We start from the raw sequence: 57,055 nt of genomic DNA on the forward strand, positions 1-57,055 counted from the left end.
ATGACCGCGACCAGGTCGTGGCCCCCGGCGCTGACATCCTCACCCGGCTCAGCGGCGGTTCCTGGCTCCTGATGCCACCGGCACCGCTGGCGGTGGCCTGGGGCATCGAGTCCGCCCTGCAGGAGGCGCTCCGCCGCGAGATCGACATGCTGCGGCACACCGACCAGGTCACTGCCCTGACCCAGGCGCTGGCCCAGACCGTGGCGCCCGACATCGCGCAAGGCTCCTGGACCTCGGCCGAGGCGAACGCCCTTGAGGGGCTCCAAGTGGCCGAGGGGACCGGCGACGACCACTTGGCCGAGCAGTGCCGCACCGGTCTCGGATGGCTGGCAGCCGCGCGAGGCGATGAGCAGACCGTCACGGACGTCGCCGCCCGGACCATCGAGGTATGGGTGCCGCGCGGGGTGCGCGTCTTCAGCGCCTGCGCGGAGTGGAACCTCGGTATGTCGGCGCTCTTCGCCGGCCGGGCCGAGGAGGCGCTGGACCGCCTGGTCCGGCTGACCGAGCACGGGCACCACGCGGCGAACGACACCGTCGCGCTGCTCGCCGCGCCGGACACCGCCGAGGCCGCCCTCCAGGCAGGGCAGCGGGCGACGGCCGAGGACCAGGCGCGGCTGCTACGGCGGTGGGCCGAACGGACGGAGGCGGCGTGGGCGATCTCCGCGACGCACCTTGTCCATGCCCTGCTGGCGTCGGGGGCGGATACGGAGAAGCAGTTCCGGCTTGCCCTGGGTGTCCCCGGAGCCGCGTCTCGGCCCTTCAACTACGCCCGCACGCGCCTGCTGTACGGCGAGTGGCTGCGGCGGGCCGGCCGCCGTACCGACGCCCGGACACAGCTGGCCGAAGCCGCGGAAACCTTCCAGCGACTCGACGCGGCGCCCCTGCTTGCCCGCACCCGGGCCGAACTGGAGCTGACCGGGCAGCACCTGCGCCGCGACTCCGCACCGGCCCGGGACACCGCCGCCATCCTCACGGCGCAGGAGCTGAGAGTCGCACGGCTGGCCGCGCAGGGGCTCACCAACCGGGAGATCGGGGCCCAGCTGCTGATCAGTCCCCGCACGGTGGGGCATCACCTGGCCAACGTGTTCCCCAAGCTCGGTATCGTCTCGCGCGCCGACCTCGCGCGCATCGACTTCGAGGACGGGCTGCGTCTGATCGGCTGACCGGCCGCCTTCGGAGACGGACCGGGCGGCCCGCTGACGCCCAGCGCTGGGATAGAGCTCGTCGTCATTCCCACCCGGGGTGCCCCACGATGCGGTGATACCCCGGCCTGTGGCCGCCGCACCTCCGTTGCCGCCGCCGTGAGGACGGAACCCTTCTGCGCGATCTGCATGTCGATCTGCCTTCACCTTCTGCGAAGGCGATGTTCGTACGGTCGTCCTGTTCGGGTGCGCCGAAGATCAGTCCGCCTCCGTGTATCCAGAGCAGTGCCGGAGCCGCTGTCTTCAAGCCGGTGGGCTGGAAGACGCGAAGCGAGACGGGCGGTGCGTCCTTGGGCCCGGGCACGACGATCTCCTGGACCGTGACGTCCGGCCCTGGATCGATCGAGCGCCACTTCACGCTGCGCACGATGCGCGACGACAGACGTCCGTAGGACACATTGGGGATAAAGCGACCTCGTTTGAGATCGGGGTGGAAGGTACTCATCGGGTCCTCGTTCTTTCCCCTCATCGAGGGTGTACGGAATCGTCTGGCCACCCGGCGGGGGGTCGACGTCGAGAGTGGGGACGGCTGTAAACCGGTGCGACGAAGCCGACGCGGGGCAAGTGCGGCGCGCAGCTGCGTGAGACTCTCGCGGTCGCGCGCGGCGGTGCGCGCGTAGCTGAGGCCGCCGTCGTGGTCGGCCGTCCCGTCGTCGGCTGCCGAACCGCCGTCGTGGTCGGCCGTCCCGTCGTCGGCTGCCGAACCGCCGTCGTGGTCGGCCGTCCCGACCGTCGGCTGCCGGAGCGGGGCGAGGGCGCGGGCGTCGCGGACCTGCGTGCGACCGCGGGTCATGTCGGCGTCCGTCCACCGTCCCGATCCGGCAGGCGTGCGGATCTGGCGACTGCCGCGCCCGGACCGCTTGGTCAGATCTTCGTCTTCTCCCGGACCCACGCGCCGATCTGTGCGATGGCGGCGTCGGTCTCCGGAATGCGGCCGGCACCGTAGACGTAGGAGTGCTGGCCTCCGGGCACAACGACGGTCGCCGTGTCGATTCCGGCGTCCTCGACGCGGGCGGCGAACTCCTCGTCCTCGCCGGCCAGGACCTCGTACGTTCCCCAGGAGACGAGGGTCGGGGGCAGGCCGCTCAGGTCTGCCCGGTTCAGATTGATCCGGGTGTCCGTGAACTCGATGCCGGTGCCGCCGATCCAGGCATCCCGGAAGAACTCCAGCAGTTCCTTGCTGAGGATCTTGTCCGTCCCGGCGTTGGTCGCGATGGTCTCGTTGGCGATCTCGAGGTCGCACCAGGGGGAAATCGACACGATGGCGCCGGGCAGGGGCTGCTTCTTGTCGCGGAGGCGAAGCGCCAGGGCGACGGCGATGAACCCGCCGATCGAGTGGCCGATCGTGATGATGTTTCCGGGCTCATACCCTTCGGAGAGCAGCCAGGTGAAGGCCGCCTCCGCGTCGTCCACCTGAGCGGGGTACTTGTGTTCCGGTGCGCGCCGGAAGTCCAGGACCAGTACGGGGGCCCCGGCGGCCTTGGCGATATGGCCGGCGAGCTTCCGGTCGACGTGTGCCGACGCCAGAACGGAGCCCCCGGCGTGAGTGTGCAGGAGGACGTAGTTGGTGTTGGCGTCGACGGGTTCGCACCAGATTCCCAGCACGCCACCCGCGTCCACCTCCCGATAGGTGACGCCTTCCGGCTCCCGGGCCGCGAGATGGACCTGCTCCGCCTGGATGCGCGCCGCATCCACCTCGGACGGGGGCTTCTGCCCTGCGACCAGCCATTCCTCGAATTCGATCGCTTCCGGGCTCAGTTCAACAGCAGCGTGCTCAGACATGTGGTGCCTCCGTGGGGCCATGTGGGGCATACCGGCCCGTCGGGGCTGGTATGGCCGTGGTTTGTCAGACGGTGAGGGTGGTGGACAAAGCATCCAGCATCGCCTCGCTTTAGATTACGATAGATATCTATCGCAGTCCAGCACGGTCCCGGCCCCGTCTGACACCGTCTACGGTCGGAGGCCGCTCGACATGCGCGCGGGACTACAGGGTCGCGACCGTCAGGTTCGCGACCGTCAGGTTCGGTTGGAGACTCCTCGGGCGCATGGTCGCTATGGACGGTTTCGTGTACCGTCCTCACGGCGAGCGCGCGGGCGCGGCGAACGCCACCCCTGCGGAGACCTGCGCGCTGCACACATGTCGAGCACCGCGCGAGCCGCTCTCCAACCGGCGTCGGACCACGCCCGGCCAGTTGGGGGCGAGCCGCGCGGCCTCCGGCTCGACAACTCCTCGGCTTGCCCCGCGTATGGGTTCAGGCGCCCAGGGACGGGGCCCATCGTCGCCAAAGAGGTTCAACAGGCGCCGTTGTGACACATGCGCTCCGCGGGATGCCGCATCCGCGCGTTCTCGCAGCCGCACCCCGGAACGGATACATCGCATGGCCGGAAGGCTTCCGGTTCGAATGTCGGCCCACGGACTGCTCGCCTTGCGACAGCGAGAATGAGCCGTAGAGAGAGCGCTGCGGCCGACCGCCCGACACTTCGCGTATGATAGATGCACTTTACTATCTAACGTGGGCAGGTGGCTGATGAGTCGCGTTTCGCAAGCACAAGCGCTCGAGAACCGCAGGCGCGCGGTCGCCGCAGCCTCCCAGCTGTTCCGGGAGCGCGGCGTCAACGGCATCAGCGTCGCCGATCTGATGAAGTCCATCGGGCTGACCACGGGCGGCTTCTACAAGCAGTTCCCCTCCAAGGAGGCCCTGATCGCCGAGGCGGCTCAAGCCGCTTTCGGGGACCTTGACCTGCTCCTGGCTTCGTTCGATACGGCCCACGGCGATCACGACACCGCGCGCCGCGCCCTCGTCGACTTCTACCTGTCGGCCGAGCACCGTGACCAGCCCGGCACCGGTTGTCCCACCGCGGGATTCGCGGGGGACATGGCTCGCGAGCCCACAGCCGCGGAGTTGCGCGAGACGTACGCGGGCGGAGTCCAGGAATTCGCCGCGTGGATGTCCACCGACGCCAACGACGGCCTTCCCATGGTGGCCACTCTGGTCGGCGCGATCCTGCTCGCCCGGGCCACGGCGGGCACAGAAGTGTCGGAGAAGATTCTGGAGTCGACCCACAAAGCCCTGACTGCACCACACGGGCTTGACCCGGAATCCTGAACACGGGCTTTGCGTCTGGGGCCCAACGCCACGAAGTTGAGCGGTTGTTGGGCCCGTCAAGGGGTCTGGTTTCCGTCCCTTCAGCAGGGACGCCCCGCGTACGGGCCCGTCCCCGGCGGAAGGAGGCACGGCTGAGTAGCAGTAGGCCGACGCCGCCCCAGACCGCAAGGGCCACCGCGCCCTCTGCGATGCCGTGGCCGTTGAAGTACAGCGCTCCGCGGATCCAGGTCAGGCCCAGAACGGCGGTCCAGGCCGCTGGCACGGACGCCTGGCAGCTTCCGAACGCGGGTGGCCCGGCGCTTCGGCCGCAGACCCGCACCGGAAGCCCTCTTGCCGGGATCCTCAAGGGCGTGGCTAGGTGTACTGCCCAGGCAGGTTGGTCGAGGTTGTGCTCCGAGATGGCTTGAAGTCTGGTGACGGGTGAAGGCCTCCGGTTGTGGAGTGGAGCTGTCAAGGAACCGCTCCGCCAACCCGGAGGCCTTCGTGTCTCACGCCAACGCTGCTTTGACGCTCCGCGCCGCAAAAAATACCGGGGAGCGCTGCCAGGCACCGCGTTCATCCACACCGTCGTCGACGACCACTCCCGAGTCGCCTACCGAGATCCGCGATGACGAGACGGCCGCCACCGCAGTCGACGTCCTGCGCGGTGCGGTCGACTGGTTCGTCGTCCGCAGGTGACGGTCGAGCGCGTCCTCACCGACAACGGCTCGGCCTACCACTCCCGCCACTGGTCCCGGACCTGCCATGAGCTCGGGATCACACCGAAGAAGACCTGGCCCTACCGGCCACAGACCAATGGCAAGGTCGAACGCTTCCACCGCACCCTCGCTGATGGCTGGCCCTGGGACGCTTCTACGCCAGCGAATTAGCTAGCCGCAAAGCCCTGCCGGCCTGGCTCCATCACTACAATCACCGTCGCCCCCACACCGCGACCTGTCCACGGCAGAGGTCTGGGACAGGAAGCATGACGCTGTGCCTGCCCCGGCCGAGCACGCTCAGGTAGGAGTGAGCCCGGCCGGAGAACAATGGCGCCATGGCCACCGAATGATGATCGGCGGCCGACCCTTCGTCAGCGGATCGCGTCCGACGTGGGCGGCGCCTTCCGGATCCAAGTGCAGGTACGCACAGAACCGGAAGCCTCAGAGACAGCGTCCGCCGATCGCTCAGATCGACATCCGGAAATCTCGCCGATACCACACCAACGGTGATGCGGTCGCCCCGTGCCCGCGCATTCCCGTGAGTTCACCGATCAGCAGCGTGTGGTCACCGACCGGTATCCGACTGGTCGCGGTGCACCGAAACGCGACCGCCACATCAGCGAGGTACGGCACCGTCGAGTCGAGCCAGTCCGCAAGGCTCACACCGGAGAACCGGTCCACGCCACTGGTGGCGAAGGTCCGGGCCAGATCCCTGTGGTCGCTCCCGAGGACGTTGATGGTGAATTCAGCAGCCTCGGACAAGGCCGGGAAACAGCTGGACGTATGCGACATCCCTACCAGAACAAGCGGTGGCTCCAGCGAAACCGAGGTCACTGAGCTGGCAGTGAATCCCCAGGGACGCCCCTCCGTGTCCCGCGCCGTAACAATGGTCAACGGCGCGGCGAGCAACGACATGGCCTCGCGGAACTCCTCACCGTCCAGGGCAGGCGGACTCCCTTCGACCTGTGTGCTCACCATGCGTACCTCCCGCTGAGAGCTATCGGCTGGACGAAGACTGCCGGGCGGCCTCGCGCGCCTGGGCCGCGAAGTCGTTCCGGCGCTCAGAGACCCACTGCTGCGACGTGCGCCGACTCTCCAGAGCGCCCGTGAAGTGCGGGGCCACATAGCGGGCGAGCAGTTCGTAGCTGCGCTTGGTCTGTTCGCGCGTGGCCCAGTCCTGGGTGTTGACCAGCAGGGTGCCGAACCCGCCACTCTCGTCGAGCATGCGCTGGATCGCTTCGATGGCGTCGTCGACCGAGCCGATGATGGCCGTGCGTGTCTCCACGGCCACCTCCGCCTCGCGACCCTCCGGCAGCTTCGCCTGGGCTCCGACGGTGTCCCGGACATACTCCCGGAACCACCGGGCCATCCCGTCCTGGACCTGGCTCAGGGCCTCTTCCCGGGTTTCCGCGATGTGTACGCATATGGCGACCCGCCACTTCGACCGGTCGACGGTCTTGCCGTACTTGGCCGCTTCGTCCTCCGCGGCCGCCCACAGCCGGGCCAACGGCGGTTCCTCCATCCCGGGCCGCCCTGCGAAGGTGAGGGAGGTCAGGCCGTACCGGCCCGCCAAACGCATGCCCCGCTCGGATCCGGCACTGGCCACGGCCATGTCGAAGCACGGCTTGGTGTAGGGCCTCAGATGCAGGCGGGCTTCTCGCAGCTCGAACCAGTCCGTCTTGACGGTGACCGGTTCGTCGCCGGTCAGCAGCTGCACTAGGGCGTCGAGGGACTCGGCCATCATGCGCCGCTGGTCGCCGGCCGCGATGCCCATCATGTGGGCGTCCGCGGGCGACACCCCGGCACCCATCCCGAACATGGCCCGCCCGCCGCTCTGGTGGTCGAGTTGCACGATGCGGTTGGCGGTGGTGAGCGGGTGGTGGTACGGCAGGCTGACGACACCCGTACCCAGTTTGATCCGGCGGGTCCGCTCGGCCGCGGCGGCCAGGAACAGTTCTGGCGAACTGACGGTGGACCAGCCGCCGGAGTGGTGCTCACCCACCCAAGCCTCGTCGATGCCGAGCACGTCCAGCCACTCGATCAGGTCCAGGTCCCGCCAGAAGGCGGTCGTGGGGTCCTCGTCGAGGGAGTGGAACGGTGGGATGAACGCGCCGAAGCGGAGGGTCATCGCTGGCTTCCTTCGTCGTCGTGTCGTGAGTGCATGAGGGAATCGTCGAGCCAGGTGTTCAGCTCGTCCGCCAGACGGCGCAGTTGCGGCTGCTGCATGACGGTGTAGTGGTCGCCGGGCAGATCGACGACGTGTGAGTCGTCCGGGAACAGCTCCTGCCAGGCGGCCACCACCGCCTCGGTGGCACCGTCCTGGGCGCGGAAGAAGCGGACCGGGCCCTCGTAGGTCCCCGGCCGGTGGCGGAGCAGGGCGCGGAAGTTGCGCGCGAACCGCTCGAAGATGGCGCCCAGGGTCTCCACGTCGATGTCGGCCGACAGCACCGACAGCCGGCGCGCCTCGGCGTGCAGCACGCCCAGCGCCTGGGTGTGTCCGCCGACCCCGCGGAAGAAGTCCGCTCCGGGCTCCCAGGGCGTGTCGTTGAGACCGCCGAGATCGCGGGCGAACCAGGACAGCAGTACGGCGTCGTCAACGTGCTCGTCATCTGTCGGTCCTGGCGGTTCCATCAGGTCGATGACGGCCAGATGTTCCACCGTCCGTCCTTCCCGGGCGAGTTGCTGGGCGATCTCCAGGGCCACAACGCCTCCCATGGACCAGCCGCCCAACCGGTAGGGACCGTCGGGGTCGACCGCCGTGATGGCCTCGGCATAGTGGGCGGCCAGTTCGGCGACGGTGGTCAACTCCCGGTCGTCGGGCACCTGGAGGGCGTAGAACGGCTGCTCTTCCCCGAGGAGCGCGGCGAGTTCGGCGTAGCACAGGACGTCCCCACCCACGGGGTGCACGAAGAACAGCGGGGGCCTGCTCCCCTCGGTCCGGATCGGAACGAGGGCCGTGCGCCGCAGACCTGCCCCCGCGTCCCGGACGGCTTCCGCGAGCAGCGCGATCGTCGGGCGGGCGAACAGGGTGGACAGGGGCAGCGAGCAGCCCAGACGGCGGTGGATGCGCGCCATGAGGCGTACGGCGAGCAGCGAGTTACCGCCGAGCGCGAAGAAGTCGGCGTGCACCCCGATGGGCGTGTCGGGGAAGAACTCGCCCCAGATCACCGCGAGTTCCGACTCGACGTCGTCCCGTGGTGCGACCGCGGCGCCGTCGTCGTCCGTATGCGCGCCCGGTACGGGCAGTGCCGTCCGGTCGACCTTGCCGTTGGCAGTGAGCGGCAGCCCGTCCAGAACGAGGATGTGATGCGGCACCATGTACACGGGCAGCGTCTTGCCCAGCGCCTCCCGCAGCCTCCCCGGCGCGTCGAGCGGGTCGTGTCCCTCGTCCAGCACGGCGTACGCGACGAGTTGCTTGGCCCCCTGCCGCTCCCCCACTGCGGATACCACCGCGGCACGCACCCCGGCGCACTGCAGCAGCGCGGCCTCGATCTCGCCGAGCTCGATCCGGTAGCCCTGGACCTTCACCTGGAAGTCCTCACGGCCCAGGAACTCGATGGTCCCGTCCGGCAGATAGCGGCCGAGGTCACCGGTCCGGTAGAGCCGCTCGCCGGTGGAGGGGTGCCGCAGGAACGCGGCACGGGTCTTGGCCTCGTCGCCCAGGTAGCCGCGCGCGAGTCCGACCCCACCGATGTGAAGGTGGCCGGGCACCCACACAGGGCAAGGCTGCATGGCGTCGTTGAACACGTGGAATTGCTGGCTGCGCATCGGCGTGCCGTACGGGATGCTCGCCCAGGAGGGGTCTACCTCTCCGATGGGGTGGAGGATCGACCAGATCGAGGCTTCGGTCGCCCCGCCCAGGCTCCACACGGCCGCATCCGGCACCAGAGCGCGGATGCGGTCGGGAAGGGTGACGGGAATCCAGTCCCCGCTCATCATCACCGTGCGCAGCGCGAGCGTCCCGCTGTACCCCTCATTGAGGGCGTGCTCGGTGAACATCTCCATCAGCGAGGGGACGCTGTTCCACAGCGTGACGCCGTGATCGGTGACGAGTTGCGCCCAGCGCGCGGGCTCCCGATGGGCTTCCGGCTCGGGCAGCACGATCGCACCACCGGCGGCCAGGATGCCGAAGACGTCGTAGACCGAGAGGTCGAAGTTGAGCGCGGACAGGGCCAGCACCCGGTCCTCCTCGGTGACGCCGAAGCGCTCGTTGATGTCGAGCACCGTGTTCAGGGCACCGGTGTGCTCGATCATCACGCCTTTCGGCGTCCCCGTGGACCCGGAGGTGAAGATGACGTACGCCAGATCGTCCGGACGCGCGGCGGACGGCTCGCGGGGCCCTGCGTCCAGCGCCTCGGCCTCGGGCCCGTCGACGCTCAACCGCACGGTTTCGTCCGGCCACGCCGCCCGCTCCGCCACCTGGCTCTGGGTCAGGACGAGTCTGATGCCGGCCTTCTCCAGCAGCAGCCTCAGGCGCTCGGGAGGGACGGCCGCGTCGATCGGTACGTAGGCAGCTCCGGACTTCAGCACGCCGATGGTCGCGGCGACCTGTTCCCAGCCCTTCTCCATCACGATGCCGACGAACGCGCCCGGTCCCGCTCCCTGTCCGCGCAGCCAATTGCCCAGCCGATCGGTGTGCGCATCGAGCTCCCCGTACGTCAGCGTGCGGTCCGCCGCGATCACGGCGGTGCGTTCCGGGTGGGCGGCGGCCCGCTCGGTGAACGGCTCGTGCAGCAGCCCGGCGGGCAGCGGCGCGGAGGTGGCGTTGACGGCCCGGCGCAAGTCCAGGTCGGTGTCCGGTACCAGAACAGGGGCGGGGCGCTGCCAGGCCTGTTCGTCGTGGCACAGGCCGCGCAGGACGTCCACGTAGGCCGCGAACATCGCGTCGACCATGCCTGCGGGGAAGATCTCCTCGATGACGTCCCAGTTCACGATCAGTGCACCAGCGTCCTCGACAACCTGGTGGTCCAGCCACACCTGGGGCGTGCGGATGGAGCTGGAGACCTCGCGGCCTCCTTGCCCGAGCGAGGTCAGATGCTGGGCGAGGCCCGTGGCGGCCGCGGAGTCCTCCTTCGCGGCAAAGTTCACCGTGCTCGCGAAGACCACGGGCATGGCGGCCCGGCCGGCGCCACCGCGAACCCGGTGCAGTTCGCGCAGCACCTCGACCCCGCTCACATGGCTGTGCTCCAGGTCGTTCCACAGCTGCTTCTGCACTCGGTCGGCGCGCAGCGCGAAGCCGTCCAGAGCCGCGCTGTCGATCTCGAGCAAGGTGGTGGCGCTGAAGTTGCCCACCACGTTGCCGACGTCCGGGTGCAGGGGCAGCCGGTTGAAGAACAGGACATTGAGGGTGAACCGGCTCGACTTGCTCCAGGCCGCCAGGACCTGGGCGTACGCGGTGCACAGGGCCGCCGAGGGCGTGACGCCGGCCGCCGCCGCGTGCTTCTTGAACCGGGCCCAGTCCTCCGTCGCGATCCGGTCCGAGCGGTGCGTGAACACCGGTCGGTCGACGGAGGCGGGGTCCTTGGCCAGCGGCAGTTCGGGAGCAGGCGGGAGCGACTCGACGCGACCGCGCCAGTACTCGAGCGAGGCGGTGTGCAGGGCGGTGCCCTCGATGGACCGCGCGGTCACTACGTAGTCCCGGTAGGTGAGGGGGACTTCGGGCAGTACGGCAGACCCGTCGCGGTATGCGGCCGCCCATTCACGGAAGAGGAGAGACGTGCTCCACGCGTCGATGATCAGGGCGTCGAGGCCGACGTGCAAGCGGGTACGCCGCTCGTCGACCACAGTGGCCCGGATGTCGAAGAGCGGCCAGCACGTGGTGTCGAAGACCTGGTCCCTGATGTCCTCGTGGATCTCCCGCAGCAGCCGGTTGTGCTCCTCCTTGCCGTACGGGCGCAGGTCCGTGGTGCGTATCTCGTACGGCGGCACGTCGGCGAGCACCCGCTGGTGGCCGTCCTCGGTCATGACCGCGCGCAGCATGTCGTGACGCGCGACCATCGTCCGGAACGCCTCGGTGAGCCGAACCAGATCGACGTCTTCCACGTCGACCTCGATGAAGAAGTAGGTCGAGACGTTGCCGAGCTCGAAGGCGCTCGACCGTCCTACGAGGTAAGCCTGCTGAAGGTCCGTCAGCGGGAACGGCTCGTGCCGCGAGCTGTCGTCCGGGACGAGCACCGGAAGCCTGACACTCTCCGGTGCCGGCGTACCAGCCGTGTCGAAGCCTTCGGCCTCCTCGCTCTCACCGAGCAGGCCGAGGATCTCGGTGCCGAGCGTGTGCACACTGCGGCCGTCGAGGAAGATCACGAGGGGCAGGGAGACGCCCAGTCCGGCGGAGAGAGCCTCCTTGACCTCCAGAGCCATGAGCGAGTCCAGGCCGAGGTTCTGCAGTGGCTCGTGCACGTCCAGATCGGTTTCGCTGCCGCCGAGAGCCCTCGCCACCGTGCGTGCCAGGAGTTCCCGGACCGCCACGGGGTCCCGCGGCGACGCGGGCACGGCGGCAGACGCCACGGATGCGGGTTGCGCCGTCGTCCTTTCCACGGGGCGTGGTTCCTGCGGCTGGGTCCGCAGCAGCCGGTCGCGCTCCGCCCGCCTGAGGCAGACGCCGTCCGCCTCGGCCAGCAGCCGTCCCCGGTCGTCGTACAGCCGGACTTCAGCGAGCAGCATCGCGGAAGGGTCGGAGGACGGCAGCAGCCTTGCCCAGCAGTACGTCGGACCGGTGCCGACGGAACCGTGCAGCAGGAAGCGGTCGATACCCACCAGCATGTAGGTGGCATCCGCCGGGCTCTCCGGAGGCAGGCAGGCGAACAGCGTCTGGAAGAGTGCATCCGTAAGACCGGGATGCAGCCGGTAGGCGTCGGCCTCCCCGGGCCGCGGCGGCCGCATGCGGGCGAGTGCCTCGCCCGCACCGCTGTGGATGTGTTCGACCCACTGCGCCGAGGGGCCGAGATAGAGCTTGCGCCGCCACATGCGGCGATAGAAGTCGTCGCCGGAGATCTCGGTCGTGAGCTGGCCACGTACGGCGTCCAGGTCCTCGTCGGCCGTCCCCGCGTCCGGCGCCGGCCCCATCCGGCCCTGCGCGTGCAGGACCCACTGCGCCGAGTCACCGCCCTGGGCGCCAGCGGCGAAGTAGCGGTAGGACACGCGTTCCCCGTCGACGGCGTCCTGGTCGACCACGAGCTGCACATCGGCCTGCCCGCCAGGTTCCAGGATCATGCTCTGTAGAACCAGGCAGTCCTCGACCAGCACCGGACCCGTGCCGTACAGCTCCCGGCCCGCCTCGAATGCGGCCTCCAGGTAGACACCGATGTTGACCACCGGGAGCCCGTCCATCACACAGTCGCCCAGGCACGGGTGTGACTCGGCGCCAAGCCGGGAGGAGAACTGCACGGCAGGCAGCGGGGACGGGACGCGCTCGCCGAGCAGCGTCGGCGACAGCCCGTTCGCGGACACCAGCGCCGTCCCGGCCACGGGTTGGGGGCGGGCACTCGGCCGGAACCAGTGACGGCCACGCTGGAAGGCGTACGTGGGCAGCTCAGTACGGCGTCGGCCGCGCCCGGCGTCGTATTCCTCCCAGTCGACGACCGCACCCAGTGTGTACAGGGCACCCAGACTGTCCAGCGCGACCCGCCAGTCGTCGTGGCGGGGGCGGAGGGAGGGCAGGAACACCGGTCGGCCGTCGTCCTGCTCCGCGTCGCCCGCCTCGGCCGTCAGGAAGCGCTTGGCCATGCCGGTCAGCGTGGGAGCGGGCCCCATCTCCAGGAAGACCCGGTAACCCTGCCGGTACAGGGTGGTCATGCCCTCGTAGAACCGTACGGCCTTGCGTGCGTGCTCGCGGAGATAGCGGGCCGTGAAGGCCTGCTCCCCCGTCAGGGGCTGTCCGGTGACGTTGGAGATGACCGGGATCCGGGGCGCCCGGAACGTCATGCCGGCCGCCTCCCGTTCGAAGGCGTCGAGCGCCGGCTCCATCAGGGGTGAGTGGAAGGCGCGGGTCACCGTCATGCGCTTCGCGCGCACTCCCTGGTCGGCCAGGGTGGAGAGCAGGGCATCGACCGCGGCCGCGCTGCCCGAGACGACGATGCTCTCCGGCCCGTTGACCGCCGCGATCGACAGTTCGGCCGCGAAGGGCTCCAGCGCCGGAGCGACCTGCTCCTCCGAGGCGAACACCGCGGCCATGGTGCCTTCGCCGGCAAGCTCGTGCATGAGCTGTCCACGGCGCGCGGCCAACCGCAGGGCGTCGTCGAGGTCCAGGACACCGGCGACACAGGCCGCCACCAGTTCGCCGATGCTGTGGCCCAGGACGGCCGAGGGCTCCACGCCCCAGGAACGCCACAGCTCGGCAAGGGCGTACTCGACGGTGAACAGCGCCGGCTGCGTCCAGCATGTGTCGTGGATGAGGTCGGCATCCTCGGGCACGGGATCGAGTACGGACAGCAGGGAGCGGTCCGTCAGCGGGCGCAGCACCTCGGCGCAGTGGTCGACGACCCGCCGGAAGACGGGTTCCGTCGTGTAGAGGGTGCGGGCCATGCCCGCGTACTGTGCGCCCTGCCCGGTGAAGAGGAAGACGACCTGGGGCCGGACCCCCGCCTGGACGTGCCCACGGCGGCTGCCGGCGGGCTGCTCGCCCGCGGCGGACGCTGCCAGCCGGTGCCCCATCTCCTCGGCGGAGGCGGCCGTCACCGCCAGCCGGTGGGGGAAGTGGGACCGGCCCGTGGCGGCGGTGAAGCAGATGTCGCCCAGTTCGGCGTCCGTCGCGGCAGCGAGCCGGTCGCTGTACCGCCCGGCGAGGGCAGTGAGCGCGGCCGGGCTCTTTGCGGAGAGCGTGAGGAGCTGCGCGGTGCGCTCCGGGACGACCGCTGCCGCCACAGGGGCGTCGTCCGCGGGCGCCTCCTCCATGATCAAGTGAGCGTTCGTGCCGCTCGCGCCAAACGAACTCACCCCGGCGATACGGGGGTTCTCTCCGCGGGGCCACGGCACACCGCCGGTGGGGATCTTGACGGAGAGGTCCTCAATGCCGATCTCCGGGTTGACCTCGGACAGATGCAGGTGCGGTGGTATTCGCTCGTGCCGCAGGGACTGCACGACCTTGATGAGCCCGGCTACGCCGGCGGCCGGTTCTAGGTGACCGACGTTGGTCTTGACGGACCCGACCAGCAGCGGACCCGCCTCACCCCGGTCACCGAGCACGGCGTCCAGGGCACGCAGTTCCAGCGGGTCACCAAGCGGGGTCCCGGTGCCGTGCGCTTCCACGTAGCCGATCTGCGCCGGTTCTACGGACGCAGCCCGCATGGCCTGGCGGATGACCGCTTGCTGGGCGGACGCGTTCGGCACGGTGACACCACTGCTGCGCCCGTCCTGGTTGACGGCGGAACCGCGGATGACAGCGAGGATCCGGTCACCTTGGGTACGGGCGTCAGAGAGCCGCTTCAGTACGACGACTCCGCAGCCCTCGCTGCGCACGTAGCCGTCGGCGCTCGCGTCGAACGTCTTGCACCGGCCGTCCGCCGCGAGCATGTGCGCCTTCGAGGCCACGACGAACCACTCGGGTGCCAGCAACACGTTGACGCCACCTGCCAGGGCCAGATCCGTCTCGCCGGATCGCAGGCTCTGGCAGGCCAGGTGCACCCCGACCAGGGAGGAGGAACAGGCGGTGTCGACGGACAGACTGGGGCCGCTGAGACCAAGCCAGTACGACAGCCGGCCAGCCGCGAAGGTGGACGCATTGCCGGTAAGGCTGTAGGCATCCAGGTCCGCCGGGTCGACCTGCTGCATTTGCGCCTGCATGTAGTCGTAGGTCGTGATCCCGAAATAGACGCCGGTGTCCGAGCCTATGAGCCCGGCCGGCGCCTGACCCGCGTGTTCGAGGGCCTCCCAGCTGACTTCCAGCAGCAGGCGTTGCTGGGGATCGAGGGCGGCAGCCTCTCGGGGGGATATACCGAAGAACGCCGGGTCGAACTGGTCGACCTGGTCCAGGAACCCTCCGCGTCGCGTGGACATCTTCCCCGGTGCGTCAGGGGCAGGGTCGTAGAAGCGCCCGGCGTCCCAACGGGAGGCGGGGATCTCTCCGATGCCGTCTCCGCCGCCTTCCAGGAACTCCCAGAACGCCTCAGGGCTGTCCGCGCCCCCGGGCATACGGCAGCCCATGCCGACGATGGCGATGGGCTCCGTCCTGGCCTGCTCCACCTCGTCGAGTTCGGCACGCAACCTGCGGATTTCCCGCACGCTTTGCGCAAGGACGGACTGCCTCTCGAGACCGTTGTCTGTCATCGGGAACCTCCTGCGGTACGGGTCGAGACACGAACTTCTTCGGCCAGCAGAGCGAGGAGTTCCTCTTCCGACAGATCGTCCATGGAGCCGGGGGCGGGCAAGACGGTTCGCGCGACTGTGGGGACACCGAAATTCGGAGCAGGGTCCGGGAGCGGTGGCTTCGGATCGGTGTCGGGCGCGACAGCCGGTTCGCCCAGCATTCGCTCGGCGAGCCCCAGCAGATGTGCGGAGAGCGCCCCGACCGAAGGATGCTCGAACATGACGGGCGCCGGCAGCTTGCGCCCGAACCCGGATTCGAGCCGTACCCGGACCCGGGCGGCGAGCATCGAGTCCATGCCCATCTGGAAGAAGCCGGCGTCGGGGTCGATGCGATCCGGGGTCATCTCGAGGATGTCGGCCACGGCGTTCCGTACGAACTCCACGATCAGGTCCGGCCGTTCGGTGCCGATCGCGGACGCCAGACAGTCGAGTAGTTCCGCCGCCGGGCCGCTCTGCGCCGGCGCGGACTGCGGCCGTGTGGGTTCCTGCGGCGGGAGGGCGGCCTGTTCGGCGACGACGAGAGGGCTTCGCTCTCCAGGGTCGCGGAACCAGAACCGTTCGTGCTGCCACGTGTACCCGGGGAGCGGAACCGGGCGCGCTCCCGTCGGCGCCGACTGCTCCAGGGACACCGGGATGCCGTGCGTGTGTAGTGCGCCGAGGATTTCGAGCATGCCGTGCGTCTCGGGCTCGTCCCGCCGCATGGCCGGCAGAGCGAGTCCCTCCCGCTCGCCGAACTCGAAGCCCTGCTCCACTGCGGACAGCAGGACAGGGTGCGGGCTCATCTCTACGAACACTCCCTTGTCCTGGGCGATGAGCGTCTGGAGGGCGTCCCAGAACAGCACGGGCTCCCGGAGGTTGTGCATCCAGTAGTCGGCGTCGAAGTCCGAACCGTCGGACCACTGCCCCGTCACAGTCGACAGGATGGGGATGCGGGAGGGCCGGGGCGCCAAGTCGGCGAGATCGGCAAGGAGTTCGTCCCGCAGCGGATCCACCTGAGGGCTGTGCGAGGCGACGTCGACCTTCACGGGGCGGCAGAACACGTTGCGCTCGCGCAGGTTCTCGGCCAGGTCGACCAAGGTCTGCGGATCACCCGACAGCACGGTGGACGTCGGGCTGTTGCTGACGGCCACGGAAACCTTGTCCCGGCAGTCCTCGATGAGCCGGTCTGCCTCGTCCAGCGGCAGGGCCACGACCAGCATGGCTCCTTGGCAGCTGATGCGGCGGAGCAGGGCGCTTCGTCGGCAGATGATGCGGGCGGCGTCCTCCAGGGTGAGCGCTCCGGCGATGTGCGCCGCCGCCACCTCGCCCATGCTGTGTCCGACCACGGCGTCGGGTTCCAGGCCGAAGGAACGACATCGTGCGGTGAGACCGACGGCGAGGGCGAACAGGGCAGGCTGGATCAGATCGATGCGGTCGAGCTGCGCCGCATCGTCGATCCGCATGACGTCGTCGATGATCGAACGGCCGCCGAGCCAGCGACGCATGGCGTTGTCACACTCGGTCACCGCCGCCCGGAACACCGGGCAGGCTTCCAGCAGCTCTCGGCCCATCCCGGCCCGCTGGGATCCCTGGCCGGGGAAGACGAAGACAACTCCGTCAGCCACGGAGCTCGTCGCACGGCCCGTGACCACCCCGGCGGGCTCCTCCCCGTCCAGCCACCGCGTCAGCCGGTCCGCCGCCTCGCTGTGCGAGCCGGCGACGACGGCGAGCCGGTGTTCGTGGCGGGTCCGGCGCGCCGTCGCCGTGTGGACGATGTCCGCGAAACGGTGGGACTGTCCCTCGGCCGAGAGCAAGTGGTCGCGGTAGGCCCGCACCATGGGCGCCAGCGCGTTGCCGGTGGCCGCAGACACCGGCAGCAGCCAGGGGCCTTCGACGGCTGCAGGCCGGTCCGCGCCCTCGGGGTCCGCTGGGGCAGGGCCGAGAATCACGTGCGCGTTGGTGCCGCCCGCCCCGAAGGAACTGACGGCCCCGTGGCGCTGCTCATCGAGAACATCCCAGGGACGCAGGGAGGTTGGTATGGACAGCCGGGTCCCGTCGAGTTCGATGTGCGGGTTTACGGTGGAAAGGTGCAGGTGCGGTGCGACGGCACGGTGGTGAATGCTTAGCGCTGTCCGGATCAGCCCGGCCATGCCGGCACCGGCTTCCAGGTGGCCGATGTTCGTCTTCACCGAGCCGAGCGCGCACGGGGCTGCTCCGGCGCCGGGATCGCCGTAGACCGCGCTGAGGGCTTCCACCTCGATCGGGTCGCCGAGCACCGTCCCTGTGCCGTGGGCCTCCAGCAGCGTCACCTGGGAGGGCTCGATGCGGGCGTTGCGCAGTGCCTGCGTGATCACGGCACGCTGGGACAGTCCGTTGGGTGCGGTCAGCCCGTTCGTCAGACCGTCCTGGTTGACAGCGGATCCGCGGATGACGGCCCAGATCCGGTCCCCGTCGGCCTCGGCATCGGAAAGCCGCTTCAGTACGAGGGCCCCGACGCCCTCGCCACGGGCGTAGCCGTTGGCCTGCGCGTCGAAGGTCTTGCACCGGCCGTCGGGTGCGAGCGGCAGCCCCTTGGCATGCGCCATGGCCAGGTTGGGCGACAGGATCAGGTTCATGCCGCCGACCACCGCCGCGTCACAGTCCTGGTTGCGCAGGCTCTGACAAGCGAGGTGCACGGCCACCAGAGAGGAGGAGCAGGCGGTGTCGACTGTCAGGCTGGGCCCGCGCAGGTCGAGCAGGTAAGAGAGGCGGTTGGAGATGATGCAGTTCGTTCCGCCGACCACGGTGTAGGTGTCGATTGCGCTGGCGTCCTCCAGCTGGAGCTGAAGGTAGTCCGAGGCGTTGGCTCCCACGAAGACACCGGTCTGGCTGCCCTGCAGCTTGTCCCGGGGCAGTCCGGCGTCCTCCAGCGCTTCCCAGGCCACTTCGAGGAAGTGCCGCTGCTGCGGATCCATACGGGCCGCCTCGCGCGGCGAGATGCCGAAGAAGTATGGGTCGAACCGGTCGACGCCGTCGATGAAACCGCCGTAAGCGGGAGGGGCGCCGTCGCCGACCGACGTGCCGCTCGTCCGGCGGAGGTCCCAGCGGTCAGGCGGGATCTCCCCGATGGTGTCGACGCCTTCCGAGACCACTTTCCAGAAGGCGTCCGGTGACGTCGCGCCACCCGGCAACCGGCATCCCATGCCGACGATGGCGATGGCCTCCCGCTTTGCCCGCTCCAACACGTCGATCTTGCCGCGTAGCTGCCGGACGGCCGCGAGGGCTTTGGCAACGGTGGTGTCCGTGGCGGCTGTGGCCGCGTTCGGCTCCTTGCCGGATGTGCCGCTCATCAGATGGTCTCCATCCGCTCGTTGAGCTCGGCGAGTTCACGTTCTAGGAGTTCTTCGGGGCTCTCGGCCGATGACGGCGTCCCACCGCCGCCCCCTCCCGTCGGTGCGGCCACGGGCGTCTGGACGTTTGCGACCACGTCGTCGAGCTCCAGTCCCAGCTTTTCGGCCAGGAACGGGACGATGTCGTGAATCGTCGGGTAGTTCCAGATCAGCGTGGCCGACAGCCGGATCCCGAATGCGCCCTCGAGCCGGTTGCGCAATTCCAGGGACATGAGGGAGTCGATTCCGAGGGACTTCAGCGGGCGGTCCGGGTCGACCCGGCGTGCGGGGAGCTTCACCACCTGGGCCACGTTCTCCCGTACCGCCGCTTCCAGTGCCGTGCGGCGCTCGGGACCGCTGGGCAACGCTGCGATGGTGACGCGCAGGCCGTCGGCCGGGGCGGCGAGCGGGATCTGTCCGTCTGCTGCCGAGGCCCCAGGTCGTGGCGTGGCCAGGACCGGCACGGACTCCATCCGTACGATCCGCATTCCGACGACCTCGATGAGCAGTGTTCCGTCCGGGCCGTACACCCTGACGTCGACCTCACGCTGACCGGCGCCGCCGGCGCGGCAGGCGGCGTGCGCCCACACCTCGCCATGGGCTGTCCCGTGGACCGTCACCCGGCCCATGCCTTCACTCAGGAATCCGCCCGCCACCCGCCACTCGCTCCCGAGGAGCGGTGCCAGGGCCGACTGCAGCGCGGAGTCGAGGAGTGCGGGGGGCACGACGTACCCAGCGCCGTGGAGCTGTGCCGAGGTATCGGAGCGGACCCTCGCCAGTGCTTCAGTGTCGTTGCGCGCGATGTGGCTGATTCCACGGTAGGCGGGGCCGTAGTCGAGACCGCAGGCGGCCAGTGCCCTGTAGTAATCGGGTCCGTCGAGCGTGTCGTTCATCCGCTCGGTCAGGCGGCTGATGTCGGCCGGTTCCGGGCCCTGGCCGGGGTCGGCCGCCGACAGCGAGGCCTGGGCCACGCAGACGGGACCATTCTCTTCCGAGACGAAGAAGCGTATTCGGGCTTCTCGTGTCTGCGAGCCCTCCAACACCACCTGAACTCGCGTGAGTCCGCTTTCGGGAAGGATCATCGGCTGCTGAAAGAGCACGTCAGACAGCGCGTGCCCGTCGCCCTCCAACACCTGGCGGGCCGCCGCGAGAGCCATCTCCACGAACCCCGCCCCGGGTACCACGGCGGCCCCACCGATCCGGTGGTCTCCCATGGCCGCTGTCTCGGCGCCGAAGTCCATCTGCCAGTAGTGGGTACCTGGTTGAACGGCAGAGTCGATCCGCTCGCCGAGCAGTCCCCGGCGCGGCCCGAGCTCGGCGGCCGCGCGGGGCACCTGGCCGGATCCCTCGTGCCAGAAGCGCTCCCGCTGCCAGGGGTAGTGCGGCAGCTTCCGCCCGCGCCGAGCGGGAGTCAGTGCCCGGTCGACGCGCGTCGCGGCGCCCAGCACATGCAGCCGTCCGAGAGACGCGAGCAGCGTGTCCCGCTCATTCTCGTTCCGGCGCAGCGAGGGAAGCACCGTTGCCCCGCCGCCGATCTCTGCGGCGACCTGCTCCACCGCGGGGAGCAGAATGGGGTGCGGGCTCATCTCGACGAAGGCGTGCACCCCTTCCTGTACGAGACGGGCGACCTGGTCACCGAAGAGCACGGGTTCGCGCAGGTTGTCGACCCAGTAGCTCTCGGTCATCCGCGTGCCGTCCATGACGACGCCGGTGACGGTCGAATAGACCGGTACGGTCCCCGGGCTGGGGGCCAGCCCCTCCAGAGCCGCCAGGAGATCCGGTCGCAGCGGGTCCATCTGTGGGCTGTGCGAGGCGACGTCCACCTTGACCCAGCGGCAGAACACCTCTCTGCCCTCAAGTTGCCCGGCGATCTCGGTCAGGACCTCCCGGTCGCCGGAGAGCACCGTGGAGCGTGGGCTGTTGTTGACGGCGACGGAAACTGCGTTCTCCCGGCCGACGAGGATCTCCCGCGCCTCCTCCATTGTGAGCTCGACAGCGAGCATCGCGCCCTGCCCGCTGGTACGACGCAGCAGGCGGCTGCGCAGGCAGATGATCCGCGCCGCATCCTCGATACTCAGCACTCCGGCGACGTGGGCGGCCGCGACCTCCCCCATGCTGTGACCGACCACCGCGTCCGGCTCCACACCCCAGGAACGCCACAGGGCGGCCAGGGCGACCTCGACGGCGAACAGCACGGGCTGGATAACGTCGATCCGGTCGACCATGAGTTCCGTGTCGGCGGACGTCAGTTCGGCTTCGATCGACCAGTCCACGAAAGCGCGGGCTGCCACGTCGCACGTGCGGATGGCGTCGTGGAACACCGGCTCTTGGCGCATGAGTTCCCTGCCCATGCCGATCCACTGGGAGCCCTGGCCGGGAAAGACGAAAGCGACCTTGGGTCTGCTTTCCGCCGCATGGTCGGAGGCGTACAGCCCAGCCGGGTTCTCGCCGCGTGCGTGGGCCGACAGTGCCTCAGTGAGCTCTGCCTCACTCCGCGCCGGGAGCGCGAGCCGGTAGGGGTGGTGAGCCCTGCGCAGGGCCGCCTGTGCCAGGGCCGGCAGGCCACCGGTCCTGTCGCTCGCCTCCGGACCGGGAGCGCCGAGGGTGTCGGCCACGCTGCCGGCGAGTTCGCGCAAAGCCTCGGGGGACTTGGCGGACAGGGTGAACAACTCGCTGCCCGACTCGTCCCACACGCCTGGCAGCCGTACCTTCGTTCCGAGTCGCGCGAGCGCTTCCAGGGTCTCGGTCAGTCCCGTGCGGTCGTCCTCGTCGCGGCGCATCGTGGTCATGACGGTGGCGGTACGGCCGAAGTCGTCGATGCTCTGCTGCAGAGCGGAGGCGAGCACCGGGTTGGCACTGATCTCCACCAGGACGTCGAACTTCTCGCTCAGCAGATGTGCCGTAGCGTCAGCGAGCCGCACCTGTTCCCGCAGGTTCCGCACGAAGTAGGTCGGGCCGACGTCCCGCCAGTCCAGGGGCCGTCCTGTCACCGAGGAGATGACGGGTATGCGGCCGGGCTTCGCCGTCAAGCCTGCGAGAGCCTGCTCCAGGTCCGCCATGATGGGGTCGATCGCGGGGCTGTGGGCCGGCAGGTCAACGCGGATCATGGCGCACAAGACCCCCTCCGTCTTCAGCCGGGCGACGAGTGCCTCCAACTCCGTGCGGTTGCCCGCCAGCGCCGTGGTGCGCGGGCCGTTGCGAGTCGCTATGCACACCGAGGAGTTCAGCTCGACCAGGCGCTCCTCCAGTTCGGTCGCCGAGAGCTCGACCACGGCCATGCCGCTGTCCGGGCCGGCCACGCGGCGCTGCTGGTCGCTGTAGTGGTGAACAAGCCGTACGGCATCGGGCAGGTCGAGCACACCGGCGATGACGCAAGCGGCGATCTCACCGAGGCTGTGGCCGACCACGGCGCCGGGCCGTACGCCCGCGGCCTCCAGCCATGCGGCAATGCCCACCTGGATCGCGAAGACGACGGGCTGCATAACCGCGACATCACCCGTGCGGGCCCGCTCCTCGTCCAGGAACAGCTCTTCCACGAGCGACCACCCCGTGTACCGCGCGAGTTCCCGGTCGCACTCCTCGAGGACCGACCGGAAGACCGGCTCGGTACGGAAGAGGTTCCGCGCCATGCCGACCCACTGCTGCCCATACGGCGAGCAGACGAACGCAATCCGAGGACGCCCAGGAATACCACGTGCGGCGACTTCGGGCAGAGTGGCCGGGGCCGGCTCCTGATGGCCCTCAACCACCACGTGGACGTTGGTGCCGCCCCAGCCGAAGGCGCTCACCCCGGCGTACATGTCGGCTTCGGCAGGCCATGGCTCGGCCTCCGTCGGCACCTTGAGCCGCAGTTCGTCGAAGGGAATGTGCGGGTTCGGGGACTCGAAATGCAGGTTCCGCGGCACACGTCGGTGCCTGAGTGCCAGAGCGGCCTTGATGAAGCCTGCGATTCCCGCTGCGGCTTCGAGGTGACCCACGTTGGTCTTCACGGAACCGATGCGAAGCGGCCGGTCCTCCGGTCGGCCCCTCCCGAGCACCGCTCCGAGGGCCATGGCCTCGATCGGGTCGCCTAGCGCGGTGCCGGTGCCATGCGTCTCAACGTAGTGCACCTGTTCCGGATCCACCCCAGCACGGCGATAGGCGGCTCGCAGCACGTCTTCCTGCGCTGCGGGGTTGGGGGCGGTGAGCCCGTTGCTCAAGCCGTCGTTGTTGGCGGCGGTGCCGCGAATCGTGCACCAGATGTCGTCCCCGTCCGCCAGGGCCCGGGACAGCGGCTTGAGGACGACCACTCCACAACCCTCGCCACGGCCGAAGCCGTCGGCCCGAGCGTCGAACGCCTTGCAACGGCCGTCCGGGGACAGTCCGCCGAACTTGCTGAGGGACACCATGGTCTCGGGGCTCAGCAGCAAGTTGACCCCGCCCGCGACAGCCATCGACGACTCGCCACTCCAGATGCTCTGGCAGGCGAGGTGCAGAGCCAGCAGGGAGGACGAGCAGGCGGAGTCGAGTACGACGCTGGGGCCGCGGAGCCCGAGAACGTACGACAGCCGGTTGGCGACCATATTCAGGGCTCGCCCTGTGGCGGAGTGGGAGGACAGACTTCCCGGATCGCCGCAGGCGAGGTCGGCGTAGTCGTGCCAGATCGCCCCGGCGAACACTCCGGTGTCGCTGCCGGTGAGACTGCTCTCCGTGATGGAGGCGTCCTCGAGCGCTTCCCAGGCGACTTCGAGGAAAAGCCGCTGTTGCGGATCCATTTCTTGGGCTTCCCTTGGGGAAATCCCGAAGAAGAGCGGATCGAATTCGTCCAACCGCCCGTCAAGGAATCCAGCTTCGGTGGTCGCCATGCCATCCGGGAGAACTGGATCACCAGCACCCGATGAATTGAAACCCCACCTGCCCTCGGGAACATCCCTGACCGCGTCCTCGCCGGCTTCCAGCAGCCGCCAGAACGCTTCAAGATTACTCGCACCGGGGAATCGGCAAGCCATGCCGACGACTGCGACGGGCTCCTCCGTACGGCGACCGGTCCGGGCCGGCAGACGCCTCGCAGCTTCGGATTCCAGGGCTGCCACTTCTCCGGCGGCCACCCTGTCTGACAGTGCCCCAATGGTCGGATGAGCCCACAGGAGCGCAGGTGGCCAGTACTTTCCCGTTGCTCGGGAGAGCGCTGCCATGAGGCTCGTGGCACGCATCGAGTCCATCCCCGCACTGGAGAAGAGCTCGTCGTCGCGGACTTCGCCGATGGCCCGGCCCACCAGTGTGGCAACCTCGGCACGAAGCCATGCGGAGACACCCTCGGGTGTTTCCAGGTCAACACCGATCGCTGCCCCATCGGCATCACTTAATGACACCGCTTACCCCCGTCCTAACGACGCCGGGTGCCCAGCACCCACATTAGGAAATAGACAATCGCGAAGAATCTTCAATACTCAGGCGGAACCCGGAACGTTGCCCACGATTACCAGATCGGGCTGCCCGACGATGAAGACCCTACGTATCAGCAACAGAGCAAGTCAAGCATCTTTACTCTTGGTCATGTTAACTAATCCGGAGCGTTCAATTCCGCCGGAATCGACACGATTCGCCCCGGGTCACAATCACCTCACAAAGCGTGACCACTACGCGCGGTGATGCGGAATTGTGAAATCCGTGTGGCGATTTCACCTGTGGGCGCGACGCGAAGGCGCCCACCGGGGTATCTCCCGGCGAGCGCCTTCGTGTCGTGCTGCGGACCTATCCGTCGTCAGGCTCGCGCCCCCGGAGTGTCGGCGGCCTCCGCGGCGGGCTTAGGTGCTGGCGGCATGGGCGGCTTCGGGGCGGTCTTCGGCAGCCAGCGCATGGCCACGGCTGCGGATAGCAGGGCCACGCCGGCAGCCACGAGCATGGTGACCTGCATGCCCGACAGGTAGGTGTCGACAGCTTTGTCGATCAGTGCGGGAGCCTGATCTCCAAGCTTCGCGGCGTCGATCGCCCGCAGCGTGCCGCCGATCGACCCGGCCGCCTCCTCGCGAAGGGCTTCCGGAAGCACGTTCACCGAGTCCTCCATCCCCGAGCGATACACCACACCGAGGATGCTGCCGATGACCGCGACGCCCAAGGCTCCGGCGACCTGGCGCATCGTCTGCGACACCGCCTGCCCAGCGCCCGCCTTAACCGGGGGCACCACGGACATCAGCGAGGCGGTGGCCGGCGCCATAATGCAACCCCAGCCCAGACCGAAGATCAGCTGCGCCACGACCAGCAGCCAGGTCGGCGTGTCCGCGGTCAGCTGGCTCGTGATCAGGAAGGAGAGCGCCATGACGACCGACCCCGCAGCCACCACCGCACGCGGACCGAACCGCATCACGAGCTTGGGGCAGCGAGCCGACATCACCATGGAGCCCACACCCATGGGAAGCATCAACAGGCCGGCCTCCATCGGGGAGAAGCCGAGCACAGCCTGATAGTAGAACTGCGTGATGAAGATGGCTCCGATGAGGGCGAAGAAGCAGAGCGCGATGGCGCCCGAGCCGGCCGAGAACCGGGAGTTACGCAGCAGGCTGACGTCCAGGGACGGCGCCGCCATCCGCGCCTCGACCACGACGAGCAACGCGACCAACACCACGCCGCCGACGATGGCGCCGAGCGTCTCCGCGCTCAGCCACTCGTTGTCCTCGCCGCCCGTCACGATGCCGTAAACCAACAGACCGACCGCGACCACGGAGAGCAGCACGCCGACGGGGTCGAACTTGGCGGGGGCGGGGTTCTTGGACTCGGGGACGAGCCACACCATGAGGGCAAGGCCTACGACGATCAATGGGGCGTTGATGAGGAAGATCGACCCCCACCAGAACTGTTCGAGCAGGACACCGCCGAGGACCGGCCCCACGGCGAAGGCCACTCCGGCAGCCGACGCCCAGGCCGCGATGGCCTTCGGGCGCTCCATGGGCGGAAAGACGTTCATGATGATCGCCAGTGTGACGGTCGGCACGACAGCGGCTCCTACACCCATGACGCTGCGCCACACGATGAGTTCCGTGATGCTGTCGGCGTACGCACCCAGCACCGAGCTGATGCCGAACACCGTCAGTCCGAAGATGAGGGTCTTCTTCCGGCCGAAACGGTCCGCGCAAACGCCGCCGGTGAACAGGAAGGCCGCGAAGGTGATCAAGTAGGAGTCGAGGGACCACTGGAGCTCGGCGTTGGTCGCATCAAGGCTCTGCTGAATCGGATTGAGCGCCACGTTGATGATCGTGAGGTCCATGACCACGATCAGTACGGTGATGGCGAGCAGAGCCAGGATCGCCCGGCGGCGCCCGCTGCTGACTTCGGGGTTCATAACTGTCCTTGGTGGAGTTGCGGTTGATGTGTGACGTCTCCGGCTGCGCGCTCACGCCGGGGCAGCGGGACAAGGCTCGGAGCGGCGAACAGCCCGACCAGATCCATCGGGGGTTGGCCTGGTCGGGCTGTTCAGGGCAGGAATGTCACTCCGCCCAGGGAAGGGGGATCTTGTTGTCACTGCCCGGCATCATGGCCTTGCCCCCGACGACCATGGCGACCAGCGCCTCGGCGGGGCCGCCGACGGCCTTGAGCTGCCGCACCGCACCTGCGGAAAGGATGAGTGCCTGGCCGGCCTTGACCTGTTCGGTCTTGCCGTCCACCTCGACCTCGAACTCGCCTGACAGGGGCATCCACACCTGCTCGCGGTCGATGATGTGCACCGGGGTGGACGCATCCGCGCTGAGCTCCACACGCCAGGTGCTGACCTCGGCGCTGCCCTGGCTGGGACCTGCCAGGCCGAACATCGAGCCGGCGGGCGTGGTGGTCGTCCGCTGCTCGCTCTCGCTGACCACGTACATGGATCCTCCTGTGTAAAGCGTCTTTACTTGCAAGCGAGTAAAGCTACTTTATAGGTGTGTGTCAAGATGAACCGATGGAGACCCACGACCCGCTCGAGCGCACCGAGCTCACTTTCCTGCTCGGGATGGCCTTCCAACTGGTCCTCTCCGAGTTCGTGAGCCGCCTGGACGCCGCCGGCTACGCCGAACTCCGCCCTATGCACGGCCTGGTCTTCCAGGTGCTCCACGGCGCAGGCGCTACGAGCAGCGAACTCGCCGAGCAACTAGGGGTCACCAAGCAGGCCGCTGGCCAGATCATCGACGACCTGGAGAAACGGGGATACGTCGAGCGCCAGCCGCACCCCGCCGGCGGTCGGCGCAAGCTGGTCGTATTGACGGCGAAGGCGCTGGAACACCTAGCCGTAGCCGGAAGGATCCTGCACGAGCTGGAAGCACAGCTGACCAAGCAACTCCATGAGGTCGGTCTGCAGGTTCCACGAGCTGAGCTCGCGGCCATCATCCGCACCTTGACCGGCGACTCGATCCCGCCGTTGCGTCCCGTCTGGTGACGACGAGCAACGCACACCATGAGATCGCCCTGAGCGCCGCCCCAGCCACAGCGATGAACACGCCTACGCCGATCTGGCTGCGATCCTCGACGAGCTGTGCGCTCTCGTCGCGGCCTGGCGTGTGAACCCAATGCTGTTATGGTCCCGCCGGCCTCCTCTGTCCCGGCTGCCTCTCGGGGCCGGCGGCACTGGACACCGGCACCTTGCGTCCTCCTCTGGGTCGCCCGAAAAACGCGACGTCCAGTCTCGTCCTGGGCTCACCCCAGCCGCATCCGCTGTCGTGGAGCACGCCGCACCCTCCTCAGGACAGCAAGGACGACTCCCAGAACTTGCCCGCAGCCCGCGCTCATCCTTCGTACCGGGACAGGACGGCCGGACGCTTGCCGTCGGCCGATTCATCACTCGCACCGGACCACTCCGCCTCTGGATATCTCATCCCAGGGGGTTGCTGCATAAGTAGCATGGTGGGGCGGGCGCGCATTGCAGGCGTGTCTCCGCCACACTTGTCGGGTGCCTGGAGGAAAGCGACGTGCGCAAAAGCCGAACGAATACGTGGTCGGCGCCACATGGCCGCACGCCATGATGCGGCCCCACCGCGGCGCCCTCGTCGCCCAGGCGATCGCCCGTCGGCTCGCCGAGGCCATGGCGGAACAGGGCATGAGCGCCAATGCCCTGGCGCGCGAGAGCGGAGTCAACCGTCAGGTGATTGCCAACGTTCTGAACGGCTCCGTCTGGCCCGACATGCTCACCGTGGTCGACCTGGAAGGCGCGCTGGGAGTGATGCTGTGGCCGCAGCACGTGGAGTGGAGCATCCCCGCTCCCGGGGAGGCTCCTGAGAGCGGCGTCACCGACCCACAGCAGGGAACCGTCCAGACGTAGACGGCAGCGAGCCCTCAACCGAGCCGCGGCTGCCCCGCACGGCATGGCACCCCCAGCCCTATGTTTGAGTCTTTCCCGGACAGACTCGCGCCTCCGCCCGGCGTCGGTTCAGGGCGCTGCCGCCGCGTTCCTCACGCCGCACCGCATAACACGCACCAGAGGCCCCGGCCGCGACACCCCACCAAGGGGCCGTCACGGCCGAGCCCTGCCCGCTCACTCTCCCGCTCGACCAGCACAGACGGCCTCGCCGCCCAAGCGTCACCTGCCACCACCAGCCCACCCGCTACACTGTCGGCGGTGGCGCAGCCGTCGTTGGCCGCGCTGCCACAGACCTGTCGGGATCCAACTGAATGAGGTTCGTCCAGCTTCGGGCGGATTTCAGACACGTTTTCCGACAGATCCCCGCCTTCGTAGCTCAGGGGATAGAGCACCGCTCTCCTAAAGCGGGTGTCGCAGGTTCGAATCCTGCCGGGGGCACAATAAAACTGCAGGTCAGCGCAGTGAAGGCCTTCCAGGGAACCTCTCTGGAAGGCCTTCAGGTGTGCAATGGGAACGCCCTGGGAACATTGAAATGCACATTATTCGCACTTCGGACATTCCTTAGCGATCTGACGGCCACCCACGTCTTGACCGCCAGGGCGCGGCCCGTTCTCGGGGAATCCGCCCCGGTTCGTCGAGGTACGACGGCGTGAGTGTCCTGACTCGGGATCAACACTTCCCCGATCCCGCCCCGAACGGGGCCGTAGCCATGGCGGAGAGTCGCCCCCCTGCACAGTGGCGGTACCGTGCCGGAATCTCACCGGGTTCCTCGTTCCGCCGTCGCTTGTCGGCCGGAAGCATCCCAGAAGAACGCGCGACCGCGCCGAGCCCTCGGCTGTGCGGTGAGACACGTGAAGGGATAGGGCGGGTCTACTCCACGACTCGGCCTGCGGTGCGCATCAGTTCACGGATCTTGCACCCGTAGGTCTCAGCGAGCCCCTCCCCGGCGTAGCACAGCACCTCGTCGCCGTCGTAGTCGCCTTCGCAGGCGTCCAGGCCGTCGAGTACGCCGAGGCCACGACCTCGGCCGCGTCGGGCATGCCCAGCGCCAGACGGCGACGGACATCGGCCTCGTACTGCTCGATGATCGGCTCGATCAGACGGCTCGCGGCCTTGTATACGTCGGTGTACCCGAATACGTCGGTGTACCCGAAGCCCGGGCGATAGCCGGTGCTCAGATGGTCGCTGTCCAGGGTGCGCAGGGCCTGCTCGACCTCGGCCGCCGTCCCCTCCTGCAGGGCGGTCAGTTCGGCGGGGGCACGCGGGGCGAGCAAGTGGACGGCCAACTGGTCTGCTTCTGCGCGTAGTTCGGGCCGAGCATCCAGCAGCCGGTCCAGCACCGCGGCCTTCTCCACGGCGGCGAGTGCGTCCAGGGCTTCGCCGGGGGCACAGGGGGTGTCGTCGACGGGTGCGGCGTGCCAGGGCAGGCGCCGTTCGACGGCGTGCAGGGCGAGTGCCACGGCATGCCGGCACGCTCGCTGCGGAGACGGCAACACCTCCGCGAGCATGAGGTACCGCAGTGGGCAAACGCAACCAGGAACGACGGCGTGCGAAGAAGAAGCAGCGCGATACGCGGCAACGTGCCCGGGCGGCGTAGGAACGTGCCTTCGACGCCGCGTCCGGGTTCGGCGGCTGTGACTGCGGCGATCCCTTTCTGCGGGGTGGGCGGCGGGGGACCGGGGCACATCACCTGTCCGCCGTGAGCTGACTGCAAGGAACGGCTGCGACGTTCGCGACCAGCGAGACAGCGATGCCGGTTCGAACGCTGGCGGGTTGGCACTTCAAAGATGCAAGGCGGCCTCCACGGTGATCCGCGATCGCGGTGACCACCGCCCACCACCCGCGCCCACCCTGCCCCGATCCTTGCCTCGCCACCATCCGGGGCCAACGCCGGGCACGGACGCACGAATGAAGGCGCTCTTGAATAAGCCCAGATATAATAAGCGCACCTATCCATGTAGAGGTGTGCCGTGGACAAACCTGCCGAGATGTTCGACCGCGACTTCGAGTGGGCCGAGCTGACCCGCTTCGCCGCCCTGCCCGGCCCGCGCGCCACCCTCGGCGTGGTCTCCGGCCGCCGCCGCCAGGGCAAGACCTTCCTCCTGGACGCCGTCACACGGGCAAGCGGCGGCTTCATGTTCACCGCCACCGAGACCACCGAAACCGACGCCCTGCGCCAGTTCGGCGAAGCCCTCGCCCGCCACCGCGACCAGCCCACCCCGTTCCGCTTCACCCACTGGGACGAGGCCGTCACCGAGCTCATGCGCATCGCCGACAGGGGCGACCCCACCATCGCGGTCATCGACGAGTTCCCCTTCCTCGCCAAGGCCTCCCCCGCCCTCCCCTCAATCATCCAGCGCGCCCTCGACCCCGCCGCCCAGCACACCAACACCCCCGTACGGCTCCTGCTGTGCGGCTCCGCCCTGTCCTTCATGGGCGGACTCCTCGCCGGCAACGCCCCGCTGCGCGGCCGCGCCGGCCTGGAACTCGTCGTCCCCACCCTGGACTTCCGCCTCGCCGCCGAATTCTGGGAGATCACCGACCCGCGCACCGCACTGCTCACCCACGCCATCGTCGGCGGCACCCCCGCCTACCGCCGCGAGTTCACCCAGGGCGACGCCCCCGCCGGGCCCCACGACTTCGACGCCTGGGTCACCCGCGCCGTCCTCAATCCCGCCCGTCCGCTCTTCCGGGAGGCCCGCTACCTGCTCGCAGAGGAACCCGAACTCCACGACACCGCGCTCTACCACTCCGTCCTGGCCGCCATCGCCGCCGGAAACGCCGCACGCGGCGGCATCGCCGACTACCTCGGCCGCAAGTCCACCGACCTCGCCCACCCGCTCAGCGTCCTCCAGGACGTCGGCATGATCACCCACGAGGCCGACGCCTTCCGCCGCAACCGCTCCGCCTATCGCATCGCCGAACCTCTCATCGCCTTCTACCACGCGGTCATGCGCCCCGCCTGGGGCGATCTGGAACGCCCCGGACGCGCCCCCGCCGTCTGGCGCCGCGCCCAGTCCACCTTCCGCAGCAAGGTCGTCGGCCCGCACTTCGAACAGGTCTGCCGCGAATGGGCCCGCTGGCACGCGTCCCCCGCAACCCACGGCGGGCAGGTCACAAGAGTCGCCAGCGGCACCGTGAACGATCCTGCCGCGAAGACCAGCCACGAAGTCGACGTCGCGGTCCATGGCGAGACCGACAGCGGCCGCGAAACACTACTCGCCATCGGCGAAGCCAAATGGAACGACGTCATGGGAAAGGGCCACCTCGAACGTCTCCAGCACATCCGTGCTCTCCTCACCGCGCGCGGCACCGCCACCGACGTCACCCGGCTGCAGTGCTACAGCGGCACCGGCTTCACCGACGAACTGCGCCACCTCGCCGAGAACGACCCCGCCATCCAGCTGATCGATCCAGTTCGCCTCTACCACGGCGACTGACCCGGTCGCAGTCACCGCCCCTGTACCGGGAACATGACCTCCACCATTACCGGCGTCCCGGAGAGCCTCAGCTCACGCTCATTCCCAGTCTGCTGACCTGCGAAAACGGCCACGGGCTCAACCCCTGGGAGCTGCTCCTCGGCGGGCCGATGGTCAGTCGTCGGTGGTGTGGGTGACCGGCAGGCGTTGGGTGAAGGTCTTACCGCCGTCGCGGGATTCGTAGACGCCGTCCTGGGTTGCGATGAGGACTCGGTTGGTTGCAGTTCCTTCTGAGGGAAGGCGCTGAGCAGCAACGTTGCCCATCGACAAGCGGTCCGGCGTGGTCGAGGATCTGCTTGTGATTGATGACGATCTCATCCTGGCCGTGCGTGAGCAGGTGGCCGACCGAGAACTGCCGGATGCTGCCTCTGCGGACGATGTACGGGCGGTGGAGCAGGTGGTGGGGCACCCGATGCCCCTGCTACTGCGGCGGCTCTATCTCGAAGTGGCCAATGGTGGGTTCGGGCCGTGGGATGTGGTGTCGTTGACGGATACCGGCGACTGGTTCAGCGACTGCGCGGATATCTCGGAGGCATACCGCGACTTCGCCGAGCCCGAGAGCCCCCTTCCGTCAGGGATCGTTCCGCTCATGGACCGGGGCGGTGCGATGTGGGCACTGATCGACTTCAGGACGGCCGACGGGCAGATGTGGGACTGGGACCCCAACCTCTGCTGCACGGGGCATGCCCTGGCCCCGCTCGGGCAGTCGCTGGCCGAGTGGCTCAACGACTGGCTGAACGGCACCATGCCGGACGGGCCCTACCCGCGCCGCGAGCTGGCCGGCAAGGACTGCCCCGCGCGCTGACGAGGCACGCGCGGGTGCGGTCGTCTCTACCGTGACGGTGGAGGAGGCGACACCGATGGGCTCATTGTTCGAGGAGTTGGAGGCCCGGGAGGCGGCGGCCCGGGAGCGGGTGGATGACCTTGAGGACCAACTGGCCAAGGTGCCGGTCGGTTGGAGGAGGCCCGGGAGAATCTGGAGCGGTTGCGGATCGCCCGGGAGACGGTCTCTGAGGTGATGGCCGAGATGTCGGTGGGCGCATCTGCCACGTCGGATTCGGCGCCGGTGGACACCCTCGTGCGTGGCGACGAACTCCGGATGGTCGGCACGAGACCGACGACCAGGATCAAAGTCCGGAGCCCAGGGCGGTTTCCGCGTCCTGGCCGCCCCAGCTGTCGGGGGTGCGCCACAGGACGTGAACCCGGAAGGCGCCGTACAAGGTGTCGGCCGACCAGTCCTCGGCGGGCGGTTCGGAGAGCACCAGATAAAGGCGGTCGGCAGGAGCGGGCAGGGTGTGGTTGATCTCCAGCAGGCGGGTGGCTCCCGAGCGGAGGTCGGCGTAGGTGGAGCGGCCGGCACCGAGAACCTCGTAGAGGAAGTGGCCGTCTTCCGCTATCCGGCTGACATCGATGACTGGGGAGTCGGTCGGCTGCAGGTCCGCCCAGAGCAGGGCCGCCTTGAGAGCATGGCGCACCGCCTCGTGCTTTTTGCACGTGCGGTCGGCGGCCGCCGCGGTCTCCAGCGAGTGCAGAAGCCCCTTCGCGGGCTCTGGCGTGGCGGGCATGTCTTCGGCGGAGGTCACGGGCTCGGCTTCCTTCTGCTCGGACTGCTGTTCAGCGGAGGCGGGTGCATCGTCGGTTTCGGGTTCGCCCATGGCGGCCCGGCGGTGCTGGAGTGCCTCCCGGGCTTCGTGCAGGGCCTGGGCCCAGCCGGCGCGTGCCAGGTCCTCCTGGAGTCGGTTCACGTCCAGGTTGTTGTCCTTGAGCATGCGGTTGGTGTGCGCCGCGAGGTCGCGCAGGAGGCTGAGGCGGTGCTTGTCCGGGGATCCGAGCACACGACGCACAGCCACCCAATCCGCCTGGTCGCGGCGGAGGACGCGGTTGGCCATGCCCTTGAGCTCAGACAGACGATCACGGGCGTTCTCCGGAATGGTTCCGTCGCCGTTGGTCAGGTCGTCGAAAACGCCGAGCGCCGCCACGTAGCGTTCCGCCATTCTCGGCGAGATGGGCTGGCGACCACGCTGGTCCGCGGTGAGCAGGCAGTGGTTCGTCTCGTGGGCGAAAACCCAGCAGTCCAGTTCCTCGCCGGGACGCGGGGGCACCGAGCCGTGGCGGACGGTCAGGACCAAAGGGACATCAATCGCGGGAGACAGGGCCTTGACCCTGTACCGGCCGCCGGGTGCCCGGCCGATCACACGGGCTCGGATGCCCGTACCGATCTCGGGGACGTCACCGTCTGCCATCCCTGGTTCGCCTTCGGTGGGTGCTGGTTCGGTGCTGCCGCCGTCGGTGTTCGTGAGGGCCTCCGGGAGCGGGGAGGTGTGCAGGACGGTCAGGCTCTGGGTGCTGCGGGTGAGCGCGACGTACAGCTGGCGCAGGCCGGCCGGGCCGCGGTCGGCGATGGTGGCGGGTTCGACGACGAGGACGTGGTCGTACTCCATGCCCTTGGCCTGGGCGGCAGCCAGCACGGACACCGCCTCGCGTCCCTGCTCGGTGATGCCGTCGGCCAGGTCCAGGTGGCGGCTGATCTCGTCGAGCCAGCCGGAGTCGTCGGGGACGATGACCGCCACGGAGCGCAGGGTGTGTCCATCGCTGGTGCCGATGAGGCGGGTGGCTTGGGCCACGGTGTCGTCGAGGAGTTTCCACGGCTCGGTCGCGACCGTCCGTACGGCGTCTTCGCCCGCCGCGCGCACGGCCTGCGGGTACGGCAGTGTGGGGGCGACGGTACGGGCAAGGGGGGCGACGAACTCCATGATTTCGGCGGGCACGCGGTAGCTGGTGGTCAGCTCGGCTACGCGCCAGTCGCCGTGGTCGGACAGGAGGGTGCCGAGGCGGTCCCAGTCGGTGTGGGTGTGGGGGCCGGTGGCCTGGGCAAGGTCGCCGAGGATGGTCATGGAGCCGTGCGCCGCGGAGCGCCGGCGCAGGGAGCGGGCCTGCATGGGTGTCAGGTCCTGTGCCTCGTCGACGACGATGTGCCCGTACCGTTGCGGGGTCTCCCCGGTGATGAGATACCTCAGTTCTTCGAGGCAGACATGGTCGTCGAGCGTCCAGGGATCGGCGTTGGCCTTTTCAGCCCGAGGACGGTGCACGGCGGCCTGCTCCGCGGCATCGAGAATGCCCTCGGAGCAGGTACGCAGGAGATCTTCCGAGTCGTAGAGAGTGCGGAGGGCTTCCCTGGCGCCCGGTGACGGCCAGACACGTTCGATCAGGCGCTCGACTTGACGGTTGCGTTCCAGGTCGCGGCGGATCGAGTCGTCGCGGCTGCGGCGAGGGGCGACGGCAACGAGTTCCCGCAGCAGGCGGTCGACGAGCAGGCCGCGGAAGCGGTCGCGGCGCTCACGGTAGGAACCATCGCCTTGGCGCACGTCCTCGAGGAGGGCGAGCACCTCGGAGCGCAGGACACGCAGGGTCGTGCTGCCGACGGTGGCGGTGAGCTCCGGCTTGGCCCCGTCATAAGAGGGAGTGGTGGTGAACTCGTCGACGGCCTCGGGACGGCACTCGATCTCGACGCGCCGCCGCAGGACGGCCGCCATGCGCTCATCGGACTTCACCACCCGCGCCTGGGGGGTGTCGGTGCCGAGTATCTCGCCGTCCCACAGGCGGGTCACCTGCACGGCGTTGACGTTTCGGGTGCCGAGCGTGGGCAGCACCTGGCTCACGTAGTCCAGGAACCGCTGATGGGGGCCGACAACGAGGACATCCTGGGCCTTGAAATGCCCGTTGTTGACGAGCCAGGTCACGCGGTGCAGGCCGACCGCCGACTTGCCGGTACCCGGGCCGCCCTGCACGACGAGGATGTCGGAGGGCGAACCGGTGACCAGAGCCATCTGGTCACGGCGTATGGTCTCGACGATGTCCCGCATGGTGCCGCTGCGAGAGCGCTGAAGCTCGCGCAGGAGGAAGTCGTCAGGCTGCTGGGGCTTTTGACGATGGAGGCGGGCGACGTCGGCGGGGGTGAGGACGGGCGGCCGTGCCTTTTCCGGCTGCGGTACGTCGGTGGCGAAGTCTGCCGCCGCAGACTCCGGATCGGCGTCGTCCGCGGTCGGCCGCGGGGTGGGGACAGCGACGGAGATGTCGTCGGCATAGCCTTCGACGACGCGCTGCGTGCAGTGCAGCCGCCGCCGCAGGAGCACCTCCCCCGGAGCGTCCGGCAGCGCGTCGAGCCACTTCTTCGCGAGTGCGTTGGTCCACTCCACGACGACGGTATCGCGGGTGTGGACGTCGGAAACGGCACGTCGGCCGACGTACCAGGTATCGGGCTCACCACCGGGGCCGTCCTGCACGTCTACGCGGCTGATGACGAGCGATGCGTTGCCGAGACCTCCGTACGCCGCGGCTCGCTCCTCGGCCGCGAGACGGTTGGCGACGCTGTCCTTGCCGCTCGCGGAGGCCGAGGCGACCGACCCCCCGGTCAGTTCGGCCAGCCGCGCGGCGTAGCAGGCGTAGGCGCGGTCCACCGCCTTCTGCTCGATGGCGATGATCTCGTCGCGCGTGGTGGTGCCCATGTGTATCCCCTCCCTTGCAGTGCCCCGAAGGGTGCTGCGCCGGGCATGTGCCCGTACACCGGTGAAAGAACTATCAGCCGACTGGTGACAAGTCGTCAGAAGGACAGCGACGGAGTCGGTCAGGGTCAGGCGGCGGCCACGCCGGGGTGCTGGTCGGAGCGCAGAGAGCGCAGGATCCGTGCCTCTTCCTTGCGGGCGGCGGAGGCAGAGACGCGGCCGGTGGCGCGCCGGACGGCGAGGCCGGCGAGGGCGTCGGCGGTTTCGTTGAGGTCATGTCCGATGTGGCCCTTGAGCCAGCGGACCTGGACGTGGTCGCGATGGGGCAACAGGCGGTCCAGGAGTTCCCTGCCCTCGGGGAAGAGGACGGTGCGGTGGGCAGCTGCCGGATCGGCGCTCGTCAAGGCCAGGTTCACTGCCTCGACGGCCTCGATGCTGTCGCACAGGACGACTACGGGGGCTTCCGGGTGGCGGCCAAGGAGGCTGAGGGCGGCCCGGCAGATACCGATGATCTCGGCCTCGCCGCTGCACGAGGCCATGGAGTCGCCGTATCCGGTTGTTCCGTCCTCGGTGGCCCAGCCGTAGCCGCACAGTGCGGATTCGTCGCCGACCGCGGCATCGGCGACGGCCACTGCGGCGCGGCTGGGGAAGTCGTCGAGGATGGCGTAACGCTCCTTGTAGCCGGGGGCGAAACCCTCCGAACCGCCGCCGTCGCCGTCCTGCGACGTGTCGGCGGATGCGTTCTCGGTGAGGAGGGCGGCGAGGGTGCGGTGGCACCGCGGGCAGCCGTCGGCCCGTGCGTCGCAGTCTGCCTGGTGCTCGGTGGCCAGCCGACAGGCCCGCTGCCACAACCGGGGCTCGCCGGCGGCGAAGCGGATGAGAGCTGCGGCGCGGCACTGCGCGATGAGCTCCGCGAAGGGCCCAGCGGCCGCACGGTCCCGGATCCGGTCATGAAGATCGGCGATCCGATGTTTCGCCTCGCGGGCGCGGGCCGCGAGGATCGCAGCGTCCTGGTAGGCGTCGTCGAGCGCGTCAAGCTGCGCACGGCGGGCGGTGAGAGGACGGGCGAGCACCTGGCGTTCGGCCTGGGCGATGGCGTAGCGGCCCCAGGCCAGCGCGGTACGGGCATGCCGGCCCCACCGTGCGACCACCGCGTCGTGCGCAAGGTGCGGATTCTCCCCCTCCCGGGCGTCGCGCAGGAGAGCCTGGACGAAGGCGTCGTCGTGGCACTCCAGCAGTTCGCGGACTGGTACCGGCAGTTCGGCGTCTGCCGAGCCCTGTTCCCGAGCCCACAGGGCGAGATCGTTGTCCGGCGCCCGCACATCGGCGGCCGTCGATCCGCGGTCAAGGAGCTCCTCCCGCAGGGCCCGGCCGTACGCTTCCGGGTCCGCGGCTCGCGCCACGCGCAGCTCCAGCGGCTCCAGCGGGGGTCTACGACGATCGGCGATGCGGCGCGCACGCTGCTCCTTGCACACGGCATCCGCCTCGGACCGTGCCCGGCGCACCCTGCGTGCGTGCTCGCGCAGGTGTCGCAGTCGGCGGGGTGCCGGCAGTCCTGAGAGCTCGGTGCGCCTGATGTCCCCACGGGCGAGGACATCGGCGTGGGCCAGAGCGATGGCGATGGGCCCGACGAGCGAAGGGTGGGCCAGGGCCGCGGCGGTCTCCGGGGAAGCCATGCCGTTCATGCGTGTGAGGACGGCGTCCTGCAGCGCGGTGAAGTCTTCGGTGAAGTGGTGGACCAGCTCGGTGTGCGTGGCGATCGTCACGGTGACCTTCCAAGTCACGAGCGGGGTAACTGGCATGGATAGTCGGGGTGTTGTGCCCAGCCGGAACGACCCTCCGTATGGCCTTCTGTCGTCATTGCCGCCTTTGGCGGGCCGCCGGCCGTGCTGGGATCTCCCGGGCAGATGTTGGTCGGCGGCGGTGCTGGGAGCTGTGAACTGCCGGGTTCGACAGACAGGTTCGGAACGGCGCGGGCTCCGGCTACGACATCAGTAATTGCCGTTGCTCAGGATGTCGCCGTCAGCGTTGTAGACGGTGACAAGGCCGTTCTTGCTGGCCTTTCCCCGGCTGGACTGGAAGTCGGCGAAGGCCGAGGCGAGCAGCTTGGCGTTGCCGGTGTCCGGGCTGGCCAGGCCCCCGGTGTAGTCCGTGTAGATGTCAGCCGTGTCCAGGATGTCGTTGTTCTCGTCGGCACCCTGGACCTTGGTGACGTGCGCTGCGGCCTCCCGCGTCTTCGCGGACTCGTGCTTCTTCACGTACGCCTTGAAGGCGTCGACGGTGGACTGCTGGGGCGCGGCGGTCTTGGAGGGGCCGGTGGCCTTGGAGGAACCGGTGGCCTTGGGGGAGCCGGCAGACGCGGCGGAGGACGCGGCGCTGGACGAGGAGTCGCCCGAGCCGGACCCCACCGCGGCCGCGATACCACCGATGATGAGCGCGGCAGCCAGGATGCCACCGCAACCGAGGCAGCCCAGCTTGGCCTTGGACCGCTTCTTCTGCGGCAAGGGAGGCTGCGGATAGCCGGGCTGCTGCGGGAATCCGGGGTGCTGCGGGAAGCCGGGCTGCTGCGGGAAGCCCGGCTGCTGCGGGAAGCCGGGCTGCTGCGGGAAGCCCGGCTGCTGCGGGGGCTGGGTGGTCATTTGGGTTCCTCCCTGTTGCGAGTGCGATGTGCGGTGAGTGGCGACAGCGATGCGGAATGGACGCGAGGGCGGGTGCGGCCCTGACCTGACGTTGCGATGGACGGGATCGGCAGGGATCTGGAGAGACCGGATGTGTGGCGCGGGCGCCGCAGAGCGCCCCAGGCCGCCGCTTCCACTCGGAAGCGGAACTAGATAAGCACAACACTGAAAGCGTCGTCAAACAGATTGGCGGACTTGACGACCGCTGTAACGTGTTAACCGTCCACTGTCCGACTCTGGCCCGAGAGGTGCGGAACCCCACGCCATGCCCCAGCAGCCACCAGCCCAACTGGCACCCTCCGCGCACGTGACAGCCGCCGAGATCTCCCGCATCGCAGGGGTCACGCGCGCGACGGTCAGCAACTGGCGCCGCCGCCACGACGACTTCCCGGCCCCCAGCGCAGGCACGGAGGCCAGCCCGCTCTACGACCTGCCGGCCGTCCAGGCATGGCTGCGGGGACGCGGGCACACCTCCGCCGCCTCGCCGACCGAGGAGCTGCGTACGGCGCTACGGCTGTTGGGACCCGGCTCGGGAGTGGCCGCGCGACTGTTCCCGCTGGTGGCTGCCGCGTCCCGCCGCACGCCGGAGGAGCTGGCCGAGCTCGCCGCCGTGCCCGACGACCAGCTGATCGCCCGAGCGGAGAAGACCGCGGGCGAGCTCCCGGCTGCCGTGCCCGAGGCCGAGCCGGTCCGCTACGGTCCGGACGACGCAGGCGCGGTCCGCGCGCTGCTGGGTTGCGTCCGCGAGGCGGGGGCACAGGCCGCCGTCGACGTCCTCGCCGAACGCGAACTGGACGAGGGCGCCGCCAGCGGCGTTTACCAGACCCCGGAGGGCCTGGCCCTGCTCATGGCACGGCTCCTGCCCGCCGGCACGTCCCGCGTCCTCGACCCTGCCTGCGGCAGCGGCACGCTCCTCGCCGCCGCCGCCCGGCAGGGCGCACAGGAGCTGTTCGGGCAGGACTCGCTCCCCGTCCAGGGCCGGCGCACCGCGGTCCGGCTGCTGCTCGCCGCGCCCAAGGCCGAGACGGCGATCCGCGTCGGCGACAGCCTGCGCGCCGACGCCTTCCCCGACCTCACCGTGGACGCCGTCCTGTGCAACCCGCCGTTCGCCGACCGCGATTGGGGTCACGACGAGCTGGCCTACGACCCGAGGTGGGCCTACGGTCTCCCACCGCGCTTCGAATCCGAACTGGCCTGGGTGCAGCACGCCCTCGCGCACCTGGAGCCCGGCGGCCACGCGGTCATGCTGCTGCCGCCCGCGCTCGCCTTCCGCGCCTCCGGTCGCCGCGTCCGCGCGGAACTCATCCGCAGCGGGGCCCTGCGCGCCGTCGTCTCACTCCCGGCGCGTGCCGCGTATCCGCTCCACATCGGCCTGCAGATCTGGGTGTTCCAACGCCCCGAGCCGGGCGGCACGGACCGTACGACGGTGCTGTTCGTCGACGGGGAGGGCGAGCAGCGGGGCGGCGCCACGGGCACGCCGTCCGCCACCGATACGGCCACGGCCGGCGCCGGCGCCCGCGGCGGCTCACGCCCCCGCCGATCCGGCTCTTCCTCTTCCGCCGCCTCCTCTGCCTCTTCCGCCTCCGCCGCCTCCTTCGACTGGGCGGGGCTGACCGAGCGGGTCCTCGGCCAGTGGGCCGCGTTCACCACCGCCCCCGACACCTACGCCGACGAGCCCGGCGTCGCCCGCGCGGTGCCGCTCGTCGACCTCCTCGACGACGTCGTCGACGTCACCCCGGCCCGCCATGTGCGGGCGACCGCGGCCGACATCGACCCGGCCGTCCTGGCCCGGCGCGTCCACGACCTGCACGAGCAACTGGCCGAGCAGGTCGCCGCCTTGGCAGCCGCCTCCGCGTCCGGCGGGTGGCAGCCGTCCGGGGCCTCGGCCCGCGAGTGGCGTACGGCGACCGTCTCCGACCTGGCACGCGGCGGGGCCCTGACCGTGCTGCGGGCAGCGACGCCCGGCACGCGAGGTTCCAAGGGGGGCGCCGCCCCCACCGTGGACCGGCCGGTCATCACCGCCCAGGACATCTCGGCCGCAAACCCCCCGTCCAGCGGGCCCGTTGACATCCACGCGGACGCCACGCAGCCCGTCGCCGCCGGGGACGTCCTCGTACGCGCCGTCGCGGGCGGCGGCGACGCGGCCGCGATGACCCGGGTCGCGGACGACCAGGACGCCGGAGCTCTGCTCGGTCCGCACATCCACCTCCTACGCCCTGACCCGGCCCGCCTCGACCCGTGGTTCCTGGCCGGGTTCCTCGGCGCCGAGGACAACATCGCTTCCGCCTCCACCGGCAGCACCCTCGTGCACGTCACACCGGGCCGCCTGCGCGTACCGCTGCTGCCCCTGGAGGAACAGCGGCGCTACGGGGAGGCGTTCCGCGGCGTCTACGAGCTGCGCGCGGCCGTCCGCCGAACCGCCGACCTCGCCGCCGACACCGCGGCGACCCTGGCCACCGGCCTCACCGCCGGCGTACTCCTGCCACCGGACACCCCGGACAGCCAATCCGCCTGAAACGCCCCACACGTCCCACCGCACACGACCACACTGGATCCCTGCCGTCCCACGCCCGGACGGCGCTCTTCGAAAGGAAGCCGGGACCTCTTGAACAGCAGCAAGCACACGGAGCTGGCGAACCACGCCTGGTCCGTCGCCGATCTCCTGCGCGGCGACTACAAGCAGTCCGACTACGGCAAGGTCATCCTGCCGTTCACCGTGCTGCGCCGCCTGGAGTGCGTCCTGGAACCGACGCGCGACAAGGTCGTCGAGACCGTCGCCAAGTTCGCGGGCCAGGAGATCGACACCGACCACTTTCTGCGCAAGGCCTCGGGCAACTCCTTCTACAACAAGAGCGACCTCACGCTGCGGAAGATCGCCGCCGACCCGCAGAACGCGGCGAAGAACCTGCAGATCTACGTCGGCGCCTTCTCCGACAACGCCCGCGAGGTCCTCGACAAGTACGAGTTCAACCAGCAGGTCAGGAAGCTCGACGGCGCGAACCTGCTCTACCGGGTCATCGGCAGGTTCACCGACCTCGACCTGCACCCCGATGTCGTGCCCAACCACAACATGGGCTACATCTTCGAGGAGTTGATCCGCCGCTTCGCCGAGCAGTCGAACGAGACCGCGGGTGAGCACTTCACCCCGCGCGAGGTCATCAAGCTGATGGTCAACCTGCTGGTGGCGCCCGACGCGGACGCCCTCAGCCTGCCGGGTGTCGTCCGCACGGTCATGGACCCGGCCTGCGGCACGGGCGGCATGCTCAGCGCCGCCGACGACCGCATCAAGGCCCTCAACCCGGACGCGACGGTCGAGGTGTACGGGCAGGAGCTCAACCCCGAGTCCTGGGCCATCTGCCGCTCCGACCTCATGATCAAGGGCCAGGACCCGGAGAACATCCGCTTCGGCAACTCCTTCTCCGACGACGGCCACGCCCGCCGCAAGTTCGACTACCTCCTCGCCAACCCGCCGTTCGGCGTGGAGTGGAAGAAGGTCAAGGAGGAGGTCGAGTACGAGCACAAGTCGCTCGGCGACGCCGGCCGCTTCGGCGCTGGCCTGCCGCGCATCAACGACGGCTCGCTGCTCTTCCTCCAGCACATGATCTCGAAGATGAAGCCGGTGGACGTGAACGGCGGGGGCGGCTCCCGCATCGCCATCGTCTTCAACGGCTCTCCGCTGTTCAGCGGCGCGGCGGGGTCCGGTGAGTCGGAGATCCGACGTTGGATCCTCGAGAACGACTGGCTGGAGGCGATCGTCGCCCTCCCCGACCAGCTCTTCTACAACACCGGCATCTCGACGTACTTCTGGATCCTCACCAACCGCAAGGACGCCGACCACAAGGGCAAGGTCGTCCTGCTCGACGCGCGCGACCAGTGGCAGAAGATGCGCAAGTCGCTGGGCGACAAGCGCAAGGAGCTGGGCGACGGGACTAACGGCCGCCCCGACCACATCGGCGCCATCACCCGGCTGTACGCGGAGGCGCTGCAGGTTGCGGGCGACCCGGAGCACGCTCTGCACGGCAAGGTCAAGGTCTTCTGGAACGAGGACTTCGGCTACCAGCGCATCACAGTTGAACGCCCGCTGAAGCTGCGCTTCGAGGTCACGGAGGAGACGTTGGCGGCGCTGGCGGAGGCCAAGCCGGTGGCGAGGCTGGAGCGGAGTGAGGAGTTCGTCGCGGCGGTGCGTACGTTGCTCGGCTCGTCCTGGACGACGAAGTCCGAGGCGTTCATCGCGCTCAAGGACGCGGTGGTCGCGGCCGGCCTGACGTGGCCGTCGGGAGCGCCGTTCGCGAAGGCGGTACGGGAGGCGGTCGGGGTACGGGACCCCGAGGGCGAGGTACAGAAGGTCAAGGGCGCCCCGGAACCGGATACGGACCTGCGGGACTACGAGAACGTTCCGCTCGGCGAGGACGTCGAGGAGTACCTCAAGCGCGAGGTTCTGCCGCACGTGCCGGACGCGTGGATCGACCGCACGAAGACGAAGATCGGCTACGAGATCCCGTTCACGAGGCATTTCTACGTGTACAAGCCGCCGAGGCCGCTGGCGGAGATCGACGCGGAATTGAAGTCACTGGAGGCGGAGATTCAGGCGCTGTTGGGTGAGGTGACGGAATGACCGCGATCCCGTGGCTTGGCCCTGTCCGCTATCCCATCGGTGCAGCTAGATACGCCTTCGACATCACGCTCGGTAAGATGTTCCAGGCATCGCCGTCCAGATCATCCGACGTCGAAGTTCCATACTTTAAATCGGTGTCCGTTCAGTGGAATGGAATCCAGGCCAATCAAGAAATTCGCATGTGGGCAGCCCCATCCGAGTTTCGCGAATTGGCCGTTCGCACTGGCGACCTCCTAATCTGTGAAGGCGGGGACGTCGGGCGTGCCGCCATCTACGATGGACCTGACGGCTTCATCTTCGAAAAGTCCGTACACCGAGCGCGGCCAGTCAACGGATCCGACACGCGCTACCTCTGGTACGTCTTGCGCGCTTTGCACGGTAGCGAATGGCTTGACGTCTTGTGCAATAAGGCTACGATCCGGCATCTAACAGGCGAGAAGCTTGGCGCATTGGAGATTCCGATGCCCCCTCAGGAGGAGCAGCGCCGCATCGCCGACTTCCTCGGCGCCGAGACCGCCCGCATCGACGCACTGTTGGCAAAGCGCAGTCAGCAGCGTGACCTTCTAAAGGAACGCCACCTGGCGGCACTGGCCGACTGTGTCTCCTCACACCAGGTGGGATCATATATGCATCCTCTGGCAGGGGCCGTTTCAAATCAGTGGCAGATTATGCAACTTCGCCGTGTATTGCCTGCGGTCAACGTCGGCGTCGTGATCAACCCCTCGACCTACTTCACCGACGACGGGGTTCCGTTCATTCACGGTTTCAATGTCCGATCGGGGTGGATCGATAAAAACGGCATGAAGTTCATGTCTAAGGTCAGCAACGAAAAGCTGAGCCGATCTCGTCTGTATGCGGGCGATGTATTGGTTGTACGAGCTGGCGCCCCTGGCCGTTCGGCCGTCGTGACAGACGAATTCGAAGGAGCTAACTGTGCATCGGTCCTAATTCTCCGTAAAGGACAGAGAGTACTCCCCGAGTTCCTGTCCGCCTTCATTAATTCACCGGCAGGGCGAGGCCAGGTTAAGATCTCGCAATACGGAGCAGCACAGGAAGTGATCAGTGCAGCTCAGACACTCTCTTTCGAGATCCCGGTTCCCGATATGCCGGAACAAAGACGGCGAGTCTCTAAAATGAATCGAGTGGTCGAATCTCTCAACCTCTTGAGTCAGAAGATCAACGACCAAGTCGCCTTGCTCACCGAACGCCGCCAGACTCTCATCACCGCCGCCGTAACCGGCCAGTTCGACGTATCCACTGCCAGCGGACGCAACGTAACGGACGGAGTCACCGCGTAGCCATGAGCCCCATCCACACGGAGTCCGCCTTCGGTGACGCCATCGTCGCCGCCATGGTCGAACGCGGTTGGCGCGAAGCTCGCCCGCAGGACTACCGGGCCGACCTCGGCCTGGACACCAACGAGTTGTTCACCTTCATAGGGGCGACCCAGCCCGACGAGTGGAATGAACTCCTCACCGTCTACGGCGGCGACCCGAACGAGGCGCAGCGCGGGTTCGCCGGCCGCCTCGACCAGGCCATCGCCACCAACGGGCTCCTCGATGTCCTCCGCAACGGCGTCAAGGACCGAGGCGTCCTCCTCCGCGTCGCCTACTTCAAGCCGAACCTCGTCGCCCACGAATCCGTGCTCGACGGATACCGGGCCAACCGCCTCACCGTCGTCCGCGAACTCGAGTACGCGACGAAGCAGGCGGACTGGGGCAACCGGCTCGACCTCGCCCTCTTCCTCAACGGAATCCCGGTCGCCACGGCCGAGTTGAAGAACCCGCTGACCAAGCAAGGGGTGGAGCAGGCCAAGGAGCAGTACCGCACAGACCGCGACCCCACCGAGCTGATCTTCACTCGCCGGGTCGTCGCGAACTTCGCCGTCGACCCGGACCTGGTCTTCGTCGCCACCCAGCTCAAGGGAAAGAACACCCGCTTTCTCCCCTTCAACACCGGCTCCAACGGCCCCGGTCAGCCGGGCGGCGCTGGCAACCCTGCCCCCACCGCCTTCGGCACGTACGCGACCTCCTACCTCTGGGAGCAGGTCTGGCAGCCGGACAACTGGCTGGACCTGCTCCAGCGGTTCGTGCACCTGCACAAGAGCAAGACGCCCGGCGGCGGCACGACGAGGACGATGGTCTTCCCGCGGTTCCAGCAGTGGGACGCGGTCAAGAAGCTCACCGCGCACGCCGCAACGCACGGCGCCGGCCACGACTACCTGGTCATGGCCTCGGCCGGCTCGGGCAAGTCGAACACCATCGGCTGGCTCGCGCACCGCCTCAGCGACCTGCACACCCCCACCGACCCCCGCGAACTCGACGCCGAGGCCGTGGCCAAGGGCCTCAAGCCCGGCGTGCCCGTCTTCGACAAGGTCATCGTCATCACCGACCGCCGCAACCTGGACGCCCAACTCCGGGAAACTGTCGGCAGTTTCGAGCAGACGGCGGGCCTAGTCGTGAAGATCGACGAAAAGCACGGGGCGAAGGGCGAGCAGCTCGCCAAGGCCCTCTCCCGCGACACCGGGAAGATCGTCACCGTCACCCTGCACTCCTTCCCGGCACTGCTCGACTACCTCCAGCGCAACCCCACCGAGATCCAGGGCAGCCGCTTCGCGATCATCGTGGACGAGGCGCACTCCTCGCAGTCCGGCGACGCCGCCACCGCCGTACGGTCCGCCCTGCGCGACCTCGGCCTGGACTCCGACTCGGACGACACGGGCGCGACCACGGTCAAGGCCGAGGCCGTCAGCCTGGACGAGCAGCTCAAGAAGAGGGCCGAGCAGCGTTCCCGCGCCGCGAACCTCTCCTACTTCGCATTCACCGCGACGCCGAAGGCCAAGACCCTCGAACTCTTCGGCACGCTCCAGGACATCGACGGCAAGGCGACCTACCGGCCCTTCCACACGTACTCCATGCGGCAGGCGATCGAGGAGGGCTTCATCCTCGACCCGCTGCGCAACTACGTCACGTACAACACGTACTGGAAGCTGGTGAACCAGAACCCCGACGAGCGGGAGGTGGACCCGTCGAAGGCGAACGGCCTGCTCGCCCGGTACGCGCTGACCCATGACTCGACGGTCGCCCAGCACGCCCAGGTGATCGTGGAGCACTTCGTGGCGCACAGCCGGGGCCGTCTCGGCGGGCGGGCCAAGTCCATGGTGGTGACCGCCTCACGGCAGTCCGCCGTACAAATGGCGCGCGCGATCAAGAGCTACATCAAGGACCGGGACTACGACACCAAGTACCCCGACCTGGGTGTCCTCGTCGCGTTCTCCGGCTCGCTCACCGTCGACGGCGAGGAGACCACCGAGCCGAGGGAGAACGGCGGGCTGTCGGAGAGCGCGCTGCCGAAGGCGTTCGCGTACACGCGTGCCGACGACAAGGCCGCCCGAGCCGGCGGTGCGGGCCAGCGCGAGTACAGGATCCTGGTCGTGGCGGAGAAGTACCAGACCGGGTTCGACCAGCCGTTGCTGACGACGATGTACGTCAACAAGCCGCTGACCGGCATCTCCGCCGTCCAGACCCTGTCCCGGCTGAACCGGACCGCGGAGCGCAAGTCCCAGGCGGACCTGGCGGTACTGGACTTCGTCAACGACGCCAACGACATACAGGAGTCCTTCCGCCCGTACTTCGAGGAGGCGAACACCCTCCCCTCCGACCCCAACCTGCTCTACACCGCGCAGAGCCGGGTCATGCAGGCGGCGATCCTGTCCGGGCAGGAGATGGACGAGTTCGCCGCCGCGTACTTCGCCGCCAAGGAGAAGGCGGCAGGCTCACAGTCCAAGTGGGAGAAGCTGCACGCCGAGCTGTACCGGTTGCTCTCCCCCGCCGTCGCCCGCTTCACCGCTCTGCTCGAAAGCGACGACGAGGACGACCAGGAGACGGCGGAGGGCTTCCGCGCCGACCTCAACGACTACGTCAGGAAGTACGGCTTCCTCGCACAGATCGTCCCCTACCGGGACGCCGAGCTGGAGCGGCTGCACCTCTACGGCCGCTACCTCCTCAACCGGCTGCCGCGCCGCGCGGACGGCGGCGTGGACATAGGCGAGATCGACCTCAGCCATATGCGGGTGGAGAAGACCGGTGAGTACGACGTCTCCCTCACCGCCGAGGGGCCGACGACGATGCAGGGCTTCGGCGACGGCTCGGGCGGTGCGAAGGAGGCGGAGAAGTCGCTGCTCTCCCAGCTGATCGACAAGTTCAACGAACGCTTCGGCACCGAGTTCACCGAGCAGGACGTCATCCGGCCCTTCGAGGAGGCCAAGGCCGACCCCAAGGTGCGGGCGGCGGCCGTCGTCAACGACGAGGACAACTTCGGCCTCGTCTTCGACAACGTCTTCGCGGACAAGATGGCCGACCACATCGACACCATCGCGGGCATGGGCCGCCAGTACTTCGGCCCCGACAAGGGCTTCAAGTCCAGCCTGGACCGCAGCGCCCGCAAGGCGGCCTGGCGGATGATCCGCCGCGAGGAGGGCCTGGACGACGACCTCTGATTCGGACGCCCCCGCTGGATATGCCGGCCGGGGCGCCCTTTGGAGGAAGACCTCGGCCCCTGCCCGGCGGTCGCCGTGCGCACCCCAACTACCCCTCAACTGCGAAAAGCCACTTCAGGAGCGGGCGATGGACAACGAGATTCAGCTGATCAGTGACGGTGATGGACTGGCGGTCATCGGGAATCCGACGGACGTCGAACGCTTCCTCGTCTCGGAGGGACTGTCGTCGAAGGACCTCGGACTGCAACGGCTCAAGTCCGTCTTCGGCACCGGGGCTGCAGTCACGCAGGCAGGTTCGGAGATTACCGCCAACTCCGGCCGCTGGGTGAAGCTGACCAAGGAGTCCGCGGAGCGTGTCAAGAAGTTCGGGCTGACGGAAAGCAAGACGCCAGGCGTCAGCCATGCGATGGTGGGCAAACCTGGCTCAATCAAGTCATGGCTCCAGATCGAGAAGGGGGCCGGCTCGTTTCTGACCAACCCGGCGCTTCTGACTGGTGCCGCGGGGATCATGGCACAGCTCGCGATGCAGCAGACCATGGACGAGATCACCGACTATCTCGCCACGATCGACGAGAAGGTCGACGACGTGCTCCGCGCCCAGAAGGACGGTGTGTTGGCCCGCATGATCGGAGTGGACCTCCTGATCGAGGAGACCATGACCATCCGAGAGCAGGTGGGCCGGGTCTCCGAGGTCACGTGGTCGAAGGTGCAGGCCGCGCCGGCGACGATCGCAGATACCCAGGCGTACGCGTTGCGTCAACTCGACGCACTCGCGGAGAAGGTGGAGCGCAAGAGCAAGTCCAAGATCGGCGATCTCGCCACCGCGGCCAATGAAGCCGAGTCCAGGGCTCAGGAGTGGCTCGCTGTTCTGGCTCGTTGCTTCCAACTGCAGGACGCGATCGCCGTGCTCGAACTCGACCGAGTGCTGGACACGGCTCCGGAGGAGCTGGACCGGCATCGCCTCGGGCTTCGGGCTGCCCGACAGAACCGGCTGGATCTCATCTCGCGGAGCACCGAGCGTCTGGTGGCCCGGATGAATGCGGCTGCTGACACGGCCAACGCGAAGGTGCTGCTGCACCCGACCAAGTCCCCGGCTGTTGTCCAGTCGAGCAACCATGTCGCGACCGGCGTCGATGACTTCCACGGGCGGCTCGGGATTGAGTCCGGCCGCCAGTCATCGGACGCGAGGCGATGGGTGGACGCGGCCGCAGAGGCGAGGGACAAGGCGCTCGAGACCGGAGCAAAGGGCGTCGGTGCCGCCAGAAGCCTCGGCAACGGGACCCTCGACCGGGCCAGCTCGGTAAAGGGCAAGCTCTCCAGCGGGATCGCCGAGCGAGTGCGCCGTCGGCGCGGGGACGAGGAGGAACGCGACGAGGAAGGCTAAGTGGGCGCCGACCGTCAGCCACGGGCGCAGCCCGACTACACCCTCAAGTCTCAGCCAACCGTGCAAGACGTGGGGCCCAGCCGCCCGCGCGACTGGGCCCCACGGAGAATGCGACACGCACCACGCGCTGACGCTGATCGTCGCCGAGCTCGCCCCGGACCGCAGCGCCCGCAAGGCCGCCTTGCGGATGATCCGCCGCGAAGAGGGCCTGGACGACGACGTCTGATGCGCACGCCCCGGCTGGCCATGCTGGCTGGGGCACCCTTTGGAGGACATCGTGAGCACACAGCCGGACCACGGCACGGAGCGGGTCCCGCGCCCCGAACGTACCCCCGACGCCGTCCGCGTGGCGCTCGCCCGGATCGCTCCTCACCGCCTGGACGAGATGGAAAAGCACAAGGAAGAAGCGCTCGCCGCCGCCATTCGGACCAGCAGGATCGGGCACCTTCAGCACTGGCTGACCCACTGGGCCGCTCAGGTGGAGATCGAGCGTAGGCCCGATCTCTCCGCACGCCGTAGCCGTGCTCTCGCCACGATCCACGGCACGGACGGCAAGGACGACCCCGCGTTCCGATCCGCCATGGACGAGCTGCGTGCCGTCGAGGACATGGCGACGCAGGCGGTGTCCGAGTGACCTGGAGGTGGGATTACGACCCCAGCGAGGCGTACGTCATCGGCGGAGACCGCCGGCGTTCGTCGCCGAGGTCGAGAAAAAGTCTGACGAACTGGTGCGGGCTGCTGCGGCCTTCTACCTCGACGGAACCCAGTACGCAGGGCTGGGCTCGAAGGGAGATACCGCACATATCGACAGCGGATTCTTCGTCTACCTCATCGTTCCCGGCATGAATGCGTATACGTTCGCCAAGTGACCTGGATCTGATCCGGCGGTCGGGCGCCATCGGCCTGGTCATCAAGCAAATGGAGTACTTCGCCAACGAGTGGTCGACGAACGGCCCGCCGGGCAACCGAGGGTGACTGCGGATTGGGCTAGGCGGGGGGCTCGGGGGCTTCGGGGGAGGGCGGCAGGGGGTCGGTGACGAACCACCCCCGCTGGGGTACGGCGTACACCCAGCCTTCGTCGGCCAGCAGGCCGAGCCCCCGCCGCACGGTCGTACGCGCGATCCCGTACCGCTGCACGAGCTGGGCCTCACTCGGCAGCATCCGCCCGGGCTGCCAGTCACCGCGCTGAATCTGCCCACGCAGGATCTCGGCCAGTTGCCGGTATGGGGTCAGCGGCGCGCCATGGTCGATCTCAGCGTCAGGGTTCATGGACTTGACGCTAGGCAAGCGGACTGATGCACGCTCTTTGGGATACATATCGCAACGAGTCGATACAAGGCGATACTATGGAGCCCAAGGAAACGCCCCGGCCGGAAGGGTGAGAGCTTCCATGCCGGGGCTGAGCCGACTGACTAGGAGTCGACCTATGCGCAGCCTACTGGCCGCGATTCTGAACCTCTTCCTGCCCGCCCGCGGAGCCCACCGCTCCGTAGCGCCCCCACCACTGCCCCCCATCCTCTGTCCGCCCGCTCCGGAGCCCCCGCCCGTGATCACGTGCCCGCACCCGGCGGACGTCATCACCGCCGACGGCATGCCCCTGGTCCGCCCGTACGTCGTCGAATGGGAACGCGAGCGGGACGAACATGACCGGCGCCGCCTTCAGCGGGAGCGGCGCCGGGCGGCGGTCCTGGCGACGCCGGGGCAGGACTACGTTCCGTGGGAGGTCGCCGCATGAGTACGAATGCGTCTCGTCTGCGCAGCCTCGGCGTCGACCCGGCAACCGGCAAGGAGGCCTTCGCGGTCACGCGCCCCGGCGGTCTTCTTGAAGGGCTGGCCGATACGCAAGCGCTGAAGGCCGCCGCCGTCCTGGTGACGGTCGTCGGTGCCGTACTGGAGGTGGGGAAGGCCTCGGACGCCGAACTCGCCGCCTTCGTACCGCCGTTGCACGCCGCCCTCGAAGAATGCGTCGGCATCATGGCGGCGGACAGGGAATGACGGCGTAGAGGCAATTCGTCTGCAAGGCCGGTGGCGCCGTGGGTGCCCGGAGGTTCGTCCTGGGCGCCTACCATCCACCGGCCACTGCACGGGGCTCTCTAACCGACTTGTACGACGTGGCCGTGGAAGCCGCTGTAGTCACTCTGCCCGTCCGGATCCGCCGACCGGCGAGCGGGCGGTTCCACCTCTCTCGCGTGGGGACGCTCGAAATCGCGTGACCGGTCGGCACCCTTCCCGCACGCGCGGGGCTCGGCCGCCCGCCTCCGGCCGCCGCACCCTCCTGCCCGTCGTCCACCGCCGCGCCCATGTCCATGTCGCACCGCGACCGCGCCCATGCAGCACCGCGAACCCTGGACGGCATCTCGACGCAGCGGTCACACTTGACCCCTGACCGTGACTGTTCATCACGCACACCGGGGGCAAGGTGCCGCAGGAGGCGATCTCCGACCGTTACGAACTCCTGGAGGAGCTCAGCCACGGCGGCATGGGCGACGTGTGGCGCGGCTACGACGCGGTGCTCGACCGGCCCGTCGCCGTGAAGCTCATCCGGCAGGCGTCGGTCACCTCCCCGCAGCTGGCCGAGGAGTTCGCCAAGCGCTTCCGTCGCGAGGCCCGCATCACCGCGCGCATCCAGCACCCCGGCGTGCCCCAGGTGTACGACGCGGTGCTCGACGCGTCGTACGAGCGGCTGTTCCTGGTGATGGAGCTCGTCGACGGCGTACCGCTGTCCGCCTACCTCGACCCCGGCCGGCCGCTGCCGGTCAGCTGGGCGGCCGCCGTCGCCGCGCAGGTCGCGACCGTGCTGTCGTACGCACACGACGTGCCGGTCATCCACCGGGACCTCAAGCCGGGCAACATCCTCGTCGCACGCGACGGCACGGTGAAGGTCCTCGACTTCGGCATCGCGGCGATCCTGCGCACCGACGTCACCAAGCTGACCGCCACCGGCAGCCCTATCGGCACCCACCAGTACATGTCGCCGGAGCAGGTCCGCGGCGGACGCATCACCCCGCAGACCGATCTGTACGCGCTCGGCTGTGTGCTGCACGAACTCCTCAGCGGGCGCCTCGTGTTTGAGGCGGAAAGCGAGTACCTGCTGATGTACCAGCACGTCAACGCCGCCCCCACCCCGCTGCGACAGCTGCGGCCCGACGTCCCCGAGGCGCTGGAGGAGCTGGTCCTGCACCTGCTGCGCAAGGCGCCCGAGGCGCGGCCCGCCGACACGCAGGAGGTGTACGCGCGGCTGCTGCCGTTCCTCCCGCCGCCAGGCCGGGAGCCCGGCACAGCCGACGCCGGGCCGGCCGGCGCACCCGACCCGACGGGCGTGTTCCGTCACCCCTTCGCGCCCCGCGCCCGGGCCCAGGCCCCTGCACCCGGCGGTTCGACGCCGACGGCCGTCCTCCCGGGGGCCCAGCCGGTGCCCGTCCCCGCCCAGCTGCGCGAGGACATCAAGGAGGCGTACGCCCACTCCGACGCCCTGCTGAAGGAGGAGCGGTTCGCGCAGGCCGCCGAGGTGCTCGGCGAGGTCATCGAACCCGCGGCCCTCGCCCTCGGCTCCGAAAGCAAGCCGGTGCTGGGGCTGCGCCGCCAGCGAGCAGCGATCCGACTCCTCGGGGGCGACTACCGGGCCGCGCTGCCCGAGTTCGACGCCCTCGCCGACGCGTACGCCCGCATCGCCGGACCCACAGGCGAGCAGGCCCGCGCCTGTCGCGCCCAGGCGGCCCGCTGCCGCGCCGAACTCGGCCAGGTCACCGACGCGCTCGCCGCGCTCCAGGGCGTGCTGAACGTCGTGCGGGCCGTCGACAGTGATGTGAGCGAGGAAGCCGTGGAGCTACGGCACAACATCGGGATGCTGCTGCTCGCCCAGGGCCGGGCCGTCGAAGCCCGGCAGGTCCTCGAACCGCTCCACCAGGACATGTGCATGGTGTTCGGCCCCGACGACGAGATGACCGTCGAGATCGCCGAGGCGCTCGCCGTGATCCGCCTCGACCTCGACGGTTCGGCTTCCTGACCCGCTTCCTCCAGAAGCAATGCTGCTGGCCGAGGGACCCCCAGAGCCGCCAGAACGAGATGGCTCACTTCTTGCAGGACACGGCGCTGGGAGGCGCCTCCCTGATGCTGCTCGGGCTCATCTCGTTTGCCGGGCCGGAGCCGGGCATGACGATCACGGGTCCGCTTTCGGCATCAGTTGATCCACTGGAGGTGGACGGAGTGCATCGGTGCCGGAGGCCGCGCGGCCCGTTGCGTCGCGGATGACTGCGCCGCTCGGAAGCTGCCTCCTGCCACCAGCAGAAGTCCTCGTTGCCGTATCGTGCGGCTTTCCCTCGCCAAGTCCTGCGGGCCAGTACACAAGGAGTTCACCAGGGTCAGGCTGAGTGCCGCCTCTTCCCTCGGTGGGTGACGAACCAGTCCCGAGCCGCTGTCGCGATTTCCTCGGGCGCTCCTGACTCCTGGAACAGGTGCTTTGCACCACGGAAGACATGGATCTTGCTCGGGACCTTGAGTCTTCCTGCGGCCTCCTTGCCGAGCCGCAGGTCCGTCTCGTCCTCGCCGCCGACGATGAACAGCACCGGTGCCTGGATGCGGTCGAACGCCACGTGCGCCAAGTCGGGCTGAACGCCCTGGGACACCACGGCCGAGACCCGTTCCGGGCGTTCGACGGCGGCAAGCAGAACCGCAGCTGCGGCGGTGTCGGCGCCGAACAGACATACCGGAAGGTCGGCCGTCTCCGTCCGCTGCTCCAGCCAGTCGATGGCGGACACCAGTCGCCGGGCCAGGAACGGGATGTCGAAGCGGTGCCGGGCCGAGCGTGTGTCCTCCCGCATCTCGAGTTCGGTGAGGAGATCGAGAAGCAGTGTGCCCATGCCCGCCCGGTGGAACACGGCGGCGATGGCGCGGTCGCGTGAGCTGTTCCGGGTACTGACGCCGCCCTCGGCGATGACGACGATCGACCGTACCGGGCCGGGCACGACCAGATCACCGGTGAGCGGGGCCCCGTGCGCGGGCACCAACACCAAGTCGGAGATCATCTGTTTCCTCCCGACGTGGCGCTCATGGAGCTACTGACCGCCCGTGTACCCATGGGTGGATTCCGTACGCACCGTGACCTCGGCGGGCGGCCGGCGGATAGTGCGCGAGGCTGGAAAAAACGGGACCGGCGACGGCCCGTTCGGGCTGCCTCAGCCCACCTTGATCGAGGGTGCGACGTTCTACGTGATACTCCGCTGCTGTATGACACCAAAGAACCCCTGCCAGATCTCCCCGGCAGGGGTTCTTGGCTGCGGTGAGCGAACTCAAGGAACAAAGGAACAGTCGGCCTGTGCGGCGTGGGTCTGTCGGGGTGATTCTCCGGAACCACCTGATCCAAGGTGTCCACCCGGTGGAACACAGCAGGAAGCAGCCGTCCCCCATCAGGCGCCGGGCCACCGGCACCGCACAGCAAGGAGCGAAGGCCCATGGCCGTATGCGAGGTCTGCAACAACGACTACGAGATGGCATTTGAGGTGAGAACAGCCGACGCCACCCACATCTTCGACAGCCTCGAGTGCGCGGCTCAGCGGATCGCCCCCACCTGTGGCAACTGCCAATGCCGCATCCTCGGTCACGGTCTGCAGGCGGATGGACAGTTCTTCTGCTGCGCCCACTGCGCACGCCAGCGCGGACACACGGAACTGGTTGACCACGCCTGACTCTCTCCGAGTGCGGGACGAGCCGCATCCCCCGGCCGGCATCTTCGGGTCCGACAGCACCGCGTGCCTCGTTGACCTGCTTGAACCGCTCCTCCGCCCGGGGGGCCTTCCGGGGGGCCTTGTTGATGTCGGGGCGGTACCGGCGGGCCAGGGTCCGGTAGGCGCGCTGGATCTCCTCCGTGCTCGCGTCACCGGCGCACGCCCAGCACCTCGTAGTAGTCGGGAGTCGCGTTCGCCGTCGGCCCCTCCCGCCGCTCATTCCGGCTGCTTGGCCACGGCCACGACGGCGGGGCGCAGCAGGTGGTCGTCGCTGCTGTAGCCGGGGCGCATGACCTCTACGATCGTGCCCGGTTCGGCGTCAGGGGTCTCGCGGGCCTGGGCCGCCTCGTGCCGGGCGGGGTCGAAGACCTCGCCGACCTCGGCGAACCGGTGGTAGCCGAGTCCTTCCAGAGCGGCCAGGGCCTGCCGCTGGACGGCCTCGACGCCGGCCACGATGCTCTTCGGGTCCGCCTCGGCGTGCCGCAGCGCCAGCTCCAGGTGGTCCATGATCGGGAGCCACACGGACATCACCCGGTCCCGCTCCAGCAGGCGCACCTCGCCGAGCAGCCGCTCGTACCGCTTGCGCTGGTTGTCCAGCTCCGCGGCCGTCCGCAGCCAGCGGTCCCGCAGCGCGGCCGAACTCTCCTCGGGCGGCGGCTCAGCGACCGGGCGCGCCGCCTCCTCCTCGGCGGCCGGAGCCTCCTGTGGAGCAGACGCGGCATCCTGCGGTGCCTCGGCAGCAGCCGCCTCCGGTCCCGGGGGCACGTCGGCCGCCGCAGCCGGGGCTTGCCGGCGGTCCTGGGAGACTGCCTCACCGCGCTGTTCCTGTGCCGCTGCTGCGCCGCCGCGCGCGCGGTCAGATGGCCGTTTCCTGGTGCTCGCCTGTGGCGTGGAGCCTTGTCCGGCGACGGTACGGCGCGCTTCCTCCGGCTTGGGTGCCTGTTCTGCCGCATCGGGCGCCAGCCGCCGGCTGTCGTCGCCTCGCTTGAAGTCACGCGCTGCGTTCACGATCACACCTCGCTCACTCGGGCCTGAACTCGGCATCGATCACGTCGTCCCCGCCCTCGGCGCCGGGTCGCCCCGGACCGCCGGCGCTGCCGGGACCTCCTGGGCCCGAGCTGCCCGAGGGAGCGGCGGACAGCCCGTGCAGCACCTGCTGTAGGTCGCTGGTCAGGCTGCGGATCCGCTCCAGGGACGACTCCTCGACGGCGGGGTCCGCGCTCCTCCGCGTTCGGCACGACTCTCGGCTCGTCACCCACGTATACGGCGATCATCGAGTTCGTCGTCCCCAGATCGATGCCCACAGCCTTGGCCATGACCTACGTCCTCCGCTGCCGAAGTCGCCCGTATGCGAAAACCGGTTCGATGGTCGACAGGAAGCGGCCCTCGCCCTGGAGCCGCGCACACAGCCCTGCGTCAGCGGGCCAGCCTCCTACTTGCGGGCAAACTGCGACATATCAGGCAATCCATCTTCCAGGGTCCGACGCCGCCCAGTGCAAGGCAACCTCTGGCCCGGGTAAAGCCGTTCCGCAATTGGCCACAGCCAGGCGTCGAGAGGTTTGGATCTCTGCGGCAAGCGGACCGGACCTGTGATGCTCTGCGCCGGCTGGGGCGCGAGCGCCTCGGCGGTGGATCGTCGCTGGGCGAGCGGGGCCTCATGGTGCGGAGGTTCGACCGCTGCACGGGCGCGACGGTGTCACCCCTGACCGCATACCCCGCAGGACCGCGAAGTCCGGTGATGATGAGCGCATGGACGTCACCGAGGTGCTCCTGCCAGGGGTGGGGCTCCGGTATGAGTTCACCAACCATGAGGGCGACCTGGTCGGCGTCGTGGCGGAGCGGACCGGCGACTTCGAACTGGTCGTCTACGAGAGCGGTGACCCCGACGCGAGCCGGCCCGTGGTGCGGCTCAACAGCGAGGAGGCCGACGCGGTGGCGGAGATCCTCGGCGTTCCGCGGATCGCCGAACGCTTCGCAGTACTGCCCTGGCGGGCCGCTTCGCGCGCTTCTCCGGCGCGGAGGACCGAACAGCACCTCTCACCCCACGCCCTCTGAAGAAAGGGCACGGGCGAACGTGCCGCCCGAAGGCCGGTCAGGCGGGGACTCGTTCGGCGGCGGCGAGGATGCTGGAGCGTGCCTGGTGGCGACGTTCGTAGGTCAGCACCCGCCGGGTGAGGCCCTCCTCCGCGTCACCGAGCCGCTTCATGATCTCGTCC

Annotated in this window: 35 protein-coding genes, 1 tRNA gene, 3 pseudogenes and 1 riboswitch; of the genes and pseudogenes, 20 read left to right on the forward strand and 19 right to left on the reverse strand. The window is 68.9% G+C overall.

What is annotated here, in order from left to right; genetic code table 11:
* Positions 1-1,163 (forward strand): helix-turn-helix transcriptional regulator (locus CLM62_RS01395; protein WP_218835533.1); only part of this gene is annotated, 1,163 nt, incomplete at its 5' end.
* A gap of 64 nt (positions 1,164-1,227) precedes the next feature.
* Here the strand turns inward: CLM62_RS01395 and CLM62_RS01400 are convergent.
* Both CLM62_RS01400 and CLM62_RS01405 read right to left on the reverse strand, forming a co-directional pair.
* Entirely contained in the window at positions 1,228-1,995 is a 768-nt protein-coding gene (locus CLM62_RS01400; RefSeq protein ID WP_095748047.1) for a hypothetical protein, read from the reverse strand.
* 71 nt (positions 1,996-2,066) lie between these two features.
* Positions 2,067-2,984 carry an alpha/beta hydrolase gene (locus tag CLM62_RS01405; protein ID WP_095748048.1) on the reverse strand — a complete coding sequence of 306 codons (918 nt, stop codon included), beginning with the start codon at positions 2,982-2,984 and terminating at the stop codon, positions 2,067-2,069.
* 746 nt (positions 2,985-3,730) lie between these two features.
* On the opposite strand from CLM62_RS01405, the gene CLM62_RS01410 reads away from it, so the two are divergent.
* Both CLM62_RS01410 and CLM62_RS50895 read left to right on the forward strand, forming a co-directional pair.
* On the forward strand, positions 3,731-4,309 hold the full coding sequence (locus CLM62_RS01410) for a TetR/AcrR family transcriptional regulator (protein ID WP_095748049.1): 579 nt from the start codon (positions 3,731-3,733) through the stop codon (positions 4,307-4,309).
* 518 nt (positions 4,310-4,827) lie between these two features.
* A pseudogene (locus CLM62_RS50895) lies at positions 4,828-5,312 on the forward strand (integrase core domain-containing protein); the annotation flags it as partial.
* 160 nt (positions 5,313-5,472) lie between these two features.
* Here CLM62_RS50895 and CLM62_RS01420 read toward each other — a convergent pair.
* The 7 genes from CLM62_RS01420 to CLM62_RS01450 all read right to left on the reverse strand — a co-directional run bounded on the left by CLM62_RS01420 (position 5,473) and on the right by CLM62_RS01450 (position 26,494).
* Positions 5,473-5,985 (reverse strand): flavin reductase family protein, encoded by a 513-nt coding sequence (locus tag CLM62_RS01420; RefSeq protein ID WP_095748051.1) that lies wholly within the window; start codon positions 5,983-5,985, stop codon positions 5,473-5,475.
* A gap of 19 nt (positions 5,986-6,004) precedes the next feature.
* Complete coding sequence (locus CLM62_RS01425; RefSeq protein ID WP_095748052.1) at positions 6,005-7,135, reverse strand: LLM class flavin-dependent oxidoreductase; 1,131 nt, start codon at positions 7,133-7,135, stop codon at positions 6,005-6,007.
* Entirely contained in the window at positions 7,132-15,270 is an 8,139-nt protein-coding gene (locus tag CLM62_RS01430; protein WP_095748053.1) for a hybrid non-ribosomal peptide synthetase/type I polyketide synthase, read from the reverse strand. Before CLM62_RS01430 ends, CLM62_RS01425 begins: the two co-directional genes overlap by 4 nt.
* Positions 15,267-18,617, reverse strand: a complete 3,351-nt coding sequence (locus CLM62_RS01435; protein ID WP_095748054.1) for a type I polyketide synthase — start codon at positions 18,615-18,617, stop codon at positions 15,267-15,269. The genes CLM62_RS01430 and CLM62_RS01435 overlap by 4 nt, the downstream gene beginning before the upstream one ends.
* Positions 18,617-24,007 (reverse strand): type I polyketide synthase, encoded by a 5,391-nt coding sequence (locus CLM62_RS01440; RefSeq protein ID WP_095748055.1) that lies wholly within the window; start codon positions 24,005-24,007, stop codon positions 18,617-18,619. The genes CLM62_RS01435 and CLM62_RS01440 overlap by 1 nt, the downstream gene beginning before the upstream one ends.
* Before the next feature lie 392 nt (positions 24,008-24,399).
* Entirely contained in the window at positions 24,400-25,974 is a 1,575-nt protein-coding gene (locus CLM62_RS01445; RefSeq protein WP_095748056.1) for an MFS transporter, read from the reverse strand.
* A 145-nt stretch (positions 25,975-26,119) separates the two neighbouring features.
* On the reverse strand, positions 26,120-26,494 hold the full coding sequence (locus CLM62_RS01450) for a cupin domain-containing protein (protein WP_095748057.1): 375 nt from the start codon (positions 26,492-26,494) through the stop codon (positions 26,120-26,122).
* A gap of 74 nt (positions 26,495-26,568) precedes the next feature.
* Between CLM62_RS01450 and CLM62_RS01455 the strand changes: the two genes are divergently transcribed.
* From CLM62_RS01455 to CLM62_RS01465, 3 genes are all read left to right on the forward strand, one after another.
* Positions 26,569-27,042 (forward strand): MarR family winged helix-turn-helix transcriptional regulator, encoded by a 474-nt coding sequence (locus CLM62_RS01455; RefSeq protein WP_095748058.1) that lies wholly within the window; start codon positions 26,569-26,571, stop codon positions 27,040-27,042.
* 510 nt (positions 27,043-27,552) lie between these two features.
* Complete coding sequence (locus CLM62_RS01460; protein WP_257003602.1) at positions 27,553-27,921, forward strand: helix-turn-helix transcriptional regulator; 369 nt, start codon at positions 27,553-27,555, stop codon at positions 27,919-27,921.
* 404 nt (positions 27,922-28,325) lie between these two features.
* Positions 28,326-28,398, forward strand: a tRNA-Arg gene (locus tag CLM62_RS01465).
* Positions 28,399-28,595: 197 nt separating this feature from the next.
* Positions 28,596-28,771, reverse strand: a riboswitch (cobalamin riboswitch).
* An 88-nt stretch (positions 28,772-28,859) separates the two neighbouring features.
* Here the strand turns inward: CLM62_RS01465 and CLM62_RS49650 are convergent.
* Complete coding sequence (locus CLM62_RS49650; protein ID WP_095748059.1) at positions 28,860-29,420, reverse strand: hypothetical protein; 561 nt, start codon at positions 29,418-29,420, stop codon at positions 28,860-28,862.
* A gap of 528 nt (positions 29,421-29,948) precedes the next feature.
* Here CLM62_RS49650 and CLM62_RS01475 point away from each other — a divergent pair.
* Complete coding sequence (locus tag CLM62_RS01475) at positions 29,949-31,400, forward strand: ATP-binding protein (protein ID WP_218835534.1); 1,452 nt, start codon at positions 29,949-29,951, stop codon at positions 31,398-31,400.
* 295 nt (positions 31,401-31,695) lie between these two features.
* Positions 31,696-32,244 (forward strand): SMI1/KNR4 family protein, encoded by a 549-nt coding sequence (locus tag CLM62_RS01480; RefSeq protein ID WP_095748061.1) that lies wholly within the window; start codon positions 31,696-31,698, stop codon positions 32,242-32,244.
* 322 nt (positions 32,245-32,566) lie between these two features.
* Here CLM62_RS01480 and CLM62_RS01485 read toward each other — a convergent pair whose 3' ends face one another.
* The 3 genes from CLM62_RS01485 to CLM62_RS01495 form a co-directional block, all read right to left on the reverse strand.
* The gene (locus CLM62_RS01485; RefSeq protein WP_179381891.1) at positions 32,567-35,944 is read right to left on the reverse strand and encodes an AAA family ATPase; all 3,378 of its coding nucleotides are present in this window, start codon (positions 35,942-35,944) and stop codon (positions 32,567-32,569) included.
* A gap of 125 nt (positions 35,945-36,069) precedes the next feature.
* Positions 36,070-37,707 carry a hypothetical protein gene (locus tag CLM62_RS49185; RefSeq protein WP_095748063.1) on the reverse strand — a complete coding sequence of 546 codons (1,638 nt, stop codon included), beginning with the start codon at positions 37,705-37,707 and terminating at the stop codon, positions 36,070-36,072.
* Between the two features lie 225 nt (positions 37,708-37,932).
* Positions 37,933-38,580 carry a hypothetical protein gene (locus CLM62_RS01495; RefSeq protein ID WP_257003603.1) on the reverse strand — a complete coding sequence of 216 codons (648 nt, stop codon included), beginning with the start codon at positions 38,578-38,580 and terminating at the stop codon, positions 37,933-37,935.
* A 346-nt stretch (positions 38,581-38,926) separates the two neighbouring features.
* Here CLM62_RS01495 and CLM62_RS01505 point away from each other — a divergent pair, with 346 nt between their 5' ends.
* From CLM62_RS01505 to CLM62_RS50900, 7 genes are all read left to right on the forward strand, one after another.
* Complete coding sequence (locus CLM62_RS01505; protein WP_095748079.1) at positions 38,927-41,134, forward strand: N-6 DNA methylase; 2,208 nt, start codon at positions 38,927-38,929, stop codon at positions 41,132-41,134.
* 90 nt (positions 41,135-41,224) lie between these two features.
* Positions 41,225-43,234, forward strand: a complete 2,010-nt coding sequence (locus CLM62_RS01510) for a class I SAM-dependent DNA methyltransferase (RefSeq protein ID WP_095748064.1) — start codon at positions 41,225-41,227, stop codon at positions 43,232-43,234.
* Positions 43,231-44,532 (forward strand): restriction endonuclease subunit S, encoded by a 1,302-nt coding sequence (locus CLM62_RS01515; protein WP_095748065.1) that lies wholly within the window; start codon positions 43,231-43,233, stop codon positions 44,530-44,532. Before CLM62_RS01510 ends, CLM62_RS01515 begins: the two co-directional genes overlap by 4 nt.
* Before the next feature lie 2 nt (positions 44,533-44,534).
* Positions 44,535-47,732, forward strand: a complete 3,198-nt coding sequence (locus tag CLM62_RS01520) for a type I restriction endonuclease subunit R (RefSeq protein WP_095748066.1) — start codon at positions 44,535-44,537, stop codon at positions 47,730-47,732.
* 127 nt (positions 47,733-47,859) lie between these two features.
* Positions 47,860-49,116, forward strand: coding sequence for a hypothetical protein (locus CLM62_RS01525; protein WP_095748067.1), 1,257 nt, complete (start codon positions 47,860-47,862; stop codon positions 49,114-49,116).
* 277 nt (positions 49,117-49,393) lie between these two features.
* Entirely contained in the window at positions 49,394-49,750 is a 357-nt protein-coding gene (locus CLM62_RS01530) for a hypothetical protein (RefSeq protein ID WP_179381892.1), read from the forward strand.
* A gap of 212 nt (positions 49,751-49,962) precedes the next feature.
* On the forward strand, positions 49,963-50,091 hold the full coding sequence (locus tag CLM62_RS50900; protein WP_257003604.1) for a hypothetical protein: 129 nt from the start codon (positions 49,963-49,965) through the stop codon (positions 50,089-50,091).
* Between the two features lie 12 nt (positions 50,092-50,103).
* Here CLM62_RS50900 and CLM62_RS01540 read toward each other — a convergent pair whose 3' ends face one another.
* Positions 50,104-50,385 carry a GntR family transcriptional regulator gene (locus CLM62_RS01540; protein WP_095748069.1) on the reverse strand — a complete coding sequence of 94 codons (282 nt, stop codon included), beginning with the start codon at positions 50,383-50,385 and terminating at the stop codon, positions 50,104-50,106.
* Positions 50,386-50,542: 157 nt separating this feature from the next.
* Here CLM62_RS01540 and CLM62_RS49655 point away from each other — a divergent pair, with 157 nt between their 5' ends.
* From CLM62_RS49655 to CLM62_RS01555, 3 genes are all read left to right on the forward strand, one after another.
* The gene (locus CLM62_RS49655) at positions 50,543-50,851 is read left to right on the forward strand and encodes a hypothetical protein (protein ID WP_179381893.1); all 309 of its coding nucleotides are present in this window, start codon (positions 50,543-50,545) and stop codon (positions 50,849-50,851) included.
* Positions 50,848-51,111, forward strand: coding sequence for a hypothetical protein (locus CLM62_RS01550; RefSeq protein ID WP_095748071.1), 264 nt, complete (start codon positions 50,848-50,850; stop codon positions 51,109-51,111). Before CLM62_RS49655 ends, CLM62_RS01550 begins: the two co-directional genes overlap by 4 nt.
* A 424-nt stretch (positions 51,112-51,535) precedes the next feature.
* Positions 51,536-53,122 carry a serine/threonine-protein kinase gene (locus CLM62_RS01555; protein WP_095748072.1) on the forward strand — a complete coding sequence of 529 codons (1,587 nt, stop codon included), beginning with the start codon at positions 51,536-51,538 and terminating at the stop codon, positions 53,120-53,122.
* A gap of 355 nt (positions 53,123-53,477) precedes the next feature.
* On the opposite strand, the gene CLM62_RS01560 is transcribed toward CLM62_RS01555, so the two are convergent.
* Positions 53,478-54,140 carry a dienelactone hydrolase family protein gene (locus CLM62_RS01560; protein WP_095748073.1) on the reverse strand — a complete coding sequence of 221 codons (663 nt, stop codon included), beginning with the start codon at positions 54,138-54,140 and terminating at the stop codon, positions 53,478-53,480.
* A 426-nt stretch (positions 54,141-54,566) separates the two neighbouring features.
* Here CLM62_RS01560 and CLM62_RS01565 point away from each other — a divergent pair, with 426 nt between their 5' ends.
* On the forward strand, positions 54,567-54,800 hold the full coding sequence (locus CLM62_RS01565) for a hypothetical protein (protein WP_095748074.1): 234 nt from the start codon (positions 54,567-54,569) through the stop codon (positions 54,798-54,800).
* Positions 54,801-54,918: 118 nt separating this feature from the next.
* Here the strand turns inward: CLM62_RS01565 and CLM62_RS52865 are convergent.
* From CLM62_RS52865 to CLM62_RS52870, 4 genes and pseudogenes are all read right to left on the reverse strand, one after another.
* Positions 54,919-55,059 (reverse strand): annotated as a pseudogene (locus CLM62_RS52865) (hypothetical protein); the annotation flags it as partial.
* Positions 55,056-55,847: a nucleotide exchange factor GrpE gene (locus CLM62_RS01575; protein ID WP_257003605.1), complete on the reverse strand. Its 792-nt coding sequence runs from the start codon at positions 55,845-55,847 to the stop codon at positions 55,056-55,058. The gene CLM62_RS01575 and the pseudogene CLM62_RS52865, both read right to left, overlap by 4 nt.
* Positions 55,848-55,860: 13 nt before the next feature.
* The gene (locus CLM62_RS49660; RefSeq protein ID WP_095748076.1) at positions 55,861-56,094 is read right to left on the reverse strand and encodes a hypothetical protein; all 234 of its coding nucleotides are present in this window, start codon (positions 56,092-56,094) and stop codon (positions 55,861-55,863) included.
* Positions 56,063-56,155, reverse strand: a pseudogene (locus tag CLM62_RS52870) (Hsp70 family protein); the annotation flags it as partial. The pseudogene CLM62_RS52870 and the gene CLM62_RS49660, both read right to left, overlap by 32 nt.
* A gap of 433 nt (positions 56,156-56,588) precedes the next feature.
* Here CLM62_RS52870 and CLM62_RS01585 point away from each other — a divergent pair.
* Positions 56,589-56,894: a hypothetical protein gene (locus tag CLM62_RS01585; protein WP_257003606.1), complete on the forward strand. Its 306-nt coding sequence runs from the start codon at positions 56,589-56,591 to the stop codon at positions 56,892-56,894.
* Positions 56,895-57,055 lie beyond the last annotated feature (161 nt).

Source organism: Streptomyces sp. SA15, from assembly GCF_002291145.1.
Lineage (GTDB): Bacteria > Actinomycetota > Actinomycetes > Streptomycetales > Streptomycetaceae > Streptomyces.

Excerpts from the sequence above, each read along its gene's own strand:
- CLM62_RS01400 (WP_095748047.1), bottom strand. The coding sequence starts at position 1,995 with ATGACCCGCGGTCGCACGCAGGTCCGCGACGCCCGCGCCCTCGCCCCG.
- CLM62_RS01405 (WP_095748048.1), bottom strand. The coding sequence starts at position 2,984 with ATGTCTGAGCACGCTGCTGTTGAACTGAGCCCGGAAGCGATCGAATTC.
- CLM62_RS01410 (WP_095748049.1), top strand. The coding sequence starts at position 3,731 with ATGAGTCGCGTTTCGCAAGCACAAGCGCTCGAGAACCGCAGGCGCGCG.
- CLM62_RS01420 (WP_095748051.1), bottom strand. The coding sequence starts at position 5,985 with ATGGTGAGCACACAGGTCGAAGGGAGTCCGCCTGCCCTGGACGGTGAG.
- CLM62_RS01425 (WP_095748052.1), bottom strand. The coding sequence starts at position 7,135 with ATGACCCTCCGCTTCGGCGCGTTCATCCCACCGTTCCACTCCCTCGAC.
- CLM62_RS01430 (WP_095748053.1), bottom strand. The coding sequence starts at position 15,270 with ATGACAGACAACGGTCTCGAGAGGCAGTCCGTCCTTGCGCAAAGCGTG.
- CLM62_RS01435 (WP_095748054.1), bottom strand. The coding sequence starts at position 18,617 with ATGAGCGGCACATCCGGCAAGGAGCCGAACGCGGCCACAGCCGCCACG.
- CLM62_RS01445 (WP_095748056.1), bottom strand. The coding sequence starts at position 25,974 with ATGAACCCCGAAGTCAGCAGCGGGCGCCGCCGGGCGATCCTGGCTCTG.
- CLM62_RS01450 (WP_095748057.1), bottom strand. The coding sequence starts at position 26,494 with ATGTACGTGGTCAGCGAGAGCGAGCAGCGGACGACCACCACGCCCGCC.
- CLM62_RS01455 (WP_095748058.1), top strand. The coding sequence starts at position 26,569 with ATGGAGACCCACGACCCGCTCGAGCGCACCGAGCTCACTTTCCTGCTC.
- CLM62_RS01475 (WP_218835534.1), top strand. The coding sequence starts at position 29,949 with ATGTTCGACCGCGACTTCGAGTGGGCCGAGCTGACCCGCTTCGCCGCC.
- CLM62_RS01485 (WP_179381891.1), bottom strand. The coding sequence starts at position 35,944 with ATGGGCACCACCACGCGCGACGAGATCATCGCCATCGAGCAGAAGGCG.
- CLM62_RS01495 (WP_257003603.1), bottom strand. The coding sequence starts at position 38,580 with ATGACCACCCAGCCCCCGCAGCAGCCGGGCTTCCCGCAGCAGCCCGGC.
- CLM62_RS01515 (WP_095748065.1), top strand. The coding sequence starts at position 43,231 with ATGACCGCGATCCCGTGGCTTGGCCCTGTCCGCTATCCCATCGGTGCA.
- CLM62_RS01520 (WP_095748066.1), top strand. The coding sequence starts at position 44,535 with ATGAGCCCCATCCACACGGAGTCCGCCTTCGGTGACGCCATCGTCGCC.
- CLM62_RS01525 (WP_095748067.1), top strand. The coding sequence starts at position 47,860 with ATGGACAACGAGATTCAGCTGATCAGTGACGGTGATGGACTGGCGGTC.
- CLM62_RS50900 (WP_257003604.1), top strand. The coding sequence starts at position 49,963 with ATGCGTATACGTTCGCCAAGTGACCTGGATCTGATCCGGCGGTCGGGC.
- CLM62_RS01540 (WP_095748069.1), bottom strand. The coding sequence starts at position 50,385 with ATGAACCCTGACGCTGAGATCGACCATGGCGCGCCGCTGACCCCATAC.
- CLM62_RS49655 (WP_179381893.1), top strand. The coding sequence starts at position 50,543 with ATGCGCAGCCTACTGGCCGCGATTCTGAACCTCTTCCTGCCCGCCCGC.
- CLM62_RS01550 (WP_095748071.1), top strand. The coding sequence starts at position 50,848 with ATGAGTACGAATGCGTCTCGTCTGCGCAGCCTCGGCGTCGACCCGGCA.
- CLM62_RS01560 (WP_095748073.1), bottom strand. The coding sequence starts at position 54,140 with ATGATCTCCGACTTGGTGTTGGTGCCCGCGCACGGGGCCCCGCTCACC.
- CLM62_RS01565 (WP_095748074.1), top strand. The coding sequence starts at position 54,567 with ATGGCCGTATGCGAGGTCTGCAACAACGACTACGAGATGGCATTTGAG.
- CLM62_RS01585 (WP_257003606.1), top strand. The coding sequence starts at position 56,589 with ATGGACGTCACCGAGGTGCTCCTGCCAGGGGTGGGGCTCCGGTATGAG.